The sequence below is a fragment of the Arthrobacter sp. B0427-1-12 genome (genome assembly GCF_059092905.1).
In genome coordinates this window covers 1-55,940 of the sequence record NZ_JBNHIC010000020.1, presented here as the reverse complement: position 1 = coordinate 55,940, position 55,940 = coordinate 1, and the positions used below count along the sequence as shown (strand labels likewise).

Below are 55,940 nucleotides of genomic sequence, written 5' to 3'. Positions count from 1 at the left end.
CAGGGCCTTGACCAATTCATTCTTGGTCATCTTCGAACGGCCCGGCACGTCCTGCCTCTTGGCCAGCTCATAGAGGTGCTCCTTGGAGGCGTTGGCATCCACGCCGCCGGCCGTGGGGCGGGACGTGTCCTTGCCGCCTTTGGCCTGCTTGTCGGAGGGGCCGGATTCCTCCTTCTTTTCCCAATGGTCGCCGACCTTCTCATGCGTATGCTTCAGCGCGCTGTAGGCAGCGCGGTGGGCACGTTCTTCATCGCCGTAGGACTCGGCGGCGGAATCGTGGGCCTTGGCGAAGGTCTGCTGCGCCTTCTTGCCGGACCGCTGCAGCGTTGACGGCAGTTCGGACTTCTTCGCCTTGCCGCTCTTGTCGGTTTTCGGCATGTCCATCAATCCTTCGGTGCGTGGGTGACCATCTGAAGCTGGACCGCTGATTCCAGCGAAGCAGAACCTGCGGCAAACGGCAAGGCACTGTGGCGCCCGGGCCCGCATCAGGCTGCGGGCCCGGCCACGGCCTCTCAGATTACGACGACGCCGTCGGGCCGGGAGCGGACGAGCCAGGCTGTCGTCGCGGCCGGCAGCACCCCGTCCCCGAGTGGTCCACTGGCGATGACCACGGTTCCTTCGGGCAGCGGAACGGGATCAATCCCGAAGTTGGTGATGGAGTGCCAATTGCCGGGACGGGCGAAATGCAGTACCTGCTGGCCCGGATGGCCGATCCACTCCAGCTCCTCGTAGGTCTGCAGCCTGCCGCGCAGCCGCAGCGCTTTCCGGTAGAACTCGAGGGTGGACTCCTCGATCCCCTCCTGCGCCGCGACGGATAGCTTACCGAACCAGTCCGGCTGCGGCAGATGGGAGCCATCGGCGCCGAAGCCGAAGGACGGCCCCTCTGCCGTCCAAGGCAGCGGAACACGGCAGCCGTCCCTGCCTTTCCGCCCACCGCCGGTGCGCCGCCAGATGGGATCCTGCAGGACATCCCGCGGCAGGTCGGCGACTTCGAAAAGTCCCAGTTCCTCGCCCTGGTACAGATACGCGGAGCCCGGCAGCGCAAGCATCAGCAGGGTCGCCGCCCGGGCCCTCCGCAGCCCGGTCTCCCGGTCTTCAGCCGGATCCGCCCCGTCCTGCAGCAGCCAGTCGCTGAAGTCCTGCCCCGGCGGAAGGCCATAGCGGGTGGGATGGCGGACGACGTCGTGGTTGGAGAACACCCAGGTGGAGGAGGTGCCGGCGGCGGCCGCCTGTGCCAGATTGGTGGAAATAATGTTCCTGAACTGCTCCAGGTCCCAGTCGGCGCGGAGCAGGTCGAAGTTGAAGGCCTGGCCCAGTCCTTCCGGGCTGGCATAAGCGGGGCGCCGCGCCGCGGGGACCCAGGCCTCTGCGATCGCGCTCCGGGGCGGATGGTACTCGTTGAAGACCTTGCGCCATTCGGCGTAGATTTCATGGACCTCGTCCCGGTCGAACAGCGGGTCCCGGCCGTCCACGGGGGTCAGCTCATCCTCAACCGTAGGCTTGCTGCGCAGCGGCTCCGACATGTCCTTGGCCAGCGCATGGGCCACATCGACCCGGAAGCCGTCCACGCCCCGGTCCGCCCAGAAGCGCAAGGTCCGCAGGAAGTCTTCCCGGACCTCGGGATTGTCCCAGTTCCAGTCAGGCTGCTCCGCGGCAAAAAGGTGCAGGTACCACTGCCCCGGTTCCCCGGACGGTTCGGTGATGCGGGTCCAGGCGCTCCCGCCGAAGTGCGAGACCCAGTCCGACGGCGGTTCCGCCCCGTCCGGTCCCTTGCCGTCCCGGAAGATATAGCGTCCGCGGGCCGCAGACCCCTTGGGCGAAGCAAGGGCTTCCCTGAACCATTCGTGCCGGTTCGAGGAATGGTTCGGCACGATGTCGACGATGATCTTCAGGCCCGTCTGGTGCAGGGCGGCGGCCAGCTCATCGAAGTCCGCCAGCGTTCCGAGCCTCGGGTCCACATCGCGGTAATCGTCGACGTCGTAGCCTCCGTCTGCCAAGGCCGACGGATAGAAGGGACTGAGCCACACGGCGTCGATCCCCAGTGCCGCCAGATAGGGGACCTTGGCGATAATCCCCTTCAAGTCTCCCAGGCCGTCACCGTTGGCATCGGCGAAGCTGCGCGGATAGATCTGGTAGACGGCTGCCTGCCGCCACCAGTTCGGATCCGGATGTGCGTGGGCCTCAGCCTGGGACGGGGCGGCCAGGGACTTTGCGGATTCAGTCACTGCGGTTCATTCCCTTTCCGATTCAATGGAGCAGGCTGGTTCGACGGAACAGGCGGGGGCAGGCCCGGCACCTCGGGTGCCGAACCTGCCCCTGGCCGTTCGGAGACAGCGGTTGCCTGTGCGGCCGCTGGTCAGTAGGAGATGAATTCGACGAGTTCGCCCACGCGGTCTTCCGGATAGTTGCGGGCGATGTCTGCCTGGCTCAGCATTCCGACCAGGTCATGGCCGTCGATTACGGGAAGCCGGCGGACCTGATGCTCCTGCATGGTCTTGATGGCCTCCTCGATGCTGTCGTCGGCTCCGATGGTCACGGGCTTGCCCTGGCCCAGTTCGCCGGCCTTGGTGGACCGCGGGTCTCCACCCTCGGCGAGGCATTTGACCACGATATCCCGGTCCGTCACCATACCTTTGAGCCGGTTGTCTTCACCGCAGATCGGAAGCGATCCGACGTCGAGCTCCTTCATCTTCCGCGCGGCCTGTTCGAGCGTTTCATTTTCGCCGATGCATTCGGCACCGCCGGTCATAATGTCCCGGGCAACAGTCATGACGATCCTCCTTGATGGGTGGAAGCGGCACCGGACCTGCGGCCCGGGCGCCGCTTCACGTGGGGTTCATTCGAGGTTTCACGTGCAAGGGCTTCACTTACTCATCCCGCCCTGATTGTATGGTAAGCACACTTACTAAGCTAAGGCTATGGCATTGGTGCAGCGGACCTCAGAGCCTCCGCTGCCAGATCAGGTACCCGAGGAGCTTCAGATGGCAGACATAACCGCGGACATGCAGGACCACCACGAACTGCAGGAATCGACGGCGTGGGACATGGATGGACGCAAGCTGGGGACGGTGGGGCAGGTCCATCTGGACGCCGCGACCGGACGGCCGGCCTGGATTTCAGTCCCGCTGGGCCTGTTCGAATCCCGCGAGAAGCTTATTCCGCTGGCGGGCGCCAGGTTCACGGCGGGGGCGCAGGTGGGGGACATCCACGTCGCCTATTCGGAGGACACGATCAAGGACGCTCCCGAAATCGACGTGGACAAGAACCTGACCCCCGAGCAGGAGGCCGAGCTGCGCGCGCACTACGGGCTCGACAATCCCTAGTCCGGACAGGCGCGCGGGGCCGCGGCCGCCGGCGCGGCGGGAATCCGGATACTTATTGCCAATCCGGATACTTTTGCCTGGGCCCTCCATATTTCCGCCGGGAACAGATAACGTCTACTACATGAGCATTGATCCGCGTGTCGCGCTACAGTCGCTGGTGTCCGCACTTGAAGAACACCTTGCCGCCTCCGCCAGCCGGCGCGGCGACGAGGATCCTGCGGTGGAGAGCGCATATCTGGCCATTGCCGATGCGTTCGAAGCCTACGAAGAGGCCCTGTACGACTCGTACAGCGAGGTCACTCCGCTGGTGATCTATGAGGACACCGACGATGAGGACGAGGACGAAGAAGACGAGGACCTCGAAGTCGTCAGCAACGAGGGCCGCAGCCTCTAGCCGCGTTGCCGTCCGCCTCAGGCGGGCAGCGATACCTCGTTGAGGACCTCCGCGATCGGTGCCGGCAACGGCTCGGTGTTGCCCGCCAGCAGTGACTTCAGCTGCTGCGGCGTGCTGGCGCCGACGACCGCGGAGGCCACGTTTTCGTTCTGCAGCAGCCAGGCCAGCGCGACCTCGTGCAGTTCCCGGTCCAGTCCGCGCGCCGCCGTCGCCACTGCTTCAACGGTCCTCGCCGGCCTGCCGACCAGGTACGGTTCGACATACGGTTCCCACCGGTCGGAGGCGCCGCGGGAATCCGCCGGAACGCTCCTGCGGTACTTGCCCGTCAGCACTCCGCGGCCCAGCGGCGCCCAGGCCAGTATCCCCGCTCCCACTTCGCCGGCCGCCGGCATGACTTCGCCTTCGGCTGCGCGGTTGAGCAGTGAGTACTCGACCTCATTGGCGACGACCGGGAACCCGGCCCCGGCCGCGGCAAGAGCCAGCTGCCAGCCGGCATAGTTTGACACACCGACGTAGCGCGCCCGGCCAGATTCATAGGCCAGCTGCAGTGCGCTGAGGGTTTCCTCCAGCGGCACCTGCGGATCCCAGCATTCGGTGAGCCACAGGTCCAGATAGTCGGTACCGAGCCGCGCCAGTGAAGCATCGAGGGAGTGCAGCATGGCCCGGCGGGAGGCGTCGACCGTGCGCCGGCCGTTCCGGTAGGCCTGACCCGCCTTGGAGACCAGGACCACCTCGGAGCGGGCGACAACATCACCGATCAGCGAGCCGAGCATGGCTTCGGCCTGGCCGCCGGCGTAGCCGGCTGCGGTGTCCACCAGCGTGCCGCCTGCGGACACGAACAGCTGGAGCTGCTCGCGCGCGCCCTCCTCCTTGACTTCGGTGCCCCAGGCCAGGGTGCCCAGGCCGACTTCGGAAACCTTCAGACCGCTCATGCCGACTCGTCGCTGCTGCATACCAGCTAGCTTAGGGCCTGGGCCGCGGTGATTTTTGCCCGCCTGGCTGTGTCCCGCGGCGGATCAGGCACCGCGGTGCCATAGGGTCGGTAATTGTGAATTGGTTCGAAGCAGCTTTCCTGGGGCTCATTCAGGGTCTGACTGAATTCCTGCCCATCTCCTCCAGCGCACACCTGAGAATCGTCGGGGAGCTCATGCCGGGGGCCTCCGACCCCGGTGCAGCCTTTACCGCCATCACCCAGCTCGGTACCGAAACGGCCGTCCTGGTGTACTTCTGGCGGGACATCGTCCGCATCATCAAAGCCTGGTTCGGCTCCCTGACCGGCAAAGTGGCACGCGATGATCCGGATGCGCGCATGGGCTGGCTGGTCATCATCGGCAGCATCCCCATCGGCGTGCTCGGCCTGCTGTTCCAGGACCAGATCGAAAGCACTTTCCGAAGCCTCTGGATCGTGGCCACCACGCTGATTGTCTTCGGCATCATCCTGGCGATCGCCGACGCCGTCGGGCGCCAAGTCCGGACCCTGGACAACCTGAGCTACAAGCACGGCATCCTGTACGGCTTTGCCCAGGCGCTGGCCCTGGTTCCGGGCGTCTCCCGTTCAGGCGGCACGATCACCGCGGGCCTGCTGATGGGCTATACCCGCGAAGCGGCGGCCCGGTACTCCTTCCTGCTCGCCATCCCGGCCGTTTTTGCCAGCGGGCTCTACCAGCTGGCGAAGAGCTTCGGCGAGCCGGGTCCATATGGACTGGGGGAAACGGCGCTGGCCACAGTTGTGGCGTTCGTCGTCGGCTTCGTCATCATCGGCTGGTTCCTGAAGTACGTTTCCACCCGCAGCTACAGCCTGTTCGTCTGGTACAGGATCCTGCTGGGCCTGGCCATCTACGTGCTCCTGGCCTTCGGCGTCGTCAACGCCTGATACCGGCCCGCGGTGCGGCGGCGCCCTGCCGCTTCCCCGCGAGGAACAAAGCCCGCCAGGAACAAAGTAAGGTTGGATCCGTGATTGCTTGGAAGTCGAATCCCGTGCCCTCGCTGCCCGGCGGCCGCAATGCGCTGTCGCTCTACGATACGGCGGCGCAGGACTTTGTCCGCCCCGACGTCTCCGGCGGCGCCAGTATGTACGTCTGCGGGATCACGCCCTACGACGCAACCCATATGGGCCACGCCGCCACCTATGTGGCCTTCGACCTGCTGAACCGTTACTGGCGCGACGCCGGGCTCGCGGTGCGGTACGTGCAGAACGTCACGGATATCGACGACCCGCTGCTGGAGCGGGCCAACGCCACGCAGGTGGACTGGGAGACCCTTGCGGCGGACCAGACCGAACTGTTCCGCCAGGACATGATGGCGCTGAACGTCCTCGCCCCCGATCAGTACATCGGGGCCGTGGAATCCATTGAATGGATCGTGCCGGTGGTCGAGGACCTCCTGGCCCGCGGCCTGGCCTATCCGGTGCCCGGCGGCGAAGGGGAGCCCGACGGCGACATCTACTTCTCCGTGGACGCCGCCGCCCGCCTCCCCAAGCATGAGACGCCGGGCTGGCACCTTGGACTTACCAGCAATCTGACCGAGGAGCAGATGCTGCCGTTGTTCGCCGAGCGGGGCGGCGACCCGCAGCGGGAAGGCAAGCGGAACCCGTTGGATCCGTTGCTGTGGCGCGTCGCCCGCGCGGGTGAGCCCAAGTGGGACGGTGCTTCGCTGGGGGAGGGACGCCCCGGCTGGCACATCGAGTGCTCAGTCATTGCCCAGCGTTTCCTGCCCGCCCCATTCACGGTCCAGGGCGGCGGGTCCGACCTTAGCTTCCCGCACCATGAAATGAGCGCAGGCCATGCCTTCGCGGTGTCCGGAACTCCGTTGGCCCGCCATTATGCGCATGCCGGGATGGTCGGCCTGGACGGCGAGAAGATGAGCAAGTCCAAAGGCAACCTGGTGCTGGTCTCCAAACTGCGGCTGTCCGGCGTCGAACCCGTCGCCATCCGGACCGCGATCCTGGGCAACCACTACCGATCCGACTGGTCCTGGACGGACGAGGTCCTGGCCGCAGCCCAAGAACGGGTACGCACGTGGCGTGAGGCACTGCCCGCCGCTTCCGTCAAGGCCGGCATGGGCCTGCTGGACGACGTCCGGTCGGCACTGGCCGAAGACCTGAATGCACCTGCCGCCCTGGAAGCGGTGGACAAGTGGGCAGCCAACGGCGGCGAACCGCAGGAAGCGTCCGCGGAAGGCCGCGGGCTGGTGGCCGGCACGCTGGATGCGCTGCTGGGCCTGAAACTCTAGGCGCTACTCTTTGCGGCGCTTGCGCAGGTAGCGCTCGAACTCCCGGGCGATCGACTCCCCGGACGCCTCCGGGAGCTCGGCGGTATCCTTGGCCTCCTCCAGCTGCCGCACGTACGCGGCCACTTCCGGATCCTCGGTCGCAAGTTCGTTGACGCCGCGTTCCCAGGCTTCCGCCTCCTCCGTGAGCAGGTGGGTATCGAAGGGCGCCTGGAGCAGTTCCTCGAGCCGGTGCAGCAGGGCCAGCTGTGCCTTGGGGGACGGAGACTGGCCCACGTAGTGGGGCACGGCGGCCCAGAGCGAGACGGCAGGGACCCCGGCCAGGTTGGCCACTTCCGCCAGCACCCCCACGATGCCCGTGGGCCCCTCATACTGGGATGCCTCAATGTCCAGCTGTTCCCGGAGAGTCTCGTCGTCGGAAGTGATAGTCACCGGGATCGGCCGCGTGTGCGGCACATCAGCCAGCAGGGCGCCGACCAGGACAATGTAGTTCACATTCAGCTCATTTGCGCGCGCGAGCAGCTCCGCGGTGTAGGCGCGCCACTTATAGGACGGCTCGACGCCGTTGACGAAGACGACGTCGAGGTTGGTGTCCGGAACGGAGGCGCGGCTGATGCGGGTGGCGGGCCACTTGATCCGGCGGTGTCCGGAACTGGTGCGGTGGATGATCGGCCGGGTGAACTGAAAATCGTAATAGTCATCCGCATCGATGGTGGCGATCTTTTCGCTGCCCCAGTAGCGTGCCAGATACTTGACCGCGTCGCTGGCCGCTTCACCGGCGTCGTTCCAGCCTTCGAATGCCGCGAGCATGACGGTGACCCGGCCGCTTTCAGAGGTGGCCGGGTCCATCGTCTCCGCTGTCCGGGGCTCCGAAGGCTGGGCCCCCGAAGACTCCGGGAGCGACGGCGACAGGCCGGGCAGACCACCTACAGGTTGTTCTTCATATCTGCTCACAACTTCACCCTAAACCTCGTGACGTAGTCCTGTAAGCCTACACAGCTGGCTGTACCGCCGCCCGGCCGGTGGCGGTACAGCCGGATGCCGGACCGTAGACTTGATCCATGCCTATCGTTCCCTCCCCGCTGCAGCCTCTTCCCGACGGACCTCTTTCCGAAGAGCCGCTATCCGAAGAGCCGCTTGCTGACGGTGCCCTGGTCCAGGCCGTGCTCTGGGACATGGACGGGACGATCGTGGACACGGAACCATACTGGATCCAGGCGGAGAAGGACCTCGTAGCCAGTTACGGCGGGACGTGGACCGAGGAACAGGCGGAAGCACTGGTGGGCCAGGCCCTGACGTTCTCCGGCCAGGTGATCCAGGACGCCGGCGTGGACCTTACGGTGCGGGAAATCATCGACCGGCTCATTTCCCAGGTAGCCAGCCGGGTGCGCCAGGAGATGCCGTGGCGTCCGGGCGCCCGTGAGCTGCTGGAGGAACTGCGGGAACGCTCCGTGCCCTGCGCGCTGGTCACCATGTCCGAAAAACTGCTTGCCAAGGAGATTGAAGCCCAGCTTCCGGAGGGCACTTTCCACGCGGTGGTCACCGGGGATATGGTCACGCACGGCAAACCCCATCCGGAGGCCTACGAACGGGCCTTCAAGCATCTGGCACGGTCCACGCCGTCGCTTGCCCTGCAGCAATGCGTCGCCATCGAAGATTCGCTGCCGGGCGTGACGGCCGCGCAGGCCGCCGGGCTGACCACCATCGCGGTGCCCCACTTCGTGCCGCTGCCGCATTCGGCCGACCGGACCGAATGGAAGACGCTCGCAGGCAGGAGCCTGCAGGACCTGGAAGCGGTGGTCGCCGCAAAACTCGCCACCGAAGGAGCCGCGCGGTGACCGAATCACCCCGCACCGCAACAGGGCGCAAGGAAGGGATCACCCTCGGGCGGGTGGCCGGCGTGCCGGTCATCCTGGCCTATTCGTGGTTCGTCGTCGCGGCCTTCATCGTGCTCGTCTACGGACCGCAGCTGGTGGGGCGGTTCCCCGAGATCGGGTTTGCGGCCTACATCGTGGCACTTGCCTATGCGGTCCTGCTGCTGCTCTCCGTACTGGTGCATGAACTGGCCCATGCGCTCAGCGCCCGGGCTTTCCACTGGCCCACCGCCAAGATCGTCCTGACTCTGTGGGGAGGACATACACAGTTCGGGAACTTCAGCGGCACGCCGGGACGGTCCCTTGCGGTGGCCCTGGCCGGTCCCGCGGCGAACTTCCTGCTGGCCGGCGCGGGATACCTGACCTGGCCGCTGTTCACCCGCGGCACCGTGGGGGCGGAACTGGCAGGCATCTTCGTCTATGCCAACCTGCTGGTGGCGATCTTCAATGTACTTCCGGGGTTGCCTCTCGATGGCGGGCGCATCGTCGAATCCGCCGTCTGGAAGGCCACCGGCAGCCAGGAGAAGGGGACCGTTGCCGCCGGCTGGTCCGGGCGCATCATCGCCGCCCTGCTGGTGCTGCTGGTGGTGGTCGGCCTGCCGATGCTCCAGGGCGTCCAGCCGTCCCTCCAGCTGGTGCTCATCACGATCCTGGTCTGCGTTTTCCTGTGGATGGGAGCCTCAGCTGCCATCCAGAATGCCCGGATGCGGCTGCGGCTCCCGGAGATCAGCGCCGCCAAACTGATGCACCCGGCCGTCAGCTTCGTGGCCGGCACGACGGTTGCCCAGGTACGCAGCGCCATCGGCGGCAGCCGGGAGACCGCCGTCGTGCTGGTGGCGGCCACCGGACAGCCGGAAGCCGTCGTGGACCTCGGCGCCTTGGCGGCGGTCCCGGATGCCTTAGCGGATACGACGCCGGTGAACGCCGTCGCGCGGGCCCTGGCCCCGGGCGCCTACGTGCCCGAAGCCGCTGCCGGCCAGGAGCTGATCCAGTATCTGGCGCAGCTGGCCGGCAGCGAATACGCCGTGATCAACCGCCAGGGCCAGGTCACCGGAATGCTGCACCAACGCACCGTCGTCGCCGCGATCACCGGCAAGAACAACCGGCGCCCCGGACTTTAGCCGGCGCCCCGATCCGACCCACAGAAGGACAACAGATGACCTCTGAGCACAATGCATCCGGCCGGCACGTGCCCCACGGTTCCGAGCAGCGCCGCGGACCGCTGCGCCCAGGCGAGCGGGTGCAGCTCACCGATGAGAAGGGGCGGATGAACACCATCACGCTCACCGCCGGGGGCGCCTTCCACACTCACCGGGGCTTCCTGTCCCACGACCTTTTGATCGGTGCCTCGGAAGGCACCGTGGTCAGCAACACCACCGGACACCAGTACCAGGCCCTGCGGCCGCTGCTGTCGGACTTCGTACTGTCGATGCCGCGCGGTGCCGCCGTCGTTTATCCCAAGGACGCCGGCCAGATCATCACCATGGCGGACATTTACCCCGGCGCCAGGGTGGTGGAGGCCGGCGTCGGCTCCGGCGCGCTGTCCATCTCGCTGCTGCGCGCCGTGGGGGACCACGGCTACCTGCATTCCTTCGAGCGCCGCGAGGAGTTTGCGGACATCGCCCGGGGCAATGTCGAGACGATCTTCGGAGGACCCCATCCGGCCTGGAAGATCTCGCTCGGCGACTTCCAGGACGAAGTCGTCAAGCAGGAGGACCCCGGCAGCATCGACCGCGTGGTCCTGGACATGCTTGCTCCCTGGGAGTGCATCGATGCCGTGGCAACGGTCCTGGCTCCCGGCGGCGTCTGGATCAATTACGTGGCGACCGTGACCCAGCTCTCCCGCACCGCGGAAGCCATCCGCGCGGACGGCCGGTTCACCGAACCGGATGCCTGGGAATCCATGGTCCGCGGCTGGCACCTGGAGGGCCTGGCCGTCCGCCCCGACCACCGGATGGTGGCACATACCGGCTTCCTGCTCACAGCCCGGCGCCTGGCGGAGGGTGTGACGGGGCTGGTGCCGAAGCGGCGGGCTTCCAAGACCGAATTCGCCGAGGAGGACCTGAATGCGTGGACCCCCGCGGCGGTCGGCGAACGGGCGGTCTCGGACAAGAAGCTGCGCCGGGCAGCACGCGATGCCGTTTCGACGATCCAGCGGGGAGCGCTTGGCAAGGCCGAGGCCATGAAGGAGGAGGAAGCGGCCGGGCAGGAAGCTCGGGAAAACTTTGGAGACGACCGGTCCGGACCCGACACACCGTGAACCAGAATCGGGCGCCGCACGTTAACGCCTTATTAGTGGGAATAAACGGGCAGCGGTGGGCCTTATCCAAGCAAAGCGGTGTTTCGGTCACCTAATGTTCACTTTCGGTAGGTTGTAGCACTACTGTCGGGAGTGAGAAGTCGTCGAGTGCGAGAGCGGGCGGTAACAATGACTGAGTCAGAAAACAGCCATTTCTCTGAAGATGCGAAGACCTCCGCCGCGGCTGCGGAATCACTGCACGCCGGCCAGCTGGCTGTTGCGCAGCGCCAGATCAACGTGCTTCGGGACAAGCTCCGCCAGGTAGACAAGCAGCTGGCCGCAGCATCGCAGAACAACTCACGGCTGGTGGCCGTCCTGGAGACGGCCAGGGCGGAGATCGTACGGCTCAAGGCCGCCCTGGAGAAGGAAGGGGAAACCCCCTTCAGCTTCGGGACGATTGTCCAGGTCAATCCGAAGCAGCATGCCCAGTCCGGGGTCAGCACCCAGGCGACCACCCAGGAAAGCGTGGACATCTACCAGTCCGGGCGCAAGATGCGCGTCGGCGTCAGTCCGCTGATCAGCCTGAACCAGCTCACGCCCGGCCAGGAAGTGCTCCTGAACGAATCCCTGACCGTCGTGGCAGCGCTCGGCTTCGAGCGCGCCGGAGAGCTGGCGACGGTCAAGGAGTTGCTGGGCCGCGACCGTGTGCTCATGGTCGGCCGCTCCGACGAGGAGCGGGTCTTCCGGCTGAGCGGGCCGCTGCTGACGGAGCGGCTGCGGGTCGGAGACGCGCTGTCGGTGGACAGCCGCACCGGGTACGCACTCGAAAAGATCCCGCGCAGCGAGGTGGAGAACCTCATCCTGGAGGAAGTTCCGGATATTTCCTACCAGGACATTGGCGGTCTGGGCCCCCAGATCGAGCAGATCCGCGACGCCGTCGAACTGCCGTTCCTGCATCCGGACCTCTTTCGGGAGCACGGCCTGAAGGCTCCCAAGGGCATCCTCCTCTACGGCCCTCCCGGCTGCGGCAAGACGCTGATCGCCAAGGCTGTGGCCCATTCACTGGCGGCCCAGACGGCCCGGAAGAACGGCGACACCGAGGCACGCAGCTACTTCCTGAACATCAAGGGTCCGGAACTGCTGGACAAGTATGTCGGCGAAACCGAAAGGCATATCCGCCTGATCTTTGCCCGGGCACGGGAGAAGGCCTCCGACGGCAGCCCGGTGGTGGTGTTCTTCGACGAGATGGACTCGCTGTTCCGCACCCGCGGCACCGGTGTCTCCTCCGACGTCGAAACCACCATTGTGCCGCAGCTGCTCAGCGAGATCGACGGCGTGGAGAAGCTGGAGAATGTCATCGTCATCGGCGCCTCCAACCGCGAGGACATGATTGATCCAGCTATCCTGCGGCCGGGCCGTCTCGACGTGAAGATCAAGATCCACCGGCCGGATGCGGAGGCGGCGAGCGAGATCTTCGCCAAGTACATCACGACCAACCTGCCGCTGCACCCGGACGATCTGGCCGAGCACCGGAATGATCCGGCGGAGACGGTCAAGGCCATGATCCAGCGCACGGTGGAGGCCATGTACTCCACGGAGAAACAGAACGAATACCTGGAAGTTACCTACGCCAACGGCGACACCGAGATGCTGTACTTCAAGGACTTCAACTCCGGCGCCGTGATCCAGAACGTGGTGGACCGGGCCAAGAAGAACGCCATCAAGGACCTGCTCAGCAACGGCCAGAAGGGGCTGCGCATCGAGCATCTGCTGACGGCGGTCGTGGATGAGTTCCGCGAACACGAGGACATGCCCAACACCACCAACCCGGATGACTGGGCGCGCATATCCGGCAAGAAGGGCGAACGGATCACCTACATCCGCACCATCATCCAGGGCAAGGCCGGCCAGGAGCCCGGGCGGACCATCGAAACGACGGCGAACACAGGACAGTATCTGTGAGTGTCAATCGGGTCATGGGAACCGAGACGGAGTATGGCATCCTGGCTCCGTCTCAGCCGGGTGCCAACGCCACGGTGCTGTCCACCCAGGTCATCAACGCCTACGCAGCGACGGTCCGCAGCGATATCGGCAACCTGTCCGGAACGCGCTGGGACTATTCCGACGAGGCCCCGCTGAGCGATGCGCGCGGCTGGGAGGTGCCCCGCGAGGCTGCCGATCCCTCCCAGTTGACCGACCAGCCCCCGGAACTGGACGCCGAGCAGATCGCCATGGCCGGCGGCACGCGGGACACCGAGATCTACGCCGAGGATACGCTGAGCAACAGCATCCTGATGAACATGGTTCTCAGCAACGGCGCCCGCCTGTACGTCGACCATGCCCATCCCGAATATTCCAGTCCCGAGGTGACCAACCCGAAGGACGCGGTGCTCTGGGACAAGGCGGGGGATGCCGTCGTGCTGGCCGCCGCCCGCCGCATCGGTCGGACGCCCGGGTTCGCCCCCGTCAACCTGTACAAGAACAACACCGACAACAAGAGCGTTTCCTACGGTTCGCACGAGAACTACCTGGTGCCGCGGAGCGTGCCCTTCGGCCACCTGGTCAACGGCCTGATCCCGTTCTTCGTCTCCCGCCAGGTGATCTGCGGCTCCGGCCGCGTGGGCATCGGCATGACGGCGCGGGAATCCGGGTTCCAGATCAGCCAGCGCGCGGACTTCTTCGAGGCGGAAGTGGGGCTGGAGACAACGGTCCGCCGGCCCATTATCAATACCCGCGACGAACCGCACGCCGTTGCGGAGAAGTACCGCCGGCTCCATGTCATCATCGGCGACGCCAATCTCAGCGAAGTGTCCTGCTACCTGAAGATGGGCACCACTTCGCTGGTGCTGTCGATGATCGAGCACGAGACGCTGCCCATGCTTGAGCTGGACGACCCGGTGGAGGCCCTGCAGCGGATCAGCCATGATCCGACCCTGCGCGAAACGGTCCGTCTGCACGACGGACGCCGGGTCAACGGCCTGGATTTGCAGACGATGTACCTGGAGGCTGCGGACAAGCACTGCCGCACGGTCGGCGCCGAGGACCCCCAGACGCTGGACGTGCTCTCGCGCTGGGCCGCGCTGCTGGAGACCCTGGGACGGGACCCTATGGACGCTGCCCGCCAGGTGGACTGGGTGGCCAAGCTCAAGCTGTTGCAGGCGTACCGGGACCGGGACGGCATGGGCTGGGACGATGCCCGGCTGGCGCTGGTGGATCTGCAGTACTCCGACATGCGCCCGGAAAAGGGCCTGTACTACCGGTTGCTGCAGCGCGGGCAGATGGAACGGATCCTCGACGACGCACAGATCGCCCGGGCAGTCACCGAGCCTCCGGCGGACACCCGGGCCTACTTCCGCGGCAAGTGCATCAAGCACTTCCCGAAGGAGGTGATCGGAGCCAGCTGGGATTCGGTGATCTTCGATCTGCCGTCCCACCGCAGGCTCCAGCGCATCCCCACCCGGGAACCGTTGCGCGGCACCCGCGAGCTCACGGGGGTCCTGTTCGACCAGGCCATGGACGCGGAGGAATTCGTGGCGAAACTTCTCGGTGGGCCACCTCCGCCCGTGGCAACATAAGACATATAGGTGAATGGTTCCCAAGGAGGCTAGCATCATGGCAACGCAGGACAGGAAGAGCGTCGAACCCGGCTCCGAGGAGCAGGAATATGTTGACGAAGTGCCAGTTCCGCCGGCCGACGGCCCGGACGCAGCGCCCACTGCCCAGACTGAGGGCGTGGATGACCTCCTGGATGAAATCGACGGTGTGCTTGAGGTGAATGCGGAGGAGTTTGTGCGCGGCTTCGTCCAGAAGGGCGGCCAGTAGACATATGCCCCAGGATCCTTCTGTCGCCGGCATCACGCAGGCGGCTACCTCGTCGTTTTCCGAGTACCTTTCACAGTCCCGGCCCGAGCTACTGCCGTCCACGCGCCTGGCCGGCGATTCGGGCCTGCCCGGTTATTCCGGCCATGGGCACCCGGGCCACGGCCATTCCGCGGGAGCGCAGCTGGCACCCCAGGCGACCACGATCGTCTCGCTCACCTTTGCCGGCGGCGTGCTGATGGCCGGCGACCGCCGTGCAACGATGGGCAACGTGATCGCCAGCCGGCATATCGAGAAGGTCTTCCCGGCGGATCAGTACTCCGTGCTGGGAATCGCGGGCAGCGCGGGAATCGCGCTGGACATCACCAAGCTGTTCCAGGTCGAACTGGAGCACTACGAGAAAATTGAGGGCACCCTCCTGAGCCTGGACGGCAAAGCCAACCGCCTGGGCGCCATGATCCGGGCGAACCTCCCGCTGGCGCTGCAGGGCCTTGCCGTCGTGCCGCTCTTCGCCGGCTTCGACTCCGTCCGCCGGACCGGGAGGCTGTTCTCCTACGATGTGACCGGCGGGCGCTACGAGGAACAGGAACACCACAGCGTGGGGTCCGGGTCGGTCTTTGCCCGCGGCGCCCTGAAGAAACTGTGGAAGCCGAACCTGGACGAGGAAAGCGCGATCCGGGTGGCGGTCGAATCCCTCTATGACGCCGCCGACGACGATTCGGCCACCGGGGGACCGGACCAGATCCGCCAGCTTTGGCCGGTCATCTACACGGTGAACGCTGCCGGCAACCGCCGTGTGCCGGAACGCGAAATGGCTGCCATCTCCGGAGACGTCATCGCCTCGCGGGCCATCGCCGGACGGGAGGCCTGAGATGACGCAGCAGTTCTACGTATCGCCCGAACAACTAATGAAGGACCGGGCGGACTTCGCACGGAAGGGCATTGCCCGCGGCCGCTCGGTGATCGTGTTCAGCTGCCGGGATGGGATTGCGCTGGTGGCGGAGAACCCGTCCCGGTCGCTCCATAAAATCGGCGAAATCTACGACCGCATCGCCTTCGCCGCCGTCGGGAAGTACAACGAGTTCGAGAGCCTGCGGCAGGCGGGCGTGCGGTATGCGGACATCCGCGGCTACTCCTACGATCGGGAGGACGTTACGGCCAGGGGCCTGGCGAGCGTCTATGCGCAAAGCCTGGGGGCCGTATTCACGGCCGAAAGCAAGCCGTTCGAGGTGGAACTGGCAGTGGCCGAGGTCGGCGCCCATCAGGATTCCGACCACCTGTACCGGCTGACCTTCGACGGGTCGATCGCCGATGAAAAGGGCTTTGTGGTGATGGGCGGCCAGGCGGATTCGATTATCGATGTGCTGGGCCGGCGCTGGGCGCCGGAAATGAATTTTGCCGAAGGTATCCGTGCCGCGGTGTCCTCGCTGTCCTATGACGGCAAACCGGCCGAGCGCCGGCCTGCGGACCAGACGGACGCCCAGGGCACGGGCGGGACGCCGCCGAAGCTTCCGTCCAGCATGCTGGAAGTGGCAGTGCTGGACCGGGATCCGCTGTCGGAGCGCGGCAACCGCCGTGCCTTCAGGCGGCTTCCGACGGAAGAGGTGGACGAGATTCTCGCCAGCTAGGAGCGGAGGAAACCGTGGACAGGCGTATTTTCGGAATCGAAACCGAATTCGGCATCTCCTACTCGGGGCCGAATTCACGCCCCCTCTCGCCCGAAGAGGTGGCGCGCTATCTTTTCCGGAAGGTGGTGAGCTGGGGCAGGTCGTCGAACGTGTTCCTCACCAACGGGTCACGGCTCTACCTGGACGTCGGGTCCCACCCCGAATACGCGACGGCCGAGTGCGATGACGTCGGGCAGCTGATCGCCCATGACCGGGCCGGGGAAGTGATCCTGGACGAACTCGTGGACGAAGCGCAGCACCGGCTGCGGCACGAGGGGTTCGACGGCACGGTGTATCTGTTCAAGAACAACACTGACTCGGCGGGGAACTCCTACGGCAGCCACGAGAACTACCTCATACCGCGCAAGGTGGAGTTCACCCGCCTGGCCGACATCCTGATCCCGTTCCTTGTCACCCGCCAGATCCTGGTCGGGGCCGGGAAGGTGCTCAAGACGCAAAACGGCGCGCTGTACGCCTTTTCACAGCGCGCCGACCACATCTGGGAGGGCGTCTCCTCGGCCACCACACGGTCGCGGCCCATCATCAATACGCGGGACGAACCGCATGCGGATGCGGAGCACTACCGCCGGCTGCATGTGATCGCCGGCGATTCGAACATGTCCGAGACCACCACCATGATGAAGGTGGGCACCGTCGACCTCATCCTCCGGATGATCGAGGCCGGCGTGGTCATGCGCGACTTCCGGCTGGAGAATCCTATCCGCAGCATCCGCGACATTTCCCACGACCTCACCGGGTCCCAGCCGCTGCGGCTGGCCAACGGGCGGCAGCTGTCCGCGTTGGACATGCAGGCCGAATATCTTGGCCGGGTCACGGAATTCGTGGAGGCAAACGGGGCACACACCCCCCATGTGCCGCGGATCCTCGAGCTGTGGCAGCGGACGCTGAGCGCGATCCGCTCGGGTGACTACAGTTCCATCGACACGGAGATCGACTGGGCGATCAAGAAGAAGCTGGTGGACCGCTACCGGGTGCGCCACAGCCTGGAACTGGATTCGGCCCGGATCGCCCAACTGGACCTGACTTACCACGACATTTCCCGCCAGCGGGGGCTGTTCTTCCTGCTGCAGTCGCGCGGGGAGGCCGCGCGGGTCGTTGACGATGCAGCGATCAAGGAAGCGGTGGAGACTCCTCCGCAGACCACCCGGGCCAAGCTGCGCGGGGACTTCGTGCGGCGGGCCAAGGAAGCAGGCCGGGACTTCACCGTGGACTGGGTCCATCTGAAGCTCAACGACCGCGCGCAGCAGACGATCCTGTGCAAGGATCCGTTCCAGTCCGTCGACGAACGGGTGGAGGCCCTGCTCGCAACGCTCTGACCCGGGGAGAAAACGGGCGGTGCCAGCCGTTAAGGTAGAAGTGCCCGTTCCGTCCTGTGCTGCGCGGGCCCACGCCATGTTTCCCAGCGAAAGAAGTACTGTGCGAAAAGTACTAGGAATCCTGCTTCCGGCACTGCTGTTGCTGACCGCCTGCGGCGGCGGAGGCAACGAAGCCGGCCAAGCGGACCGCCTCGATGCCGTTACCGTGACAGTGGAAGATGAATCCGCTGCCCCGAAGGTGGAAGTGGACGGTGCCATCACTGTCGACGAACCGACGGCTGCCGTACTCGTGGAAGGCGACGGCGAAGAGGTCCAGGACGGGCAGACGGTCACCTACCGGATTGTTGGCATCAATACCGAGGACGGCTCCGCCCTCGGTGACACCTATTCCGAGCCCACCGGCCAGGATCTGCTGGTCGACGAAACCCTCAAGACCCAGGACGAGGCGCTCTACACAGCTCTGCTTGGTGCGAAGGTGGGTTCGCAGATCGGCTACATGCAGCCTGCCAACAGCTCCATGGGCAGCGCCGGCACTGAACTGCTGGTATTCAAGATCGAAGACGCCAAGAACGTTCCGACCCGTGCCGAAGGCGAAGCCGTTCCGCCGGTGGAGGGCCTGCCCACGGTTGAGCTCGCCGAGGACGGCGAACCGTCCATCACCATTCCGGAATCGGAAGCCCCGACGGAACTGGTGTCCCAGGACCTGATCAAGGGCAGCGGCGCGGAGGTCAAGGAAACCGACTCCGTGACGGTCCAGTACCGGGGCGTAAAGTGGTCCAACGGCGAGACCTTCGACTCCAGCTGGGAGCGCGGACAGCCGGCGAGCTTCGGCCTCCAGCAGGTGGTCGAGGGCTGGAAGCAGGGCCTGACCGGCAAGACTGTCGGATCCCAGGTGCTGGTCATCGTTCCTCCGGCACTGGGATACGGCGGCACCGAGGGACACGAGCTCCAAAACGAAACACTGGTTTTCGTCGTGGATATCCTCGACGCCAAATCTGCCTAAGCTGTAGTCCTGAAGCTGTACTCCAGACAACCTGTCTCCAGAGAGGAACCGCATGTCTTTCGGTAAGCGCGAATATGACCGTCAGAAGCCCGAGATCGAATTTCCCGACCACGAGGCTCCGTCCGAGCTGATGATTGAGGACATCATCGTCGGCGACGGACCGGAGGCCAAGCCCGGCAATACCGTCTCCGCCCACTACGTGGGCGTTGCGTTCTCCACCGGCGAAGAGTTCGATGCGTCCTGGAACCGGGGTGCGCCGCTGGACTTCAAAGTCGGCGTCGGCCAGGTCATCCAGGGCTGGGACCAGGGGTTGCTCGGCATGAAGGTGGGCGGCCGCCGTCGGCTGGAAATCCCGGCGCACCTGGCCTACGGGGACCGCGGCGCGGGCTCCGCGATCGCCCCGGGCGAGTCCCTGATCTTCGTCGTCGACCTGATGGGCGTCCGTTAAGGGCCGCCAACGGCACGCGACCGGGCGGAGTAACGAAGAACCTTGGTTCTTCGTTACTCCGCCTTTTCTTTAAGGCCATGGTTCCGGTAGTAACGTAATCCCGTGTCCGCGAAACGAACCGAACGTCTGCTGAACCTGGTCATCGCACTGCTGTCCACGACCCGCGGCTATACCAAGGAAGAGCTGTTCGAGAACATCGAACTTTACCGTGAAGCCCCCACGCTGCAGGCCCGGGAAAAGCTCTTCGACCGGGACAAAGCCGTGCTCCGGGAGCAGGGGATACCGGTTGAGTCCTTCAGCGACGACGTCCTGTATGAGAACGACCTCGCCCACCAGCGCTACCGGATCAACAAGGAGGACTACCGGCTTCCGCCGGTCCGGTTCACGGCCGGCGAATCGGCAGTCCTGTCGCTGGCTTCGCGCATGTGGGAGCAGGCGTCGCTGGGCTCCGCGGCCGCCCGGGCCCTGCGGAAGCTGCAGGCGCGCGGAGCAGCCGACGACGACGATTCGCAGCTCCTGGGCATTGAACCGCGCATCCGTACGAACGATCCGTATTTCGACGACGTCTGGAAGGCGACCGCGGAGCGGCGCCCCATGGAATTCGGCTACCGCGCGGCCAGCACCGGAGCGGAACTCACTCGGCGGTTGCAGCCCTGGGGGATGGGCAGCCGGTACGGCCACTGGTATGTGGTCGGCTGGGACATGGTGCGGCAGCAGGAACGGTACTTCCGGCTGTCCCGGATGACGACGCCGGTCCGGTTCCTCGACGGGGAATATGCGGTCCCCCCGGACTTCGACATCGACACGGCGCTGGCCCGGCTCCAGGATTCCTTTGCCGCCGAAACGGCAGTGATCGATGCAGCTCCTGACGCGGCCCATGCCCTGCGCCCGGTCGGTACCGAAGGCAGCGTGGAGCCCGGGGCCGGAAGCCAGGGATGGGACCGGATCAACCGCATCTATACGGACCTGGACCGATTTGCCCAGGAAGCGGCGGCAGCCGCCACCAGTGCCGTCGTCGTCGCACCGGAGGCCCTGCGGTCGGCCGTTGCCAAGCGGCTGAGGGACGCCCTGGCCGCCTCCGAGGCGGACGTTCCCGCCATCGAATTTTCCGCGCCCGAAGCGAAGCCGGAGCGCCGGAAGTCCTCCGCGACGGACCATCTGACCCGGCTGCTGGACCTGGTGCCGTACATCATCGCCCACCAGGGGGCGGATCTGTCCGAGACGGCCCGCCGGTTCGGAGTTTCACCGGCGCAGCTGGCCAAGGACCTGGACCTGCTGTTCGTCAGCGGACCGAAGTACTATCCGGATGAGCTGATGGATGTCAGCTACGAGGGCGACCGGATCTTCATCGACAACGCGGAGCGGCTCTCGGAGCCCATCCGGCTGAAGATGGACGAAGCCTGCGCCCTGATCGTGGGCCTGGAAACGCTGGCAACACTGCCGGGCGTGGCCTCAGGATCGGCGGTTTCGAGCGCATTGGCCAAGCTCACGGAGGCCGCCGGCTCCGCCGGATCGATCGGCGCTACGGTAGCCACCGTCATTACCGACGATCCGATCCGTGCCACGCTGGCCGAGGTCCAACGGGCGATCGCGGACCAGGCGCGGCTGCGCCTGGAATACCTCGTGCCGCACCGGGACGAGATCACCAGCCGCGAGGTGGATCCGGTCCGGGTGTTTTCCCGGGACAACACCTGGTACCTGGAGGCGTGGTGCCTCAATGCGGATGCGGTCCGCATCTTCAGGCTGGACAGGATCCGGTCGCTGCAGCGGTCGGGGGAGCCGGCGGTGCCGCACGCGCATTCAGCCGAGGATTTCCCTGCCAGCCTGTTCACCCCCGGTGCAGACGATGTCCTGGTGACCCTGATCCTGACCGAGCGCGCGCGCTGGGTCGCGGAGCACTACGACGCCGTCCGCACAACCTTCCTGCCGGATGGCCGGACCGCCGCCGAACTGCGGCTGGGCAGCACCGCTTGGGTGCCTGGGTTCATCGCACAGCTGGGCGGCGAGGTAACGGTCGCCGCGCCGGCGCAGCTGCGTGCCGAAACCATCCGCTGGCTGGGTGAAGCGCTCCGGAATTATGGCGCGGGCCACGATTAGGGGACCCAGGAGAATCGATTCATCGCGGGAAGGGTACGGTCAGGGAAACTCCACGTGAACAGATTTCAGAGATCGGTCTGTAGGTCAGGTAGTTCCAAGGTCTGCCAGTAGACTGGAATGCATGCCTTGGTGGTCCTGGATTCTGTTGTGGGTGGCGCTGGCCGCGTTGTCCCTGCTGTTCATCGCTTTCCTCAGCTGGCGCGTCTTCCGCGGTTTCACCGCGACGATGCGCGAGTTGGCGGCGGCGGAGGCCGGATTCGGCTCAGCAGGCCGGACCGCAGCGGCGGAACCCGGCCCGGCAGCTCCCGCTGCTGAACCGGCCGTTTCGATTCCGGCGATCTTCGCGGATCCTGAGGCGGCACGGCTCAATTACGACGCCGGCAAACAGGAACGCGCGGAAGCCCGGCGCCAGCGCCGGGTCGCCAGACGAGCAGGGCGCGGTCAACCACAATCGCTTCGCGACCTGCGTCTTTAGTGACGTAGGATGTTTTTGAACGAAAGGAACATGGCATGAGGCTCGAAGGCTGGCACATTGTCATCATCATTGTCATCGCAATCCTGCTGTTTGGTGCCCCCAAACTGCCAGGATTGGCCCGCAGCGTCGGCCAGTCCCTGCGCATTTTCAAGTCCGAAGTCAAGCAGATGAAGGACGACGACAAGGCTCCTGACAACGGGGCGGATTCACCGGTCGAGGGCCGCGTGGTCAACAATCCTCCGCAGAACGGGACCAGCAGCGCGCACGGAAGCCCGAACGCCTCCGGGAACCAGTACCCGAACGGCTCTGACCAGCCGCCGGCCGACCGCCAGTAAGGACGATGGCGCAAAGCACGATGGCCAAGGGGCGTAAAGCCAACCCCGAAGGGCGGATGGCGCTCAAGGAACACCTGAAGGAACTGCGGAACCGCCTGTTCAAGGCCGCGCTGGCCATTGTGCTGGGTGCCGTAGGAGGTTTCTTCCTCTACCAGCCGTTCTTCAAAGCCCTGATCGACCCGGTGCTGGAAGTCGGTTCCCAGGAGGGCCGCACGGCCACGGTCAATTTCGACGGCGTGGCCTCCTCCTTCGACCTGATGATCCAGGTTTCCTTCTTCATTGGCCTGATCGTCTCCTCCCCGGTATGGCTGTACCAGCTCTGGGCCTTCATCACCCCGGGGCTGAAGAAGAAGGAACGCAGGATCGCGCTGGCCTTCATTGGCGTGGCGGTTCCGCTGTTCCTGGCGGGCATCTGGCTGGCCTGGATGGTCCTGCCGAATGCCGTCCGCGTGCTGACGGACTTCACGCCGGAAGGGGCCTCCAACCTCATCGGCGCGCAGATGTACCTGTCCTTCGTGCTGCGCCTGATGCTGGCCTTCGGCATTGCCTTCCTGCTGCCGGTGGTGCTGTTCGGGCTGAACCTAATCGGCCTCCTGTCCGGCAAGCAGATCCTGAAGGCCTGGCGGATCACGGTCTTCCTCATCTGCCTGTTCGCCGCGATGGCCGCCCCGGGCGCGGATGCCATGAGCATGTTCTACCTGGCTGTGCCCATGCTGATACTGTTCGGCGTCGCCATCGGACTGTGCCTGATCAATGACAAGCGCCGCGCCCGCAAGCGTGCCACGGAGGAAGCCGCAGTGGAGGCCTCGGCGGATTCGGCGACACCGCTGAAGGACCTGGACGACATCTAGGTAAAGCCTTAGGTCTAGTCTTGAAGTATGTCTTCTCCTGCTGAGCGGTACCGGGCGGCCAAGGAACGCGTAGCCGAATCCCGGACCCGCCTCCACTCCTTTGCCCAAACGCTCGGGTTCGAACTGGACGAGTTCCAGCGGGAGGCCTGCCGCTCGCTCGAAGCCGGGCGGGGCGTCCTGGTCGCGGCTCCCACGGGCGCGGGAAAGACCGTGGTCGGCGAATTCGCCGTTTACATGGCCTTGGAACGGGGGCTGAAAGCTTTCTATACCACCCCCATCAAGGCTCTGAGCAACCAGAAGTACTTCGACCTTGTCGCGACCTACGGGACGGAACGTGTTGGACTGCTCACCGGTGACACGAGCATCAACTCCGAGGCCGACGTCGTGGTCATGACCACAGAAGTGCTGCGGAACATGCTCTATGCCAACTCCGACACCCTGGACGACCTGGGCTACGTGGTCATGGACGAGGTGCACTTCCTGGCGGACCGCTTCCGCGGTGCCGTCTGGGAAGAAGTGATTATCCACCTGCCCAGCGAGGTCCAGCTGATCTCGCTCAGCGCCACCGTGTCCAACGCGGAGGAATTCGGGGCCTGGCTGGACACGGTCCGCGGCGACACCGACGTCGTCGTCTCCGAACACCGGCCGGTGCCGCTGTGGCAGCATGTCATGGTCGGGCACGACATCCTGGACCTGTTCGCCTCCGACGTCACCTTCGACAAGGCGGCCCCGGAGGGTGACCACAGCGGGGCCGAGAACCGCTGGGAGGTCAACCCCGAACTGCTGGAGCTGGCCAACTCGGAGAGCCGGCTTAACCAGCGGGCGCGGTGGGGCGCAGGAGGCCAGCGCCGCGGACGGCAGGGGCAGCGCCAGACCGCGGCCCTGACCCGCATCCGCAAAGCTTCCCGGCCGGACATCATCGAGCGGCTGGACCGAGAGGGCCTGCTGCCGGCCATCACGTTCATTTTCTCCCGCAACGGGTGCGAGGCCGCGGTGCGGCAATGCGTTGATTCGGGGCTGTGGCTCACCACCGAGCGGGAACGCGACCAGATCGCCCGGCGGGTCGACGAGGCCTGCCAGGACATCCCCGATGAGGACCTCGAGGTGCTGGGCTTCTGGACCTGGCGTGAAGGCCTGGTGCGCGGTTTCGCGGCGCACCATGCCGGGATGCTGCCCACGTTCAAGGAGGTCGTCGAAAAGCTCTTCACCGACGGCTTGGTGAAGGCCGTCTTCGCCACCGAGACCCTGGCGCTGGGCATCAACATGCCGGCCCGTTCGGTGGTGCTGGAGAAGCTGGACAAGTTCAACGGCGAAGCGCACGTCAACATCACGGCGGGGGAGTACACGCAGCTCACTGGCCGTGCCGGCAGGCGCGGCATCGACGTGGAGGGCCACGGCGTCGTGCTCTGGCAGCCCGGAACGGATCCGGCTCAGGTTGCGGGGCTGGCGTCCCGCCGGACCTATCCGCTGAACTCCAGCTTCCGCCCCACCTACAACATGAGCATCAACCTGATCGCGCAGTTCGGCCGCCAACGGGCGCGCGAGATCCTGGAATCCTCCTTCGCCCAGTTCCAGGCCGACCGCTCCGTCGTCGGGCTGGCGCGGCAGGTGCGCAGCCGCGAAGAGTCCCTGGCCGGCTATGCCGAATCCATGACCTGCCACTTGGGCGACTTCGAGGAGTACGCGACGCTGCGGCGCGAGCTGACCGACCTGGAGACCCGGGCCGCGAAGACCAGGTCCCGGAACGCGCGTTCCGCGGCGGCGGCCTCGCTGGAGCGGCTCCGGCCCGGAGACGTGATCGATGTACCCAGCGGACGCAACCAGGGATACGCGGTGGTCCTTTCCCCGGATCTGTCCGGGCAGGAGCCCCGGCCGACCGTCCTGACGCTGGAGAAGCACATCCGGCGGATCAACGTCCAGGACCTGGACGGGCCCGTTGAGGTCCTCTCCCACATCCGGATCCCCAAACAGTTCAATGCCCGCAACCCGAAGGAACGCCGGGACCTCAGCTCCTCCCTGCGCAATGCGCTGCATGAGAAACGGCCGCCGCGCCGGGGCACGCAGGGCCCGGAGATCATGCACTTCACCGCAACCGAGAAGCAGGAACGCGAGATCGCGGAAGTGCGCCGGCACATGCGTGCCCACCCCTGCCATGGCTGCAGCGACCGCGAGCAGCACGCCCGGTGGGCCGAGCGCTGGTGGAAGCTCCGCCGGGAAACTGACGGGCTGATCAGCCAGATCCAGGGCCGCACCAACACCATCGCCAAGACGTTCGACCGCGTCTGCGAGGTGCTCGCCCACTACGAATACCTGAGGCAGGACGACGCCGGCCGGCTGGTCCCCAGCGAGGCCGGCCGGAAGCTGCGGCGGATCTACGGCGAAAAGGACCTGCTGATCGCTCTCAGTCTGGAGCACGGTGCCTTCGACGATGTCGATGCAGCCGAACTGGCGGCGCTGACCACCGTCCTGGTCTACCAGGGAAAACGCGAGGAGCGGGGCCTGCGGCCCAAGATGCCCAGCGTCTCGCTGGAAACTGCCGTCGACATCGTCATCCGCCAATGGTCGCCGCTGACCGACCTCGAGGAAGCCAACCGGCTGCCGCAGACGGGCGAGCCGGAACTGGCGCTGGTGTGGCCCATGTACAAGTGGGCCAAGGGCAAGCACCTGCAGGTGGCCCTGCAGGGTACGGAACTGGCCGCCGGAGACTTCGTCCGCTGGGCCAAGCAGGTGATCGACCTGCTGGACCAGCTGGCCAAGGTGCCTGAACTGCCCACCCGGCTGAAGGTGCTGTGCATCCAGGCGATTGACCTGGTGCGCCGCGGCGTCGTCGCATACTCGGCCGTCAGCGAATAAGGGCAGTCCAAAAAGAGCCGACCAGACCGGCGGCTGCCCCCGCAGCCGGACCGCCAGGGAAACCCCGCAAGAGATAGGTACTGCATTTATGACCGCGAACGAAGGTTCGTCTACCGGAGCGCGCCCGCTGACGCTCTACCGCAACGGCTCCGTCTACAGCGCGGCGGATCCGTTCGCCACCGCCATGCTCGTGGACGGCGCCACCGTTGCCTGGATCGGCTCCGAGCATGCCGCCACCTCCATCCAGGACAGTTCGATGGCCGTCGTCGACCTAGACGGGGCACTCATTGCCCCGGGTTTCGTGGACTCCCATGCGCATATGACGGAGACCGGGCTGGCGCTGGCGTCCCTTGATCTGTCAGCCGCCAAGAACCTCGGTGAGGTGCTTGACGCCGTCCGGCAGGCTGCCGAACGGACCTCCGGTGCGGTTCTGGGACACGGTTGGGACGAGACCCGGTGGCCGGAAGGGCGGCCGCCGACGGCGGCGGAACTGGACACTGCCTCCGGTCACCGCAAGGTCTATCTGGCCCGTGTCGATGCCCACTCAAGTGTTGTCTCGGGGACGCTGGCCGCTGACGGCGGGCTTTCCCAGCTGGACGGCTGGTTGGGCACCGGACAGGTGGTCCGCGAGGCGCATAGCCGGGCGCGCAGGCTCTCCCGGGACCTGACCCCCGTGGAACGGGGCCGCTACCAGGACGCCGCCCTGACCCAGGCCGCCGCCGCCGGCATCATTGCCGTCACCGAAATGGGTGCGCCGCACATCGGCCCGGCCGAGGATCTGCTGCAGCTTCTCGGGCTGGCGGGGGAGCCCGCGGCAGCGGGACCGGCCCGGCCCGAGATCCTGCCGTACTGGGGGCAGGCTGTGGGTACCGACGGCGAGCTCCTCGAACTGCGCGAACGCTTCGGCGGCAGGCTGCGGGGACTTGCCGGGGACCTGAACATCGACGGCAGCATCGGCTCCCGCACGGCCTGCCTGCGCAGCGCCTATGCGGACGCCCCGGGTGAAAGCGGCAGCCTGTTCCTGGACCACGAGGCCGTTGCACGCCATCTGGAGGTGACGACCCGTGCCGGCGTGCAGGGCGGCTTCCATGTCATCGGCGATGCTGCGCTGGACGTTGCGCTGGGAGCGCTCGGCGAGGTCGCAGGCACACTCGGCATCGAGGCCGTCCGGGCGGCCCGGCACCGCTTTGAACATGTGGAGATGGCGGATCCGGCCGCCGTCGACAAACTCTCCGAATACGGCATCACCGCCAGCGTCCAGCCCGGTTTCGACGCGGCCTGGGGCGGCAGCGCCGGCATGTATGCCCGGCGCCTCGGCGTCGAACGGGCCGTGCCGATGAATCCGATCGGTTCCATGCTGGTCAAGGGCGTTCCGGTATGCCTCGGCTCCGATGCACCCGTCCTGCCCATGGACCCGTGGGGTGCCGTGCGGGCCTGCATCGAGCACAGCAATCCGGACGAAAGGATCTCCGCCCGGGCTGCCTTCATCGCCCATACCCGGGCCGGCTGGCGGGCTGCCGGGGGACACCCGCTGCTTGGCCAGCTGGCGCCGGGTACACCGGCATCGTTCGCGGTCTGGGAAGTCGAAGAACTCATGGTGCAGACGCCCGACAGCCGTGTGCAGTCCTGGAGCACCGATCCGCGCGCCCGCACCCCGCTGCTGCCGGCCTTGGACACCGGCACTGATCCGCGGTGCCTGCAGACGGTGCACCACGGGGAGCAGCTGTTCGCGGCGGGGGACTTCGCCGGCGCCTATGCGTCCCGGCGCTGACCGCCGGATCGGTACCCGGATGAGTGCAGGGGGCGGTTTCTCCTGTCCCGCTGCCGTTCCGTGACCTGGGCTCTGACCTGCGAAAACGCCCGTTTTCGCAGGTCAGAGCCACATTGACAGCAGGTGAAGAACACGTAGCCTTGAGTGAACAGGAAACGTCGGCGCACATGCCGGAGGTAACCACGCGGTGGCAGCCTGGGCCGGCAGCCGACATTCCTTGCCGCAGCCGCAGCAATCGGACGGTGACGGAGGCGACGCCCAAAGGTCTCCGGTTCGCAGGCGCTGCAGGCGGCGGCCTTTAATCTGGGTAGGTTCACGCGCCATTAGAAAACAGGCCGTGGGGAAGGCGCCGTCAGGCATTGCCACCGGACGGCGCAGACGGGCTGGTCCGAAGACGCGTGAACCTACCCGACCCCGCGCTCTGCCGGGGTTTGGGTGCTGCCGGTGTTTATACTGGGGAGTTGGCCCACGGCACAGTGCTGCAGCAACCGCCGGGGCCGCTTTGCGCTTTGCGCAGACATCGTCAGCAATGAAAGGGCCCTGAGTGCGCGTCGTAACGATTATCCCGACGTATAACGAGATTGAATCGCTTCCCCGGACGCTGGACCGCCTGCTGGCGGCAGTTCCGGAGTCGGATGTCCTGGTCGTCGACGACAACAGCCCTGACGGTACCGGCGGACTGGCCGCCAGGCGGGCCGCGGAGGATCCGCGGATCCACGTCCTGCACCGCAAGGGCAAGGAAGGCCTCGGGGCGGCCTATATCGCCGGGTTCCGCTGGGCCCTCGACGCCGGCTATGACATCCTCGTCGAGATGGACGCGGACGGATCCCATCAGCCGGAGCAGCTGCCCGGACTGCTGGACGCGGCCAAGGCAGGCGCGGACCTGGCCATTGGCTCCCGCTGGGTCCGCGGCGGCAGCGTCGTCAACTGGCCGCTCCACCGCAAGCTGCTGTCGCGCGGCGGCAGCCTGTACTCGCGCATCATGCTGGGCGTCGGCGTCCGGGACATCACTGCCGGCTACCGGGCCTTCCGCCGGGAAACCCTCGAGAAGCTGGACCTGAGCGACGTCGCGTCCCGGGGTTACGGGTTCCAGGTGGACATGACCTTCAGGGTCGCCCGGCTCGGGCTGAAGATCGTGGAGGTGCCCATCACCTTCGTTGAACGCGAGTTCGGGGATTCGAAGATGAGCGGCAATATCGTCCTCGAGGCGATGGCCAATGTCACCAAGTGGGGACTGACGGCCCGCTGGCGGAAGCTAACCGGCAAGCAGGAACCCGGCAAGTAGGAGCCCCCCATGTGCCTATAGCCGAAGAGCAGGAAGACGTGAGGAGGGCCGCCCGCGGGCGGCCCTCCTCACGTCTTCCTCCGACTCGGCCGCGGCGGCTTTGGCCTCCGCGGACCCTCCGGCTAAGCGGACCGGCGTTCTCCGCGGCGTTCGCGCAGGATGTTCAGCCGGTCCTGCAGGATCTGTTCCAGCTCCTCCACGGAGCGGCGTTCCAGCAGCATGTCCCAGTGCGTCCTGACCGGCTTCTCGTTCGAAGTGTCCGGCTTTTCGCCGTTGACCAGGATCGCTTCCTTACCGGTCTTGGACACCCAGGTGGGAGGGATTTCCGCCTCGGCTGCGAAGGTAACGAATACGCGTTCTCCGTCTGCGCAACGGTATTCAATGCGCTGCCGGGGTGCCGGCTCCACGCCGGATTCGGTCTCCATGCTCTGCGCACCGAGACGCATACCCCGCAAGCTACGATCGCTCATCTTCTCTCCCTGTATCATTTCCGTCAGGTCCGGCCGGCCGTCCGGACCACCCTCCGGCAGCGCGGGTGCGCCACTGAGAATGAAATCCGACAGCCGGACTGCCCACGTAGTTGTCAACGCCGGGCGCCGCCAGGCTGTTCCCGCCAGGCCCCGCTGTTTTGGCGGTAACCTGCCGCGGCATGACCGTCAGCCGGTCAGGGGGAGGCGGGGCGGACGCATGTTCCGGCAAATAGCCTATTATACGGCCTCATACTGCTCACCGTAAAGACCCGCATAGATTCCGTTCCTGGCAACCAGCTGTTCATGGGTGCCGGTTTCCACGATTTCGCCGGCTGACATCACAAAGATGATGTCAGCGGCGGTGATCGTCGACAGCCGGTGGGCAATGGCGATGGTTGTGCGGTTCTCCATGACCCGCTCCAGGGCCTGCTGCACCAGGCGTTCACTCGTCGTATCCAGCGCACTCGTCGCTTCGTCCAGGATCAGGACCGGCGGGTTCTTCAGCACCACCCGGGCAATGGCCAGCCGTTGCTTCTCGCCGCCGGACAGGCGGTAGCCGCGTTCGCCCACGACCGTGGCGTAGCCGGCGTCGAAGCTCATGATCCGGTCGTGGATATTGGCCACTTTGGCAGCGGCGACGATTTCTTTGTCCGTGGCATCCGGTTTGGCGTACCGCAGGTTGGCTTCGATGCTGGCGTGGAAGAGATACGTCTCCTGGGTGACCATGCCGATGCAGTCGCTGAGGGAATCCAGGGTAAGGTCCCGGACATCTATGCCGTCCAGGAGCACCGCGCCGGCGGTCACGTCGTAGAGCCGGGGGATCAGGTAGGACACCGTTGTTTTGCCGGCTCCGGAGGGTCCCACAAATGCCGCGAATGTCCCCGGCTCGATGGTCAGTGAAACGTCCCGCAGCGCCCAGGACGACGGCGCCGGTACCGTCCCGGAAGCCGTCTCCGGGACCGCTGTGTGGGACGGCTTCCCCGGGTAGGCAAAGCTCACCCGGTCCAGCTGCACCCGTCCGCTGACCTCACCTGCGGCGAGACGCCGCGCCCCTGGACGGTCGGTGATCGCCGGCCTCAGGTCCAGATACTCGAAGATCCGCGCGAACAGCGCCAGGGACGTCTGGGCCTCGAGGGACACCCGCATCAGGGACATGATCGGCATGGTGATCCGGGCCTGGAGCGTCGTGAAGGCAACCAGCGTGCCCGCTGTAAGGGACCAGCCGCCGGCCAGCAGCCAGCCAGCGGCCAGATAGACGAGCGCAGGGGTGATGTTCATGAAGATCTGCACCGCCGCGAAGAACCGCTGGCCCGTCATCTGCTGCTTCAGCTGCAGCCGCGCCTGGCGGGCGTTTTCTTCGGCGTAGCGCCGGACCTCGGCCTCCTGCTGGTTGAACACCTTGCTCAGGATGATGCCCGAGACGGACAGGGTCTCCTGGGTGATGGCCGTCATCTCGGAGAGCGACTCCTGCGTGCGCCGGGCAATCTGCTGGCGGATCCGTCCGATCCGGATCTGCAGGAACACCAGCGGCGGCACCAGGATGAGGGCGACGACGGTCAGCTGCCAGGACAACACGAGCATGGCCACCACCGCCGAAAGGACTGTGACGATGTTGGCCAGGATGGAAGGCAGGGTGTTGGTCAGCACGCCGGAAACGCCGCTGACGTCGTTGGACAGCCGGGACTGGATCACACCGGTCCGGGTGCCGGTGAAGAACGCGAGCTCCATCTTCTGCAGCCGGCTGAACAGCCGGGAGCGGATGTCCGCCATGACACCGTTGCCGATCAGCGTGGTGAGGTAGGTACGCCAGACTGTGAGCAGCGCGGTGATGACGGTCACCAGGATCATTAGCCCGACGATTGCCGTCAGACGAGGCAGATCCACGCCGCTGCCGTCCGGGGGGAAGAGTGCCTCGTCAAAGGCGCGCTGGGTCAGCAGAGGTACGACGACGGTCAGCGCCGCCCCGGCGACGACCAGCAGTGCCGTGAAGGCGAGCTTGCCGCGGTAGTTGGTGAACAGGGCGCGGATCCGGCGGCCCAGCTGCGGAATGCTGGGCGCTTCGGTATCGCCCGGTCTGGCCAGGAGGCGCCCTCCGCCGGGGGCGCCTCCCATCCCGGCACCCCTCAAGAGTGGCTGGTTCCGGGCTTCGGCCCGGCCTCAGAAGCCGTGCCGGCCGCCGCCGGCTGGGAGGTACCCTTTGGCTGCGAGGCGCCGTCCGGCGTCGTTGTTCCGAGCACGTTGCCGATGCCCTTGAGCGCTTCGCCGACCTCGCTGGGCACTATCCAGAGTTTGTTGGAGGACCCTTCAGCGATCTTGGGGAGCGTCTGCAGGTACTGGTAGGCCAGCAGCGTCTGGTTCGGATTGCCCTTGTGGATGGCATCGAAGACCTTCTGGATGGCCTGCGCCTCGCCGTCGGCGCGGAGGATGGCGGCCTTGGCATCGCCCTCCGCGGCGAGGATGGCGGCCTGCCGCTGCCCTTCGGCGGTAAGGATCTGTGACTGCTTGGTGCCTTCTGCGGTCAGGATCGACGCACGGCGGTCACGCTCGGCACGCATCTGCTTCTCCATGGAATCCTGGATGGAGTGGGGCGGGTCGATCGCTTTCAGCTCGACGCGGGAAACGCGGATGCCCCAGCGTCCGGTGGCCTCGTCCAGCACACCGCGCAGCTGGGCATTGATCTGGTCGCGCGAGGTCAGGGCCTCTTCCAGGTTCAGCCCGCCGACCACGTTGCGCAGCGTGGTGGTGGTCAGCTGTTCGACGGCCTGGATGTAGTTGGCGATTTCGTAGGTCGCGGCCCGCGCGTCGGTCACCTGGAAGTAGACCACGGTGTCAATCGAGACGACCAGGTTGTCCTCGGTGATCACCGGCTGCGGCGGGAAGGAGACGACCTGTTCGCGCAGGTCCAGCAGCGGCAGCAGCCGGTCCACGAACGGAATCAGCAGGGTCAGGCCCGGATTGAGCGTCTTGAGGTACTTGCCCAGGCGTTCGACGACGCCGGCCCGGGCCTGGGGGATGATCCGCACCGAGCGCACCAGCACGACCAGCACGAAGATGATCAGGACGATGAGGACTATCGTGAGACCGAGGCTCCCTGGATTGTCAAACATGCTTCCCCTTCCGTAGTAGCGGTGTGGAACTGCTCATCATTGCGCCGGCAGGGGACCGCTGCTGTCCTCCGGTCCGCTGGTGACGACGGCGGTGGCGCCGTCGATGCGGGCGACGCTGACCCGCCGTCCGGCCGGAATCGCGGCGCCGTCCGCGGTGCGGGCGGACCAGGTATCGCCGCCGATTTTCACCATCCCGGAGTGGTCGGTCACCGGCTCGAGCGTCAGTGCGGCCTCGCCGATCAGGCGGTCGATGTTGGTCCGCTGCTCCCGCGGGCCGTTCCGCAGGTGCCGCATGGCAACCGGCCGGACGAGGACGATCATGAGCAGGGCGACGACGCAGAAGATGACGATCTGCAGGAAGAAGGCGGCGCCGAGGAAGGACGAGACCAAGGCCGCCAACGCGCCGACGGCCAGCATGATGAAGAACAGATCCAGGGTCATCATCTCGACGGCGGCAAGGACCAGGAAGAGCACCAGCCACACCGCCCAGCCATTATCAGCCAACCAATCCCACATCGAGTCCCCCTCCGCATAGTGCTGACGGTCCTACACCACCATCATGCCTGATGCCCGCGGTCTCACCTAGGGCGGCCGCGGCGGCCGCAAAAGTGGATTCAAATAGTTATCGTCGGCTGAACAGGGAGATGCTGAACCGTGCCGTCACCGGGGTCAGGCTGTCCTCCGGCGGCAACGTCTGCTCAAGCCTGCTCCTGTCCAAATGGCGGGCGGCCGGCCCCATGAGGGCTGCGTTCCGGATGTCCTGCCGACCTAAATCCAGGTGGACCTCCAGATTCCGCCGGTCCTGCAGCACAAACCCGTCGGCAAGCGTGCGCTGCAGATCCTCCTCCTTGCCCTCCGCAATGGACAGCAGCGAGGCGGCGTCGGCGATTTCGCCCAGGTGGCCGGGCCTCGGGACAACCACCGCCAGCACCCCGCCGGAGCGGAGGACACGGCTGAACTGGGTGGCGTTGCGGGGCGCAAACACGTTCAGCACCACGTCGATGCAGTGGTCCTTCAGCGGGAAGTCACGCCAGATGTCCCAGACCAGGCATGCTGTTCCGGGCAGGGCCTTCGCGGCGCGCCGCAGCGCGAATTTGGAGATGTCCATGGCAACGGCCGCTGCGGCCGGAAAACGGCCCTGCAGCCGGCTAAGGTAGTAGCCGGTGCCGGCCCCGGCATCCAGCAGCGCGGCGGCGTCCGGCACGGCCCGGCCCACCAGGCCGCCAACGGCATCCGCCAACGGGGCGTAGTGTCCGGCCGCCAGGAAGTCGACGCGGGCCTGGACCATCTCGGCCGTGTCGGCCTCGAACTCCGTGCCGCGGCCGGTCAGCAGGTTGAAATAGCCCTGCCTGGCCGCATCGAAACGGTGACCCGCGCCGCAGACCAGGGCAGCCGGCGTCGTACCTTCCCGCAGTGAAAGGTCCCCGGAACAAACGGGACAGCACAGGAGGGCGACGGGAAGCTGGGGCATGGATCCATCCTAGGCGGGCGGAACCGGTCAGAAGCCCAGCGCCCGCCGCGCCGCATCGGCCGTGGGCTGGGCCCAGCGGGCGTTGTACTCCGCATTGCAGACCAGTGAGCGCGTGTTCGCCCTGTCGATATAGATCGTGCCCTGCAGGTGGTCGGTTTCGTGCTGGACGATCCGCGCCGGCCAGCCGCGGAAATCCTGCGAGGCGGCGGTGCCGTCCGGGCGTGTGTAGGCCAGCCGGACGCTGTAGGCGCGTTCGACGACGGCCTGATACCCGGGGAAGGAAAGGCACCCTTCAAAGAACGACGCCGTCCGCTCACCGAGGGCGGTATAGCGCGGGTTGAGGATGGAAAAGTAGGGGAGCGGGGTCCGGCCGCGGGCTTCGGCGACGGCCGGATCGGTGCTGAAACGGTCCTCCAGCACCGCAAGCTGCAGCGGCACCCCCAGCTGCGGTGCCGCCAGCCCGACCCCGGGGGCGGCATGCATGACCCGGCGCATCAGCTGCAGGAACACATCGAGCAATTCGGTGTCCAGCTGGCCGTCGAACGGCACCGCCTGCTGCCTGAGCGCCGGGTGGCCCAGCTGGACGATCTGCGGCAGGTTCTCCTGGTCAAGCAGGGACATAACGCGGCCGCGGATGGCAGCGGAACTGGTGTCGATCACATCTGCCAGCTTACGCAGTCCGGCGGATGCAGGAACCCGGCCAGGGCTTATGTTATGTCAACCAAAGAGTCCGGAAGGGTGCCCAGAGGGAACGTACGGTGTGGAATTGGGCGGCGTCGTTGATCTACCTGTGCGTGCCCGGTGTCAATGCCGCCGTGCGGTGGCTGGAGGCTGACGGCATCAAAGTCATCAGCGGGCCGCAGCGCATCTTCCGTTATGCCGACGATGCACTGCGGCCCGGCGGGAACCACGGAACGCACGGCATTCATCAAGGACAGCGAAGGCAACACCGGCGGACTGATGAGTCAGCAGCCGGACAAGTAATCACCTTGTAACGTGCATTCGCCGCCGGTTTTGCGGGTGGTTTCATCGGCTTCCAAAAACGCCGATAATATACATTATGTCAAGTAAAGTCCGTGATGTTCGCATTGGATGCGAATAGACGTGTCCCCTGTTCCACCCCGAGTCCGCGGGCCTTTTGCGCGTCCTTGGAGCCGGACGCAGTCAGGCAGGAAGCCTGGCATGCGGCCCTGTCGGGGCTTAGGTTCACCGCCTGACCTGCGGTTTCACTGACCTGCTGGCTTCTTCTCGCATTTAGTGCGAGGATTTCGCACATTATGCGAATCATGTCTGCCGGGGTGCCGGAGCATCTGAGGGCCGGTGCGGGCCTGCTCAACGCCGAGGAAACCGTGTGGCTGGCAATGCTCGATGGCTGGGCTGCCCAGCAAATGAGCAGGAATCTTTCCGCCGGAACCGTGGAGCACCGGAGGGCGGATGTGGTGCGGTTTAGGCGCTTCGCCGACGCCTACCCGTGGGCGTGGAATGTGGCGGTCGTTGATGAGTTCTTCCTTGAATTGCGGGCGCTGCGTGGAGCTGCCCATACAACGGTGCTGGGTTATCAGAGTTCGCTGCGCCTGTTCCTGGAGTTCCTGACGGATCCGGCGTATGGCTGGGGCGAACTGTGCTGGAAGCGTTTCGGGGAGCATCCGGCCCAGGTGTTCCATGAGTGGAACACGGCCCGGCATTCGCAGCCGACGATGGGACGGCCAGGCAGGCGCCCCTTCACCCGTGATGAGCTGCACGTACCGTGAAGGGGTTCTGCAAGGGCCATTACAGGCGCTGGCTTGAGCGGGGACGCCCTGAGCTGGAGTCATTCCTCGGCAGTCCCGGGCCGTTGCCCGTGGGTATGGGCCCGCTGGCAGCATGCACCGTCTCCGGGTGTCGCTTCGGCTCGGCAAGACGTGGCCTCTGCGTCCGTCATCACGGATTCTTCGAGCGCTCCGGCGAGACTGACATGAGCGTCTGGCTCGCCCTGCTCGCCCCGGAAGACGCGGGCGGGCGACGGGAATGCCGCCTCTCCTTCTGTGATCTTTGGGCGCAAGGCAACTCGCCGTTCTGCCTGAACCACAAGTCCCGCTGGCACGCCATCGGCGCACCAGATGTCGATGATTTCGTGGCCCGGTGCGAGAGCATCGGCCATGACCGCTTCGATTTCCGCTGCCTGCACGACCGGCCCCAGTTGCGGCTTGAGCTCCAGCACGCGCTGCAATGCCGCTATGAGGAACGGCGAACGAATACCCGCGCCTCTGTCGTGATGCCCGTGATCCGGCTCGTCGGTGACAGCGGCGTCACCTCGTTGCTGGAGTGGGATCTTGACCAGTGGGCAGAGTTCTATGGCGCCGGCCGCGCCGGGCGCAGCCACCGCCACAACGGACAACTCGCGTTCCTGCGCTTCGCCTACACCCGGCTTGAAGACCTCGCCGCCGGCGTCGGCTGGGAATCCGAGTTCGACCGCGACGTCTGGGCCCTGCACCGGCTCGGCTTCAATGGCACCCGCGGCAAGCTTCGGTTCGATAAGATCCCGCAACCGCGGCTGCGCACGCTGGCCAAACGCTTCGTCCGCTGGCGGTTGACCAGCGGTAGGGAGATCCTTCAAGCCCGCATCGACGTCCTCGCTCTGAACCGATTCGCCGCGTTCCTGGCTCGCGTCCTGCCCGGCACCGAGAGCCTGACTTGCATCGACCGTGCCCTGTTGGAGCGCTTCCTCGCGGAGCTTGCCCGGGACACCCGGGCGGTGACCTCCCGGGGCCGCGACGTCAGCTCCCTCAGCGCCTTCTTCGCTGCGATCCGCCGGCACGGCTGGGCCGAGGATCTGCCGGCATCGGCGGCCTTCTATCCTGAAGACTTCCCGAGGCCCGCAAAACGTCTGCCGCGGGCACTTGCCGATCACGTCATGGCGCAACTGGACCAGCCCGACAACCTCAAGAAGTGGACCAGTCCCGACAGCAGGCTCCTCACGCTGATCCTGATGCGCTGCGGCCTGCGCGTCGGGGACGCCTGCAACCTGGCCTTGGACTGCGTGGTCCGTGACGGCGACACAGCCCCCTACCTGAGGTATCTGAACCGAAAGATGAAACGCGAAGCCCTGGTCCCCCTCGACGAGGAAGTCCACGCCGCCATCATCGACCAGCAACGACGCGTTCGTGAACGGTTCCCCGGAGGCAGCGGCTGGCTGTTCCCGGCACCGAAGATGAACCCCGACGGAGTCAAGCCGCTGACCACGCACTCCTACCGCGGGCAGCTTGACGGTTGGCTGGAACGCTGCGACATCCGCGACGAACACGGCCAGCCGGTACACCTGACCCCGCATCAATGGCGGCATACCTTCGGAACAACACTGATCAACCGCGACGTCCCGCAGGAAGTTGTCCGGGTCCTTCTGGACCACACGTCCGCTGAGATGACCGCCCACTACGCGCGACTGCACGACACGACCGTCCGCCGTCACTGGGAGAACGCCCGCAAGGTCAACGTCAACGGCGAAACGATCACCGTCGACCCGGCAGGACCACTGGCCGAAGCCAGCTGGGCGAAGCAGCGCGTCGGACGCGCGACGCAGAGCCTGCCGAACGGGTTCTGCGGGCTGCCTGTCCAGAAGTCCTGCCCGCACGCGAATGCATGCCTGACCTGCCCAATGTTCGTCACGACCGCCGAGTTCCTCCCCCAGCACCGCGAGCAACGACGCCAGACCGTCCAACTCCTGACCGCCGCCGAAGCACGGGGACAGACACGCCTGATCGAGATGAACCAGGCCGTGCTGGGCAACCTGGACCGCATCATCACTTCCCTCGACGCCCCAGAACCAGCGCAGGAGACCGGATGAGCCGCCCCGACAACAGCAGACATTTGGTCAAAGCCGCTCAGCAGCGCGCCGCCTACACCCGAGCCAAAGCCGTCCAGGCACTGCGCAGCCTGCACGCCGAGGGCCGCCCGATCACTTTCGACGCCGTTGCCAAACACGCCGGCGTCTCCCGCTCCTGGCTTTACACCCAACCCGATCTCCGCGCCGAAATAGAACACCTCCGCGAAAACACAACGGAACCGAACTCTCCACCGGTTCCCGAACCCCATCGGGCAAGCAGCGCCTCCCTGCGGCAACGACTCGAAGCCGCCAACGACCGCATCCGACGCCTCACCGACGAGAACCAGCGCCTGCACCAGCAACTCGCCTACGCCCTCGGGCAACGCCGCCGGGAACCGGCCGGTTCAAAACCCCGGAGCATCGCGGACGCATAACGATTACACCCCGACGAAAGGACAACCAATGCCACCGTCATCCACGTCATGGACGCCGCCCTCAACACAAAACCGCAGGCCAGAGGGCCACAACGGTGAGGAACTCAAGATAATCCAGCAGCAGGTCGGCCACGAGCATGGCTCCACCACCTCCATTTACACCGGGGTCTCCCCCGACTACCGCAACCGGATCGTGGCCAATGCCATCAACTCCCTGGCAGGAACCATCATGGAGAGAAAGGAAGGGAGCTAATCATGGAACGCACCATCGACTACGGCTGGCGGCTGCGGGAACTCATGGCGGCCCGCGGCCTGAACACCATCGCGGACCTGCTCCCCCACCTCGCCGACCGCGGCATCCATCTGTCCAACTCACAGATCTACCGCCTCATCGGCAACCGCCCGGAACGCATGAGCCTCAAGCTTCTGGGCGCCATTCTGGACACCCTCGATTGCACCTTTGAGGAGCTCTGCCCCGTCACCGTCGCCGCTGAACCCACACGGATCCGTACCGGAACGACGGGAGAAGCACCCCGGAACAACGAGGCGATCCGTCCCGTGCGGGCGCGCGTGAGACGTGATCCATGAAGCCATGCGTCCGCTGCGAGCAGCCCAGCCACCGCACGGGAGCAAGTTGGCCGGAGGGCACCATCTGCCGGCGCTGCTTTCAACAGGCCACGCGAAAACACGGCACCTGCCCGGGATGCCAATCGACGAGGCTCCTGCCAGGCCTGCTCGACGGGCAGCCGGCCTGCACAGACTGCGCGGGCATCCCGCAGGACTTTCGCTGCCCGCGCTGCGGACGCGAAGACGAGCCGGCCCGGGACAGACTCTGCTCCCACTGCGTGCTCAGGGACGAACTCACCCATCTCATGGATGACCGGAACGGTCAGATCGCCAAGCCGTTGGTGCCGCTGCTCGAAGCCCTGACGACGCAGCAGAACGCACGCAGCGCCAGGACCTGGCTGGCCACGAACAGCCCTTCAGCAACTCTTCTTTCCGACATAGCCAAAGGCGCCAAGCCCTTGAATCACGGGACCTTCACGGGACACCCCCAGCCGGGGAAAGTGTCCTTCCTGCGTGAACTCTTCGTCGAACACGGCCTGCTGAACGGATACCACAAGGACATCGAAGCCTACGAAACCTGGCTCGAAACCAAACTCTCCGCCCTCACGGCAGGAAACTCCAGCCTGATCAGACGCTACGGCAAGTGGGCCCATCTGAACCGCATGCACCATCTCGCCGAAACCGGCAAGCTGCGCAAAGGGACCCTGCTCTCCGCCAGACAGTCCACAACGGCAGCCATCGAATTCCTGGGCTTCCTCACCAGCCGCGAAACCGACCCGGGCCAATGCCGTCAGCAGGACATCGACGACTGGCTGGCGTCCGGTCCAACCACACGCTCCCTGGCCCGAACCTTCGTCCGTTGGGCCATCAAACACCACTACATGCCCAAGCTGAATTTTCCGTACCGGACCGCCCAGACATCCCGAATCATCAGCCAGGAAAAGCGGCTCGACCTCATCCACCAGGCCGTCGGCGAAGGAAGTGTCGGGCTTAGCCCCGCTGATCAAGCGGCAGCGATCCTCCTGCTCGTCTATGGACAACCACTCGCCCGGATCGCACGGCTGCGCCGACGCCAGCTCAAGTCAGTCAACGATCTGACGACCTTGACCATCGATACGGAGGAACTCACTATCCCGGCTCCGTTCGACGCGGTCTTCAGCACGCACCTGGCCTCGCTTCCGCATCAAACCACTTCAGCCCACGCCGGCGAAACCTGGCTATTCCCCGGCCAGCGCCCCGGCGAACACATCCATCAAAACACCCTCATGAACCGGCTCAGACGCAGCGGCATCGACCTCTTAGGAGCAAGGAACGCCACCCTCCGCTCCCTCGTACTCGAAATCCCGGCGCCGCTGGTTGCCGAAGCCTTCAACTACAGCTACCAAGTCACAGAAAAACACCGCCGGGCCTCGGGCGCAGCGTTCATGGACTACATCGCCGCACGTTCTTAAGTGATATCAGCTGGCTGCCTTCCGTCGGCGACGACGCCTAATACTTCATCGGCATCCCGGATGCGCGTCAGAACAGGCGGGTCCGGAATACAGAGGCCAGACACTTAGGTCGAAGTGGGGGTGAATTCGCCGGCCGTCAGACGCTCCCCCCGTGGCGGCCTATCTGCCTGCTTCCGGGCACCTCCACCTGCAACCAGCATCGGTGCTCCAGACGTCTTCCGCTGGATCCCCCAGGATTCCGGAACTTCACGAATTGCCGGCTGCGCATGTTGCCCTCAGCAGGCAGCCATCGGCTTTTCGACAGAAACCGCCGAACCACTTTTAGAAACGATGAGATTTAAAGGCAACGAGCTGGATTGCGGGAATGCGCGGGAGGTCTTCCGGCAGAAATATCTTGACACATTGCGGTATTCGGCGGTGCTCCGGTTGCGGACCGCGACGGCTTCAAGAACCCACCTTATTCGCGGCCTGTCCGCACCGATGAATGATTCGGCCACAATTCATAGAAAGCCATAAAGACAAGCTATTCCACGGGCCTGTCCGGAATTAAATCCACGGCATAACAATTGCTCACACTAATACCCCTCACCACAATGCTAATTGCGCCCAACTGTCCAGACCGAGATAGGAATTCCGGCATGCAAGTGGAGAAATGTCGGTATTCCAGCTTCTGCAGGGTGCGGGGACATGGGCACTGCCTGTCCTGAGCTCCCCTCGCCGCTCACCTTATTAATCAATGGGCGTCTAATTACCCAGGACCTTCTGCATCTGAAACCCAGATGAAAATTCTCTCATCAAATTCTCATGTTCCTCTCATTATTCATTTTATCAACTTTTTCCCAAGAATTTGCTGGCATAAATGACACATGGGGATTTCGGAACAGAATCCGGAAATAGGATCCAGGTCCCGACGACTGGAACCATTGGTTTTCTTTCCGCCCCGACAGGATGCCGGACCGGCACACAGAACTCATGGATGGAGAAGGCAATGAACAGCAAGACCAGGCAGATTATCGGATCCGTCGCCGTAGCCGGCGTTTTTCTCGCCGGCGGCTTGACCGCAGCTCAGGCGGCCACCGATGACGCAGTTGCAGAGACCGAGATTGAGACCATCAACGACGACAAGGGTGTACATGAGCCCGGACACGTCGATGTTGGAGACGTCCCCGAAGTTGCGGGTGACGAGGTTGCGGGTGACGAGGTTGCGGACGAAGCCGAAGTTGCGGACGAAGCCGAAGTTGCGGACGAAGCCGAAGTTGCGGACGAAGCCGAAGTTGCGGACGAAGCCGAAGTTGCGGACGAAGCGTAAATCCTGACCGGCTGTTTCCCGATCCAAGAGGGCCCTGTTCACCGCGGGGCCCTCTTCGCTGTGCAGTCAGAAACAGGTTCCTGATGTGCTGAACCAACGGGGTGTCCATGGCAACAAGCAGCTGTGGCGGCCGCCGGTCAGGGACAAACGTGCGGTGCGGTTCTGAGGTCGAGTGTCATGAAGACGCTGTTCGGGTCGGGCCGGTAGTCGGCGAAAGGTGGGCATTCCGTAAAGCCATGGCTGCTGTAGAGCAGCCGGGCCGGGGCAAAGAACTCCTGGGACCTGGTCTCGAGGCTCACCCGCTCAGACCCGCGATGGCGTGCCACATCGAGAATGTGGGTGAGCATGCGGGTGGCTATTCCGCGTCTGCGGGCGGCCGGCGCGGTACGCATGGACTTGATCTCTCCCTCCCCGCGCGTCAGTTCCCTGAGCGCTCCGCAGCTCAGGAGCGTGTGCCCGTCCCGAACTGTCCAGAACGTGATGCTGGGTGCGGCCAGCCCGGCACCGTCCAGGGCATGCACGCTCTCCGCCGGCGAAATCGCGAGCATGTCGAGGAGATGCTCGTTCAACAATTGCCTGGTGTCACTGCGAAGCGGCGTATCGAGTTCGATCCGCATCAACATCCTTTCTCCAGGCGGTTTTCCTCCGGGTGGTACCCGCTCCAAAACAATAGACTGACGCCTCCCGTAACGTCTCTTCGTCGACTGTACTAAGGTCAGCCTTTCTTATTACAGTTCTGCGGTGACCAATCTTGACCTTGCGGGGGTTTCCTTCGCGGCCGACCTGGCCCGGCACGGAGACCGTCCCGCGGCCGTTACCGGCGACCGAATCCTGACCTACAGGGAGCTCGCCGGCCGCGTCGACGCCGTCGCGGCCAGCCTGGGCCCAGTACGGCGGTTGGTGGTGCTGGAGGCCGCCAACGATGTGGACTCGCTCGTCGCATATCTGGCGGCCTTGGTCTCCGGCCACCCGCTGATCCTTGCTCCGGCGGATAAGCCTGCCGTCCTGGAGTCGCTCGTCGCCGCCTACGATCCGGACGTCATCGTGCGTCCGGGGAACGGGGAACCCCGGCTGGAGGAGCGGCGTCCCGGCACGTGCCACGACCTGCACCCCGACCTCGCTCTGCTCCTGAGCACTTCCGGGTCGACCGGCTCCCCCAAGCTGGTGCGGCTCTCGCACCGCAACATTCAGTCAAACGCCGAGGCGATTGCCGAGTACCTGGACATACGGCCTGACGACCGCGCCGCCACGACGCTGCCCATGAGCTATTGCTACGGTCTCTCGGTCATCAACAGCCATCTCCTTCGCGGGGCGGGCCTGGTGCTGACGGAACTGTCCGTCGTCGACCCGTGCTTCTGGGAGCTATTCCGCAGCCAACATGCGACGACGTTCGCGGCCGTCCCGTACACCTTCGAACTGCTCGAACGGGTGGGTTTCGCCGGGATGGACCTGCCGAACCTGCGTTACGTGACGCAGGCCGGCGGCCGGCTCGGTCCGGAGAAGGTGCGCCACTACGCTGAGCTCGGCCGCCGGTCCGGCTGGGACCTAGTCGTGATGTACGGCCAGACCGAGGCGACAGCCCGGATGGCCTACCTTCCCCCGCAGCTGGCGGCATCCAATCCGGAGACCATCGGCATACCGGTACCCGGCGGCGATTTTCGCATCGACCCCGTGCCCGGGCTGGACGACGGCGAACTGGTCTACACCGGTCCGAACGTCATGCTCGGCTATGCCGAGGACCCGGGCGACCTCTCGCTGGGCCGCACCATCGAGGAGCTGCGCACCGGCGACCTTGCCCGGAAGCAGCCCAATGGTTTGTACCAGGTGGTGGGCCGGCGCAGCCGGTTCGTCAAGATCGTGGGCCTGCGCATCGACCTCGGGCAGGTGGAGCGGATCCTTGACGAGTTCGGTCTATCCGCTGCCAGCGCCGGGTCCGATGAACGATTGGTCGTGGCCATCGAAGGCGACAACGATCCCGATCTGCTCCGCAAGGTGCTGGCCCGGAACCTCGGGCTGCCGCGGGCAGCTGTGGAGGTTCACGCCGTTGAACGGCTCCCCCGCCTGCCCACCGGCAAGCTTGACTATCCCGCTGTCCTGGCCCTCGCCCAGCCGCACCAGGACGTGCCGGCACCCGGGCACACCCCGGCCGAAGGGCCGGAAGACATCAAAAGGATCTTCGCTGAAGCACTTGAGTGTCCCGAGGTGAGGGACGACAGCACATTCGTCTCGCTCGGCGGTGACTCACTGTCCTATGTGGCGGCCTCCGTCCGGCTGGAAAAGGCACTGGGACACCTCCCGCCGGACTGGCACGTCACACCCATCCGGGACCTGGCGCCCCGTCCGCAACCCGTCCGCCGCACACGCAGGCTTTTCGCCCGCCTGGAGACCGGCATCGTCCTCAGGGCGGCGGCGATCGTTTTCATCGTCAGTACCCATGTCCAGCTCTTCAGCTGGCCCGGCATGGCGCACGTACTCATGGCAGTCGCCGGGTACAACTTCGCGCGGTTCCAGCTCGCGGGCGAGCGGCTTCCCCGTCTGCGCCGGCAGCTGCGCAGCCTGGGCCGAATCGTCGTGCCCAGCGTGGTTTTCATCGCCGCTGCCTATTTGGTGACTGACAACTACACGCCGGCCAACATCGTGCTCCTCAACGCCCTCGTCGGGCCGGAGGCGGTGACAACCCAATGGCACTTCTGGTTCATCGAGGTGCTTGTCTACACCCTCGTGGCCATGGCGGCGCTGCTCGCCGTGCCGTGGGTCGACCGCGCCGAACGGCGCTTTCCGCTTGCCTTCCCGCTCGCCCTGGCCGCCATCGGGCTGCTGCGCCGCTTCGAGATAGTGGATCCCGGCCTGCCGAATACCGGCCCGGTGCTGTGGCTCTTTGCTCTGGGATGGGCGATTGCGCGGACCCGCACCATGCTGCAGCGGTGCGCTGTGTCGGCCATCGCAGTGCTAACTGTCCCGGGCTTCTTCGAGAACCCTGCCCGCGAGGCGACGCTCCTGGCCGGGCTCCTCCTGCTCATCTGGCTGCCCGCCGTTCCCGTCCCCGCCGGGGTCCGCCGCCTCACGGAACTGCTGGCGAACGCTTCACTGTATGCCTACCTCACACACTGGCTGGTCTTTCCCCCGCTGGCGGCCATCCACCCGGCGCTCGCGGTGGCCGCATCGCTGGCAGCAGGAGTGGCATACTGGGCGCTGTCCATGCAGCTGATGGGCGCCGCGCGCCGGTGGTGGAAAAGCACGACGACGGCCCGCCCGAACGTCCCAGGCCCCCCGGAGCAGCCACGCTCAGCGGCGGCGCTGCCGGATCACGCTCCGTCGTAGGCCTTTTGCAGTTCCGCGATGTCGAGTCTCTTCATCTGGAGCATTGCCTGCATCGCGCGCTGCGATTTCTCCGGGTCCGGTCCGGCCACCAGTTTCTCCAGGACGGTGGGTACTATCTGCCAGGACAGTCCGTACCGGTCCTTCAGCCAGCCGCACGGTCCTTCCTCGCCGCCTTCAGAGAGCTTGGCCCAGAAGTGGTCTACTTCTTCCTGGGTTTCGCAGCTGACCTGGAAGGAAACTGCCTCATTGAACCTGAACTCGGGGCCGCCGTTAAGGGCGGTGAATTCCTGTCCGTCCAGCTCGAAACTGACGGTCATGACCTCCCCCGCCGGCCGTGGACCAGCTTCGCCGTAGTGGGCGACCTCCAGGACCTTCGAGTTCCTGAAAACCGAGGTGTAGAACCGAGCCGCCTCTTCACCTTGCGTATCGAACCACAGGCAGGGGGTAATCTTCGGCATGGTGCTTCGTCCTCTCATGACGGTGAATCTTCATGGTCCAGGGATCCGAGCGGGGATCGTGACGATCCCGCGTTGAGCGTAGCGCCGCCCACCGGCGCAGCCAACCATCCGGCGCCCGGCCGGGTGCCGCCGTCGTACATCCATTCAGCGGGGGGTGACGCGGACCCGTCCGATCCGCAGCCCGTGCATGGAGATGACCCTCAGGTCATAGCCTGGGATCTCCACTGTGTCTCCGACCGCCGGGATCCTGCCCAGCCGCTCCAGCATGAAGCCGCCGACAGTTTCATAATCGCCTTCCGGAAGGCCCACATGGGCAAGCTGGTCCAGCTCCTGCAGGATCAGCCCGCCGTCGACGTCCACTGCACCTCCGGACATCCGCACCGTGTCTTCGGGCTCGTCGCCCTGGTCGTACTCGTCATAGATCTCGCCCACGAGTTCCTCCACGAGGTCCTCCCGCGTGACGATGCCGTCGGTGCCGCCGTATTCGTCGGCGACCACAGCAATGTGCTGGCCCTCCCTGCGCATTCTGGACAGTGATGGCAGCACCCTGTTCGTCCCGGGTAGGAGCAGGATGGGCCGAACGACATCCGCTACGGTCGCCGGTCCCCCGGTTCGGGCCACCTCCGGTTCAGTACCTTCCCGCAGCCGCAGGAGATCACGCAGATGAATGAGCCCCAGCACATCGTCCCTGGTTTCCCCGATCACCGGATACCGGGAATACGGTAAATCGGCGACGAGGCTGCGGGCCTGTTCGACCGTCATCCGTCCTTCGAGGAAGCGGACGTCCGTGCGGGGGCTGCATGATCTCGCGGAGCCGTCGGTCGCCTGCCGTGAATACATCGGACAGGATCACCCTGCTGTCCTCTTCCAGGGCTTCATCGTCGGCCACCATGCCCGACAGTTCCTCCGGGCGGACCCGTCCTGATTTCGCCGAAGGGTCGCGGCCGAGCAAGCGCATCAGCAGGTTCGTGGAGGCTGAGAGCAGCCACACCACGGGCCGCATCACCACGGACAGGGCATGCAGCGGCGTGCCGACCATTCTGGTAAAGCCGGCTGCGCGCTGCATGGCCAGCCGCTTGGGAACCAGTTCCCCAAGGACCAGCGAGAGATAGGCAATGATCAGCGCCACGCCGACAAAAGGCACCGTGGCTGCGGTGCCCGGTCCCAGGCCCAAGGATTCGAGGATCGAAGCAACGTCGGGGGGCAATCGTGGAAGCGCCGTAGGCAGCGGAGAAGAAACCGGCGAGGGTCACCCCGATCTGGACGGTCAAGAGGAAGCGGTTGGGATTCCTGGCCAGCTCCGCTGCACGGGCGCCGCGGCTGCCCCTGCGCTCGATCTGCCGGATCCGGCTCTCGTGCAGCGACACCAGGGCCATTTCCGTTCCGGCGAACAGACCTCCGATGAGCACGAAGAGCACCGCAATAGGGAAGTTCAGCAGCGTTTCGCCGTCCATGGCATGAATCTGCTGAATGCGGCAACGAGCCGTGCCGCCACGGTCCTGAGCTACAGATTAAGGAAAGCGATGCCCGCCGCGGCTGCGGCCCACAGGACGCTGGCGAAAGTGCCGAGGATAAAGCGTTCCGCTGCCCCTGACTTGCCCAGTTCCGAATAACGGCCTAGGCCCTTGACGGCCAACACGACAGCCAGTCCCTCCGGCCAGTGGGCCAGCAGCGTGACGCTGATGGCCGTCCGCTCCAGGACCCCTATCCAGGCTCCCCCGCGCAGGACTGGCGCTTCCTCCACATCCTCGGTCTTGTGTTCGGGGTGTTCCTTGTTAAAGGAAACCTGCAGGATCGCCACCGTAACGGGCCCGCCGCCCAGGGCAGCAGCCAGGACCGCAAGCGGGTAGACCACTTCAGCGACGGAGTCCGTGCCCAGCACGCCGAACATGGCAGCCAGTCCCAGCAGCGCCAGCAGGACCGGAACCACGAAGCGGTGCTGGGCCATCCGTGACCCTTCGAAGCGTTTGAAGTAGAGGGGTGCCGCAATCACCGCCGTCAGTATCAGCGCGATCATGCTGGCTACAGTCATTCGTTCGCCTCCTGCAAAAGCCGTACTGCCGTACTGCGGACCCGGCGGTCTTCGAACCAGAGCCCTGAACGCAGCCGGCTCGACACGGCCTGCTGGCTGATCGCCAGGCGTTCAGCCACCTGCTGCTGCGTGAGCCCCTGTTCCTGCAGTTCGCCGGCCTCCACAGCGGCTGCGCTGCGCCGGAGGGCCAGTGCACCAAGAAGCTGAAGCACCGCATCAACATCATTGCATCTGGGGCTGACACCATGGACGCAGATGCGTCCGGACGCGTTCTTGGCTTCCGTCACTGCGGAGCGGGCGTGCTCGAACGCCGGACCGGCACCGGCCCGCGTACTTTCCGGAAGCGGCTCCCGGACCGGACCGATTCCGATGCCGACACTCCAGTGGCCGGTGGCGGCCAGCATGAGTGCAATCCTCACCACCGTTCCAGCATCGTCGAGGACGCCCTGGACTTCGTCTCCGGCGGTCCGCTCGAAGGGTCGAAGGGTCGGCAGCGCGGCGTCGGAATTAAGCCTGCGCAGCAGGCCTTCCACGAGATCCTCACCGCTACGGGAGCCACGCTGATCTATCGTCATGACGTACATGGACACAACCCCAAAGTATTGTTGATCGATTCACAAGCCTATAATTTTGTATTTAGGGAAACAAGTTCAGCCGGACGACTACCCTTGGCATATGGCCTTCATCGCACTCATCCTCGACCTTGCCGTCGTCGTCCTCTTCGCTGCGCTGGGACGGGACACCCATGAACGCGGCCTGGATGCGTTGGGCGTGCTGGCGACGGCATGGCCATTCCTGGCAGCCGCCGGCGCTGGCTGGCTGGTGATGCGCGCCTGGCGCAGGCCGTGGGCACTCTGGCCCACCGGCGTCGTCGTCTGGCTGCTGACCGCCGTCGGTGGGCTCGCGCTGCGCGGACTGACCGGCGGCGGGCTGGCCTTCAGTTTCCAGCTGGTGACCTTTGCGGTCCTTGGCGTCTTTATCCTGGGTCATCGGTTCATTGCGCTGGGAATCATGAAATGGGCCAGGCGTCCCCGGATGAACTAGTCTCAAAGCATTGGACAACGGTCCCCGAGCGCGAAAGGACACAGCATGGCAACCGCGATTATCTTCATCAAGACAGAACCCACAAGGATCCCGGAAACAGCCCAGGAAATATCGGAGCTGGAGGGGATCAGCGAGGTCTACTCCGTAACCGGCGAGTGGGATCTGATTGCCATCGCGCGGGTCCGGAAACATGAGGAACTGGCTGATGTCGTCGCGGACCGGCTCTCCAAGGTCGAAGGCATCCAGGAAACCGTCACCCAAATCGCATTCCGGGCCTTCTCCCAGCACGATCTGGACGCCGCTTTTTCCCTGGGCGTCGAGGACTGACCAGAACCAGACGCGAAAGGAGCGGGCCCCCGTGCCGGGGGCCCGCTCCGCTTACGTTAAAGCCAAATCTACTGCGTAGCCGCAATCCACTTGTCGAGGACGCTCCGGGCGGCACCGGTATCGATGGACTGCTCGGCCCGGGCTGCGGCCGCGCGGAGCCGGTCCACCAAGGAGCCCTCGGCCTTTTCGTCGAGGGCCACCAGGCCGGCGGCAGCATTAAGTACGACGGCGTCACGTACGTGGCCGCGCTGGCCCGCCAGTACATCGCGCACCACCTGGGCATTATGGGCGGCGTCGCCGCCCCGCAGGTCCGCCACGGTACCGCGCGGGATCCCGATCGACTCAGGATCGAATTGCTCGACCTCCACTTTTCCGTTCCGGACCTCCCACACGGTCGAAGGGCCGGTGATCGTGAGTTCGTCGAGTCCGTCCTCGCCCCGGAACACGAGCGCCCTGCTCCCCCGGTTTGCCAGCACGCCGGCAATAAGCGGAGCGGTATGGGCGTCGGCGCATCCGATCGCCGAAGCAGCAACATGGGCGGGGTTCGTCAGCGGGCCAAGGAAATTGAAGGCCGTGGCAATGGCCATCTCCTTACGGGCAACAGCCGCATGCCGCATGGACGGGTGAAACATATTGGCAAAGCAGAACGTGATGCCCGTCTGCTCGATGACGGCGGCAACGCGGTCAACCGGCAGATCAAGATGGACGCCCAGGGCCTCGATCACGTCGGCGGAACCCGAAGACGAAGACGACGCACGGTTGCCGTGCTTCACCACCCTGGCTCCAGCTCCGGCACAGACGATCGATGCCATCGTGGAGATGTTGACGGTGTTCAGGCGATCTCCGCCGGTGCCGACGATATCCAGTGCGGGGCCTTCGATCGAAATCGGCTTGGCATTGTCCAGCATGGCCTCCACCAGGCCGCTCAGTTCCTCGACGGTTTCCCCCTTCGCCCGAAGCGCCACGAGGAACGCCGCGGTCTGCACCGGAGTTGCCGCTCCTTCCATGATGGTGTTCATGGCCCACCGGGTATCGCCGGCAGTGAGGTCCCGGCCCGAAATCAGGGCCGTCAGCAGGGGTGGCCATGTCTGGAGAGGTTGAACTGAGTTGGAAGAGGTCGTCACAGACCAAGATTATCTACGAATTGTAGAAACAGCTTGTTTGTGAAGTTTGGCGTGTTTCCGCGGAATCCTGCAGCTTTCGGAAACTTAAGGCGCGCCACGCTCGTTCCGGCATTGGTGAACTCACAGTTTTTATAGACATAATGTCCTTGTGACAACTGCGACCCATGCCCCCAGTACCCCGGCGCACCCGACGCTGAACCGCCCGAATCTGGTTTCCGTAGGAACCGTTGTGTGGCTGTCCAGCGAGCTGATGTTCTTCGCCGGGCTTTTTGCCATGTATTTCACGCTCCGCAGCACCTCCGGTGAAATGTGGGCCGAGGAGACCGCCAAGCTGAACGTCCCGTTCGCGCTGGCCAACACCATCGTCCTCGTCTCCAGCTCCTTCACCTGCCAGTTTGGTGTCTTCGCCGCCGAGCGTCTGCAGCCCCGCCGGATTGGCGGTGTGTTCAATATTGCCAAGTGGGGCATGATCGAATGGTTCCTGCTGACCTTCGTCCTGGGCGCCATCTTCGTCTCGGTCCAGGCCTACGAGTACGCGATGCTCGTCTCCGAGGGCGTGTCCGTCTCGTCCAACGCCTACGGGTCGGCCTTCTACATCACCACGGGCTTCCACGGCCTGCACGTGATCGGCGGCCTGATCGCCTTCCTGTTCATCATCGGCCGCGCCTACCTAGCCAAGCGTTTTGGCCACTTCGAAGCCACATCCGCCATCGTCACGTCCTACTACTGGCACTTTGTCGACGTCGTCTGGATCGGCCTCTTCCTCGTCATTTACTTCCTGAAGTAAGCCTTACTTGACTCGTTTTCTACACGAGGCAGAATTTCAAGAAGTCTCACAGAAGCACTCGCATCACAGAAGTTAGGAATCCAAAGGTGAAGGCACTTTCGCAGAAGCGACGCCACCCTCTAGCGGCAATAGCACTGCTGCTCATGGGGCTGCTGATCACAGGCGGCCTGTACGCGGTAGCCAGCACGGCCAATGAAGCCAAGGCCCAGGATGCCTTCTCCGCCTCCGACGTCAGCGAAGGTGAAAAGCTCTTCATCGCCAACTGCTCCACCTGCCATGGCCTGGAGGCCGAGGGCACCCAGGCGGGTCCGTCGCTGATCGGTGTAGGTGCCGCTGCGGTCGACTTCCAGGTCGGCACCGGCCGCATGCCCATGCAGATGCAGGGCCCGCAGGCCCAGGCGAAGCCCGCTCAGTTCAATGAGGAGCAGACCCGGCAGCTGGCTGCCTACGTTGCTTCCCTCGGCGCGGGCCCGGAAATTCCCGGCGAGGAGATCCTGGATGCTGAGCAGGGCGACCCTGCCGCGGGCGGCGAGCTCTTCCGCGTCAACTGCGCCATGTGCCACAACGCCGCGGCAGCCGGCGGCGCACTGACCCGGGGCAAGTTCGCTCCGGCCCTGGATGGCGTCAGCGAGAAGCACATCTATGAGGCCATGGTCACTGGTCCGCAGAACATGCCGGTCTTCAGCGACGCCAACATCACCCCTGAGGGTAAGCGCGACATCATCGCGTTCCTGAAGACGATTGAGGCACAGGGCTCCCCCGGCGGCGCCGACCTCGGCTCCCTCGGCCCGGTATCCGAAGGCCTCTTCCTCTGGATCGCCGGCCTGGGCGTCATCATCGCCTTCACCATCTGGCTGACCTCGCGGTCTTCCTAACCAATTGTCACGGCATCACTCGCTGCCCAACACAGAAGTCAAAGTAACTTGCTAATGCAGAATCAACAGAAGGATGAGGGGGATAATGGGCGACCATAGTCACGGCAGTCCGAATGCCTCGGGCACCGTCGCTAAGGCTGGCCAGAGCGTTGCGGAGAAGTTCCAGGATCCTGGACTACCGCCGCACCGCCCTCGGTTAACTGACACGGATCCCCGGGCCGAAAAGCGCGCCGAACGACAGGTTGCGGCGCTCTTCGCAGTCTCGATGATCGGAACGCTGCTTTTCTTCTACGCGTACTTCTTCATCGAGCTCGACCAGACCATCAGCACTCTGCGCCTGCAGAACCTGTTCCTGGGTCTCGGTACCGCGTTCGCCATGCTCGGCATCGGCGTCGGCATTGTGCACTGGGCCAAGACGCTCATGCCGGACCATGAGGTCATGGAGGACCGCCACGAGATCCGCAGCGAAGAGGACCGCGTCATCGCTGAAAAGATGGTCAACGAGATCATCGAGGAAACGGGCATCAAGCGCCGTCCGCTGATCCGGAACACCCTGCTGGGTGCCATGGTCCTGGCCCCGCTGCCGGCAATCGCGATCTTCCGTGATCTGGACGACTCGGATCTGAGCGTCGACCGCCTGCGCCACACGATGTGGGACACCGGCGTCCGCCTGACCCGTGACCCGGACGGCACGCCGATCCGCGCTTCCGATGTCACCATCGGTTCCGCATTCCATGTCATTCCGGAGGGCCTGAACGAAGCCGAGCACAAGCTCGAGGAAAAGGCCAAGGCCGTCGTCCTCGTCATGCGTCTGAACCCAAGGGACCTCAACCCGTCTCCCGGACGCGAGGACTGGGCCTATAACGGCATCGTCGCCTACTCCAAGATCTGCACGCACGTCGGCTGCCCTGTGGCGCTGTACGAGCAGCAGACCCACCATCTGCTCTGCCCCTGCCACCAGTCGACCTTCGACGTGACGCAGGAAGCTAAGGTCATCTTCGGCCCGGCGGGACACGCCCTGCCGCAGCTTCCGATCACGGTCGATGACGAAGGCTACCTGGTTGCCCAGAGCGATTTCCACGAACCCGTTGGACCGAGCTATTGGGAGCGTGGCTAATCCATGAGCACTCCTTCAGCATCTGAAACCTATGTACCGAAGACCAAGGTCGGCCGCATCACCGACTTCGTCGACCAGCGCGTCGGCGGTTCCGGGATGGTCCGTGAATTCGGACGGAAGATCTTCCCCGATCACTGGTCCTTCATGTTCGGCGAAGTTGCGCTGTACTCCTTCGTCATCCTGCTGCTCTCCGGAACGTTCCTGACCTTCTTTTTCGATCCGTCGATGGCGGAAACGCACTACGAAGGCAGCTATATTCCGCTGCGTGGCGTCGAAATGTCCGTGGCGTACCAGTCGACCCTGGACATCTCCTTCGACATCCGCGGCGGCCTGTTCATGCGCCAGGTACACCACTGGTCAGCGCTGCTGTTCGTTGCCTCTGTGTCGGTGCACATGCTCCGCGTGTTCTTCACCGGTGCCTTCCGCAAGCCGCGTGAGCTCAACTGGGTCGTCGGCTGCATACTGCTGATCCTGGCCCTGGCCGCCGGCTTCACGGGCTACTCCCTGCCTGACGATCTGCTGTCCGGCAACGGCCTGCGCATCATTGACGGTGTCATCAAGGCCATTCCAGTGGTCGGCACCTACATTTCCTTCTTCCTGTTCGGCGGGGAGTTCCCGGGCACCGACATTGTCGGCCGCCTGTACGTGCTGCACATCCTGCTGGTTCCGGCCCTCATCTTGCTGATGATCGTGATCCACCTGTTCATGGTCGTGCTGCACAAGCACACCCAGTACCCGGGTCCGGGCCGCAACAACCACAATGTGGTCGGCTACCCGGTGGGTCCGGTTTACGCAGCGAAGGCGGGCGGGTTCTTCTTCATCGTGTTCGGTGTCGTGGCCCTGATGGCGGCCAACTTCCAGATCCTGCCAATCTGGGACTACGGCCCCTACGACCCCTCTCCCGTCTCGGCCGGTACCCAGCCTGACTGGTACATCGGCTGGGTCGACGGTGCACTGCGCCTGATGCCGGGTGTTCTGGGTAACTTCACCTTCGAATGGATCATCCCGTTCCCTTGGGGCGATAACACCCTGGTCCTGAATGTGCTGCTGCCTGCCCTTGTTCCCGCCGGCCTGCTGTTCGCCCTGATGTTCGCCTGGCCCTGGATCGAACGCTGGGTCACCAAGGACTACCGCGAACACCACATCCTGGACCGTCCGCGCAACGCCCCGACCCGCACCGGCATCGGTGTCGCCGGAGTCATTTTCTACTGCGTCATGTGGGCGGCCGCCAGCTCCGACCTGATTGCTACGCACTTCCTGGTTTCGCTGAACGATGTCACGTACTGGCTGCGGGCGCTGTTCTTCCTCGGCCCGATCATCGGCTTTGTGGTGACCCGGCGTATCGCACTGGCACTGCAGCGCAAGGACCGTGAGATTGCACTCCATGGACGCGAGACCGGACGAATCGTCCGTCTCCCCCACGGTGAGTTCATCGAGGTTCATGAGCCGCTGAGCGAGTACAAGCGCTACCGGTTGGTCAGCTTCGAGTCTCCGGAGGTTCTGCCGGCTCAGCCGGACGCCAACGGAAAGATCTCGCGGAAGGAACGGCGCCGTGCATGGCTGTCCCGCTTCTTCTTCGAAGACCGCGTTGCTCCGGTGACACCGGCCGAGCTGGAGGCAGCACACGCCCATGGCCACCATGAGGCCATCGAGGCGGAGAGCGACAAGGCCGGACTTCCCCTGCACTGATTCCCGGTAAACCAACCGGTAATCCGCAGAAATGAGGGCGGTCAGGATCTCCTGACCGCCTTCACCTGTATCTGCGCACCCGGCCAAGGCATTCTCCAACGCCTGCTGAAGTGCCGTCCAGCGTTGTTCCCCGACTGGCTGGTCGACCTGCAATCCCCGTCCGTTACTCCGCGGGGTCGGGTATGTCCCGTTACGTGGACGCCACTCTCGCCGAGCTACGCGTACACGGCACCAGTGTTGTACACGGTAGGAACACCGCTACGGCCATTCCGAAACCTCGACGAGAACCGGGAGACGTGACCCGGAAAACGGTGAGCCGTTCTACCGTCCCATAAGGGGAACGCTGAGCAAGCGGTTTCCCGGGCGGGTATAGTACGACCTGAGCTGGCCAATTCCACTACTGCCAGCCGGTGTCTTGGGTGAGGACACCGCGGCAAGCGGACGTGCTTACGGCGGTCCTCACCCGCGCCGGAGGTCCCGACTATACGGACCTGACTCGCCCCATCGGCCGATCCCTCAGCGGGCGACCTGGGACTGTCCTAGGTAGTCCCTGAGGGAAACGCGCACCTCCTGCCATCCGTCGTAGAAGCTCCCATCGCCCTTGGTCCCGACGACGCCGCGCAGCTCGAATGTCATGCGTGTGCCTTCGTGAACCGGCTCAAGGGTGATTGTAATGACTGGAGTGTCATCTGGGTCGCCGTTCGGGTGCCCCAGGTGAACACGAGGCGCTCGAACGGGGCGACTTCGCGGTATACACCGCCGGCGACTCCCCTGTCGCCCGTGGCTTCGTTCACCATCGTGTACATGTAGCGGCCACCCACCCGCGCGTCGATTTCTACTGTTTCTCGGGTGTGCTCGCTCCCCGTGGATGCCACCACTGCGCTGCGGAGTCGGGGTCCGTCCACCCCTTCCAGATCTGTTCGGGGTCGCTTCGAACGTGCGGACGAGCGTGAAACCCTTGGACGCGTCGATCATCGCTGCTCTCCTTCTCCATGGTCATCGGTCTCGCGATCGTGTTCACGGCGGTTCCTGAGATGCTCGTCAAGCAGGTCGAACCGCTCGGTCCAGTCAGCGCGCTGTTGCTCCGTCCACGCGGCTGCCTCATCCAGGCAGGCGGTCGCGAGCGTGCAGTCGTTCCACTGCCCTCTCCGGTCTCGTGCCACGAGCCCCGCCTTCTCGAGCACCGTCAGATGCTGCGAGACGGGGGTCTGCTGATCGGATAGTGCTCCGCCAGATCACTCACGGTGAGGGGGCCGTTTTGAAGTCGCATGAGGATGTTGCGGCGCGTCGGATCCGCCAATGCGGCGAACGCCATACTGAGGCGGTCCCGAGCGGCCATGAAAGCACCGTCTTACCGTAAGCGATCGCTTACAAACCAGCCCGGTGAGTGTGTTAACGCCGACCGAAAATAGGGCCGTTTTTGCCAACTGAAAATGGGGCCACGGGGTTGTGGTTCTATTGTGCGGTCCGGACACATGGGTGACAGTTCGTTAGCGGGACATCCCTGACACTCTTGCACAGATGAGAGTGATGAGCGTGAATGACCGATGGCTGGA

The 55,940-nt window shown here is 65.1% G+C and carries 56 protein-coding genes and 3 pseudogenes (1 of these 59 running past the window's edge); 36 read left to right on the top strand and 23 right to left on the bottom strand.

Going from position 1 to position 55,940, the window contains the following annotated elements; translation table 11 throughout:
- The 3 genes from AC5RWU_RS13295 to AC5RWU_RS13285 all read right to left on the bottom strand — a co-directional run.
- Positions 1-378 carry the 5' portion of a ChaB family protein gene (locus AC5RWU_RS13295; protein ID WP_494032214.1) on the bottom strand. The gene continues 39 nt to the left of window position 1, outside the view, so 378 of the gene's 417 nt are visible here — the first part of the coding sequence; it begins with the start codon at positions 376-378; the stop codon falls past the left edge of the window.
- 134 nt (positions 379-512) lie between these two features.
- On the bottom strand, positions 513-2,225 hold the full coding sequence (locus AC5RWU_RS13290; RefSeq protein ID WP_494032213.1) for a glycoside hydrolase family 13 protein: 1,713 nt from the start codon (positions 2,223-2,225) through the stop codon (positions 513-515).
- A gap of 131 nt (positions 2,226-2,356) precedes the next feature.
- Complete coding sequence (locus AC5RWU_RS13285; RefSeq protein ID WP_494032212.1) at positions 2,357-2,770, bottom strand: CBS domain-containing protein; 414 nt, start codon at positions 2,768-2,770, stop codon at positions 2,357-2,359.
- A 211-nt stretch (positions 2,771-2,981) separates the two neighbouring features.
- Between AC5RWU_RS13285 and AC5RWU_RS13280 the strand changes: the two genes are divergently transcribed.
- Entirely contained in the window at positions 2,982-3,323 is a 342-nt protein-coding gene (locus tag AC5RWU_RS13280; RefSeq protein ID WP_494032211.1) for a PRC-barrel domain-containing protein, read from the top strand.
- A 121-nt stretch (positions 3,324-3,444) separates the two neighbouring features.
- Entirely contained in the window at positions 3,445-3,717 is a 273-nt protein-coding gene (locus AC5RWU_RS13275) for a hypothetical protein (RefSeq protein WP_494032210.1), read from the top strand.
- Positions 3,718-3,734: 17 nt separating this feature from the next.
- Here the strand turns inward: AC5RWU_RS13275 and AC5RWU_RS13270 are convergent, their stop codons facing one another.
- Positions 3,735-4,670, bottom strand: coding sequence for an aldo/keto reductase (locus AC5RWU_RS13270; RefSeq protein WP_494032209.1), 936 nt, complete (start codon positions 4,668-4,670; stop codon positions 3,735-3,737).
- Between the two features lie 95 nt (positions 4,671-4,765).
- Here AC5RWU_RS13270 and AC5RWU_RS13265 point away from each other — a divergent pair, with 95 nt between their 5' ends.
- Positions 4,766-5,590 carry an undecaprenyl-diphosphate phosphatase gene (locus tag AC5RWU_RS13265; RefSeq protein WP_494032208.1) on the top strand — a complete coding sequence of 275 codons (825 nt, stop codon included), beginning with the start codon at positions 4,766-4,768 and terminating at the stop codon, positions 5,588-5,590.
- An 80-nt stretch (positions 5,591-5,670) separates the two neighbouring features.
- Positions 5,671-6,948, top strand: coding sequence for a cysteine--1-D-myo-inosityl 2-amino-2-deoxy-alpha-D-glucopyranoside ligase (gene mshC, locus AC5RWU_RS13260; RefSeq protein WP_494032207.1), 1,278 nt, complete (start codon positions 5,671-5,673; stop codon positions 6,946-6,948).
- 3 nt (positions 6,949-6,951) lie between these two features.
- On the opposite strand, the gene AC5RWU_RS13255 is transcribed toward mshC, so the two are convergent.
- On the bottom strand, positions 6,952-7,794 hold the full coding sequence (locus AC5RWU_RS13255; protein ID WP_494032234.1) for a PAC2 family protein: 843 nt from the start codon (positions 7,792-7,794) through the stop codon (positions 6,952-6,954).
- A 212-nt stretch (positions 7,795-8,006) separates the two neighbouring features.
- On the opposite strand from AC5RWU_RS13255, the gene AC5RWU_RS13250 reads away from it, so the two are divergent.
- From AC5RWU_RS13250 to AC5RWU_RS13165, 18 genes are all read left to right on the top strand, one after another.
- Positions 8,007-8,783 carry an HAD family hydrolase gene (locus AC5RWU_RS13250; protein ID WP_494032206.1) on the top strand — a complete coding sequence of 259 codons (777 nt, stop codon included), beginning with the start codon at positions 8,007-8,009 and terminating at the stop codon, positions 8,781-8,783.
- Positions 8,780-9,940, top strand: coding sequence for a site-2 protease family protein (locus tag AC5RWU_RS13245; protein WP_494032205.1), 1,161 nt, complete (start codon positions 8,780-8,782; stop codon positions 9,938-9,940). Before AC5RWU_RS13250 ends, AC5RWU_RS13245 begins: the two co-directional genes overlap by 4 nt.
- A gap of 35 nt (positions 9,941-9,975) precedes the next feature.
- Positions 9,976-11,079 carry a tRNA (adenine-N1)-methyltransferase gene (locus AC5RWU_RS13240; protein ID WP_494032204.1) on the top strand — a complete coding sequence of 368 codons (1,104 nt, stop codon included), beginning with the start codon at positions 9,976-9,978 and terminating at the stop codon, positions 11,077-11,079.
- Between the two features lie 168 nt (positions 11,080-11,247).
- Entirely contained in the window at positions 11,248-13,020 is a 1,773-nt protein-coding gene (arc, locus tag AC5RWU_RS13235; protein WP_494032203.1) for a proteasome ATPase, read from the top strand.
- Between the two features lie 14 nt (positions 13,021-13,034).
- Positions 13,035-14,633, top strand: a complete 1,599-nt coding sequence (gene dop / locus AC5RWU_RS13230) for a depupylase/deamidase Dop (protein WP_494032233.1) — start codon at positions 13,035-13,037, stop codon at positions 14,631-14,633.
- A 37-nt stretch (positions 14,634-14,670) separates the two neighbouring features.
- Entirely contained in the window at positions 14,671-14,880 is a 210-nt protein-coding gene (locus AC5RWU_RS13225; protein WP_494032202.1) for a ubiquitin-like protein Pup, read from the top strand.
- 4 nt (positions 14,881-14,884) lie between these two features.
- Entirely contained in the window at positions 14,885-15,748 is an 864-nt protein-coding gene (gene prcB / locus AC5RWU_RS13220; RefSeq protein ID WP_494032201.1) for a proteasome subunit beta, read from the top strand.
- 1 nt (position 15,749) lies between these two features.
- Complete coding sequence (gene prcA / locus AC5RWU_RS13215; RefSeq protein ID WP_494032200.1) at positions 15,750-16,505, top strand: proteasome subunit alpha; 756 nt, start codon at positions 15,750-15,752, stop codon at positions 16,503-16,505.
- A gap of 14 nt (positions 16,506-16,519) precedes the next feature.
- Positions 16,520-17,881: a Pup--protein ligase gene (gene pafA, locus AC5RWU_RS13210; RefSeq protein WP_494032199.1), complete on the top strand. Its 1,362-nt coding sequence runs from the start codon at positions 16,520-16,522 to the stop codon at positions 17,879-17,881.
- Positions 17,882-17,981: 100 nt separating this feature from the next.
- The gene (locus tag AC5RWU_RS13205) at positions 17,982-18,884 is read left to right on the top strand and encodes an FKBP-type peptidyl-prolyl cis-trans isomerase (RefSeq protein ID WP_494032198.1); all 903 of its coding nucleotides are present in this window, start codon (positions 17,982-17,984) and stop codon (positions 18,882-18,884) included.
- A gap of 52 nt (positions 18,885-18,936) precedes the next feature.
- A complete protein-coding gene (locus AC5RWU_RS13200) occupies positions 18,937-19,332 on the top strand; it encodes an FKBP-type peptidyl-prolyl cis-trans isomerase (protein WP_494032197.1) in 396 nt (131 codons plus the stop codon).
- A 102-nt stretch (positions 19,333-19,434) separates the two neighbouring features.
- On the top strand, positions 19,435-21,429 hold the full coding sequence (locus AC5RWU_RS13195) for a helix-turn-helix transcriptional regulator (RefSeq protein ID WP_494032196.1): 1,995 nt from the start codon (positions 19,435-19,437) through the stop codon (positions 21,427-21,429).
- A 121-nt stretch (positions 21,430-21,550) separates the two neighbouring features.
- Positions 21,551-21,904, top strand: a complete 354-nt coding sequence (locus AC5RWU_RS13190) for a hypothetical protein (protein WP_494032195.1) — start codon at positions 21,551-21,553, stop codon at positions 21,902-21,904.
- A gap of 35 nt (positions 21,905-21,939) precedes the next feature.
- Positions 21,940-22,239, top strand: coding sequence for a Sec-independent protein translocase subunit TatA (gene tatA, locus AC5RWU_RS13185; RefSeq protein WP_494032194.1), 300 nt, complete (start codon positions 21,940-21,942; stop codon positions 22,237-22,239).
- 56 nt (positions 22,240-22,295) lie between these two features.
- Entirely contained in the window at positions 22,296-23,090 is a 795-nt protein-coding gene (gene tatC / locus AC5RWU_RS13180) for a twin-arginine translocase subunit TatC (RefSeq protein ID WP_494032232.1), read from the top strand.
- A gap of 27 nt (positions 23,091-23,117) precedes the next feature.
- Positions 23,118-25,943 (top strand): DEAD/DEAH box helicase, encoded by a 2,826-nt coding sequence (locus tag AC5RWU_RS13175; protein ID WP_494032193.1) that lies wholly within the window; start codon positions 23,118-23,120, stop codon positions 25,941-25,943.
- An 88-nt stretch (positions 25,944-26,031) separates the two neighbouring features.
- Positions 26,032-27,714, top strand: coding sequence for an amidohydrolase (locus tag AC5RWU_RS13170; RefSeq protein WP_494032192.1), 1,683 nt, complete (start codon positions 26,032-26,034; stop codon positions 27,712-27,714).
- A 544-nt stretch (positions 27,715-28,258) separates the two neighbouring features.
- Positions 28,259-28,999 carry a polyprenol monophosphomannose synthase gene (locus AC5RWU_RS13165; protein ID WP_494032191.1) on the top strand — a complete coding sequence of 247 codons (741 nt, stop codon included), beginning with the start codon at positions 28,259-28,261 and terminating at the stop codon, positions 28,997-28,999.
- Positions 29,000-29,121: 122 nt separating this feature from the next.
- Here AC5RWU_RS13165 and AC5RWU_RS13160 read toward each other — a convergent pair whose 3' ends face one another.
- The 6 genes from AC5RWU_RS13160 to AC5RWU_RS13135 form a co-directional block, all read right to left on the bottom strand.
- A complete protein-coding gene (locus AC5RWU_RS13160) occupies positions 29,122-29,469 on the bottom strand; it encodes an RNA polymerase-binding protein RbpA (protein ID WP_494032560.1) in 348 nt (115 codons plus the stop codon).
- A 237-nt stretch (positions 29,470-29,706) separates the two neighbouring features.
- Positions 29,707-31,581, bottom strand: coding sequence for an ABC transporter ATP-binding protein (locus AC5RWU_RS13155; RefSeq protein WP_494032559.1), 1,875 nt, complete (start codon positions 31,579-31,581; stop codon positions 29,707-29,709).
- An 11-nt stretch (positions 31,582-31,592) separates the two neighbouring features.
- Positions 31,593-32,576, bottom strand: coding sequence for an SPFH domain-containing protein (locus tag AC5RWU_RS13150; RefSeq protein WP_494032558.1), 984 nt, complete (start codon positions 32,574-32,576; stop codon positions 31,593-31,595).
- 36 nt (positions 32,577-32,612) lie between these two features.
- Complete coding sequence (locus AC5RWU_RS13145; protein WP_494032557.1) at positions 32,613-33,092, bottom strand: NfeD family protein; 480 nt, start codon at positions 33,090-33,092, stop codon at positions 32,613-32,615.
- Positions 33,093-33,198: 106 nt separating this feature from the next.
- On the bottom strand, positions 33,199-34,047 hold the full coding sequence (locus AC5RWU_RS13140; protein ID WP_494032556.1) for a putative RNA methyltransferase: 849 nt from the start codon (positions 34,045-34,047) through the stop codon (positions 33,199-33,201).
- Between the two features lie 27 nt (positions 34,048-34,074).
- The gene (locus AC5RWU_RS13135) at positions 34,075-34,668 is read right to left on the bottom strand and encodes a peptide deformylase (protein WP_494032565.1); all 594 of its coding nucleotides are present in this window, start codon (positions 34,666-34,668) and stop codon (positions 34,075-34,077) included.
- A gap of 656 nt (positions 34,669-35,324) precedes the next feature.
- Here AC5RWU_RS13135 and AC5RWU_RS13130 point away from each other — a divergent pair.
- The 7 genes from AC5RWU_RS13130 (at position 35,325) to AC5RWU_RS13100 (ending at position 41,610) form a co-directional block, all read left to right on the top strand.
- Positions 35,325-35,798, top strand: coding sequence for a hypothetical protein (locus tag AC5RWU_RS13130; RefSeq protein ID WP_494032555.1), 474 nt, complete (start codon positions 35,325-35,327; stop codon positions 35,796-35,798).
- 203 nt (positions 35,799-36,001) lie between these two features.
- Complete coding sequence (locus AC5RWU_RS13125; RefSeq protein ID WP_494032554.1) at positions 36,002-37,870, top strand: tyrosine-type recombinase/integrase; 1,869 nt, start codon at positions 36,002-36,004, stop codon at positions 37,868-37,870.
- On the top strand, positions 37,867-38,283 hold the full coding sequence (locus AC5RWU_RS13120; RefSeq protein ID WP_494032553.1) for a DUF6262 family protein: 417 nt from the start codon (positions 37,867-37,869) through the stop codon (positions 38,281-38,283). Before AC5RWU_RS13125 ends, AC5RWU_RS13120 begins: the two co-directional genes overlap by 4 nt.
- A 28-nt stretch (positions 38,284-38,311) precedes the next feature.
- Complete coding sequence (locus AC5RWU_RS13115) at positions 38,312-38,536, top strand: hypothetical protein (RefSeq protein ID WP_494032552.1); 225 nt, start codon at positions 38,312-38,314, stop codon at positions 38,534-38,536.
- A gap of 2 nt (positions 38,537-38,538) precedes the next feature.
- A complete protein-coding gene (locus AC5RWU_RS13110) occupies positions 38,539-38,871 on the top strand; it encodes a helix-turn-helix domain-containing protein (RefSeq protein ID WP_494032551.1) in 333 nt (110 codons plus the stop codon).
- 284 nt (positions 38,872-39,155) lie between these two features.
- Positions 39,156-40,301, top strand: coding sequence for a hypothetical protein (locus tag AC5RWU_RS13105; RefSeq protein WP_494037021.1), 1,146 nt, complete (start codon positions 39,156-39,158; stop codon positions 40,299-40,301).
- A 988-nt stretch (positions 40,302-41,289) separates the two neighbouring features.
- A complete protein-coding gene (locus AC5RWU_RS13100; protein WP_494032549.1) occupies positions 41,290-41,610 on the top strand; it encodes a hypothetical protein in 321 nt (106 codons plus the stop codon).
- 137 nt (positions 41,611-41,747) lie between these two features.
- On the opposite strand, the gene AC5RWU_RS13095 is transcribed toward AC5RWU_RS13100, so the two are convergent.
- The gene (locus AC5RWU_RS13095; RefSeq protein WP_494032564.1) at positions 41,748-42,230 is read right to left on the bottom strand and encodes a GNAT family N-acetyltransferase; all 483 of its coding nucleotides are present in this window, start codon (positions 42,228-42,230) and stop codon (positions 41,748-41,750) included.
- A 121-nt stretch (positions 42,231-42,351) separates the two neighbouring features.
- On the opposite strand from AC5RWU_RS13095, the gene AC5RWU_RS13090 reads away from it, so the two are divergent.
- Positions 42,352-44,931 carry an AMP-binding protein gene (locus AC5RWU_RS13090; protein WP_494032548.1) on the top strand — a complete coding sequence of 860 codons (2,580 nt, stop codon included), beginning with the start codon at positions 42,352-42,354 and terminating at the stop codon, positions 44,929-44,931.
- Here the strand turns inward: AC5RWU_RS13090 and AC5RWU_RS13085 are convergent.
- The 7 genes and pseudogenes from AC5RWU_RS13085 to AC5RWU_RS13055 form a co-directional block, all read right to left on the bottom strand.
- Entirely contained in the window at positions 44,916-45,389 is a 474-nt protein-coding gene (locus tag AC5RWU_RS13085) for a VOC family protein (protein ID WP_494032547.1), read from the bottom strand. The genes AC5RWU_RS13090 and AC5RWU_RS13085 overlap by 16 nt on opposite strands.
- A 144-nt stretch (positions 45,390-45,533) precedes the next feature.
- Positions 45,534-46,151, bottom strand: coding sequence for a transporter associated domain-containing protein (locus AC5RWU_RS13080; RefSeq protein WP_494032563.1), 618 nt, complete (start codon positions 46,149-46,151; stop codon positions 45,534-45,536).
- Positions 46,152-46,160: 9 nt separating this feature from the next.
- Positions 46,161-46,229 (bottom strand): annotated as a pseudogene (locus AC5RWU_RS13075) (hypothetical protein); the annotation flags it as partial.
- A 97-nt stretch (positions 46,230-46,326) separates the two neighbouring features.
- Positions 46,327-46,518: pseudogene (locus AC5RWU_RS13070) on the bottom strand (CNNM domain-containing protein); the annotation flags it as partial.
- A 133-nt stretch (positions 46,519-46,651) separates the two neighbouring features.
- A pseudogene (locus tag AC5RWU_RS13065) lies at positions 46,652-46,765 on the bottom strand (hypothetical protein); the annotation flags it as partial.
- 128 nt (positions 46,766-46,893) lie between these two features.
- Positions 46,894-47,421: a hypothetical protein gene (locus AC5RWU_RS13060; protein WP_494032546.1), complete on the bottom strand. Its 528-nt coding sequence runs from the start codon at positions 47,419-47,421 to the stop codon at positions 46,894-46,896.
- The gene (locus AC5RWU_RS13055) at positions 47,418-47,996 is read right to left on the bottom strand and encodes a sigma factor-like helix-turn-helix DNA-binding protein (protein ID WP_494032545.1); all 579 of its coding nucleotides are present in this window, start codon (positions 47,994-47,996) and stop codon (positions 47,418-47,420) included. The genes AC5RWU_RS13060 and AC5RWU_RS13055 overlap by 4 nt, the downstream gene beginning before the upstream one ends.
- 100 nt (positions 47,997-48,096) lie before the next feature.
- Here AC5RWU_RS13055 and AC5RWU_RS13050 point away from each other — a divergent pair, with 100 nt between their 5' ends.
- Together AC5RWU_RS13050 and AC5RWU_RS13045 are read left to right on the top strand one after the other, a co-directional pair.
- Positions 48,097-48,465, top strand: a complete 369-nt coding sequence (locus tag AC5RWU_RS13050; RefSeq protein WP_494032544.1) for a DUF3054 domain-containing protein — start codon at positions 48,097-48,099, stop codon at positions 48,463-48,465.
- Between the two features lie 45 nt (positions 48,466-48,510).
- Positions 48,511-48,792, top strand: coding sequence for an Lrp/AsnC family transcriptional regulator (locus tag AC5RWU_RS13045; RefSeq protein ID WP_494032543.1), 282 nt, complete (start codon positions 48,511-48,513; stop codon positions 48,790-48,792).
- A 68-nt stretch (positions 48,793-48,860) separates the two neighbouring features.
- Here AC5RWU_RS13045 and trpD read toward each other — a convergent pair whose 3' ends face one another.
- Positions 48,861-49,916, bottom strand: coding sequence for an anthranilate phosphoribosyltransferase (trpD, locus tag AC5RWU_RS13040; RefSeq protein ID WP_494032542.1), 1,056 nt, complete (start codon positions 49,914-49,916; stop codon positions 48,861-48,863).
- Between the two features lie 148 nt (positions 49,917-50,064).
- Between trpD and ctaE the strand changes: the two genes are divergently transcribed.
- The 4 genes from ctaE to qcrB all read left to right on the top strand — a co-directional run bounded on the left by ctaE (position 50,065) and on the right by qcrB (position 54,384).
- A complete protein-coding gene (gene ctaE, locus AC5RWU_RS13035) occupies positions 50,065-50,703 on the top strand; it encodes an aa3-type cytochrome oxidase subunit III (protein ID WP_494032541.1) in 639 nt (212 codons plus the stop codon).
- Positions 50,704-50,789: 86 nt separating this feature from the next.
- A complete protein-coding gene (gene qcrC, locus AC5RWU_RS13030; RefSeq protein WP_494032540.1) occupies positions 50,790-51,578 on the top strand; it encodes a cytochrome bc1 complex diheme cytochrome c subunit in 789 nt (262 codons plus the stop codon).
- 85 nt (positions 51,579-51,663) lie between these two features.
- Positions 51,664-52,695, top strand: coding sequence for a cytochrome bc1 complex Rieske iron-sulfur subunit (gene qcrA / locus AC5RWU_RS13025; protein WP_494032539.1), 1,032 nt, complete (start codon positions 51,664-51,666; stop codon positions 52,693-52,695).
- A gap of 3 nt (positions 52,696-52,698) precedes the next feature.
- Complete coding sequence (gene qcrB, locus AC5RWU_RS13020) at positions 52,699-54,384, top strand: cytochrome bc1 complex cytochrome b subunit (RefSeq protein ID WP_494032538.1); 1,686 nt, start codon at positions 52,699-52,701, stop codon at positions 54,382-54,384.
- Between the two features lie 632 nt (positions 54,385-55,016).
- Here qcrB and AC5RWU_RS13015 read toward each other — a convergent pair.
- The 3 genes from AC5RWU_RS13015 to AC5RWU_RS13005 all read right to left on the bottom strand — a co-directional run bounded on the left by AC5RWU_RS13015 (position 55,017) and on the right by AC5RWU_RS13005 (position 55,654).
- Positions 55,017-55,259 (bottom strand): SRPBCC family protein, encoded by a 243-nt coding sequence (locus AC5RWU_RS13015; RefSeq protein WP_494032562.1) that lies wholly within the window; start codon positions 55,257-55,259, stop codon positions 55,017-55,019.
- 96 nt (positions 55,260-55,355) lie between these two features.
- Positions 55,356-55,547, bottom strand: coding sequence for a hypothetical protein (locus tag AC5RWU_RS13010; RefSeq protein WP_494037020.1), 192 nt, complete (start codon positions 55,545-55,547; stop codon positions 55,356-55,358).
- A gap of 23 nt (positions 55,548-55,570) precedes the next feature.
- Positions 55,571-55,654, bottom strand: a complete 84-nt coding sequence (locus AC5RWU_RS13005; RefSeq protein ID WP_494032561.1) for a hypothetical protein — start codon at positions 55,652-55,654, stop codon at positions 55,571-55,573.
- Positions 55,655-55,940: the final 286 nt, after the last annotated feature.

Bases quoted from the DNA above. Each gene is read 5' to 3' on its own strand.
- AC5RWU_RS13285 (WP_494032212.1), bottom strand. From the start codon at position 2,770: ATGACTGTTGCCCGGGACATTATGACCGGCGGTGCCGAATGCATCGGC.
- AC5RWU_RS13280 (WP_494032211.1), top strand. From the start codon at position 2,982: ATGGCAGACATAACCGCGGACATGCAGGACCACCACGAACTGCAGGAA.
- AC5RWU_RS13275 (WP_494032210.1), top strand. From the start codon at position 3,445: ATGAGCATTGATCCGCGTGTCGCGCTACAGTCGCTGGTGTCCGCACTT.
- AC5RWU_RS13270 (WP_494032209.1), bottom strand. From the start codon at position 4,670: ATGCAGCAGCGACGAGTCGGCATGAGCGGTCTGAAGGTTTCCGAAGTC.
- AC5RWU_RS13255 (WP_494032234.1), bottom strand. From the start codon at position 7,794: ATGGACCCGGCCACCTCTGAAAGCGGCCGGGTCACCGTCATGCTCGCG.
- AC5RWU_RS13250 (WP_494032206.1), top strand. From the start codon at position 8,007: ATGCCTATCGTTCCCTCCCCGCTGCAGCCTCTTCCCGACGGACCTCTT.
- AC5RWU_RS13240 (WP_494032204.1), top strand. From the start codon at position 9,976: ATGACCTCTGAGCACAATGCATCCGGCCGGCACGTGCCCCACGGTTCC.
- arc (WP_494032203.1), top strand. From the start codon at position 11,248: ATGACTGAGTCAGAAAACAGCCATTTCTCTGAAGATGCGAAGACCTCC.
- dop (WP_494032233.1), top strand. From the start codon at position 13,035: ATGGGAACCGAGACGGAGTATGGCATCCTGGCTCCGTCTCAGCCGGGT.
- AC5RWU_RS13225 (WP_494032202.1), top strand. From the start codon at position 14,671: ATGGCAACGCAGGACAGGAAGAGCGTCGAACCCGGCTCCGAGGAGCAG.
- prcB (WP_494032201.1), top strand. From the start codon at position 14,885: ATGCCCCAGGATCCTTCTGTCGCCGGCATCACGCAGGCGGCTACCTCG.
- prcA (WP_494032200.1), top strand. From the start codon at position 15,750: ATGACGCAGCAGTTCTACGTATCGCCCGAACAACTAATGAAGGACCGG.
- AC5RWU_RS13200 (WP_494032197.1), top strand. From the start codon at position 18,937: ATGTCTTTCGGTAAGCGCGAATATGACCGTCAGAAGCCCGAGATCGAA.
- AC5RWU_RS13190 (WP_494032195.1), top strand. From the start codon at position 21,551: ATGCCTTGGTGGTCCTGGATTCTGTTGTGGGTGGCGCTGGCCGCGTTG.
- tatA (WP_494032194.1), top strand. From the start codon at position 21,940: ATGAGGCTCGAAGGCTGGCACATTGTCATCATCATTGTCATCGCAATC.
- tatC (WP_494032232.1), top strand. From the start codon at position 22,296: ATGGCGCTCAAGGAACACCTGAAGGAACTGCGGAACCGCCTGTTCAAG.
- AC5RWU_RS13175 (WP_494032193.1), top strand. From the start codon at position 23,118: ATGTCTTCTCCTGCTGAGCGGTACCGGGCGGCCAAGGAACGCGTAGCC.
- AC5RWU_RS13170 (WP_494032192.1), top strand. From the start codon at position 26,032: ATGACCGCGAACGAAGGTTCGTCTACCGGAGCGCGCCCGCTGACGCTC.
- AC5RWU_RS13160 (WP_494032560.1), bottom strand. From the start codon at position 29,469: ATGAGCGATCGTAGCTTGCGGGGTATGCGTCTCGGTGCGCAGAGCATG.
- AC5RWU_RS13155 (WP_494032559.1), bottom strand. From the start codon at position 31,581: ATGGGAGGCGCCCCCGGCGGAGGGCGCCTCCTGGCCAGACCGGGCGAT.
- AC5RWU_RS13150 (WP_494032558.1), bottom strand. From the start codon at position 32,576: ATGTTTGACAATCCAGGGAGCCTCGGTCTCACGATAGTCCTCATCGTC.
- AC5RWU_RS13145 (WP_494032557.1), bottom strand. From the start codon at position 33,092: ATGTGGGATTGGTTGGCTGATAATGGCTGGGCGGTGTGGCTGGTGCTC.
- AC5RWU_RS13140 (WP_494032556.1), bottom strand. From the start codon at position 34,047: ATGCCCCAGCTTCCCGTCGCCCTCCTGTGCTGTCCCGTTTGTTCCGGG.
- AC5RWU_RS13135 (WP_494032565.1), bottom strand. From the start codon at position 34,668: ATGTCCCTGCTTGACCAGGAGAACCTGCCGCAGATCGTCCAGCTGGGC.
- AC5RWU_RS13130 (WP_494032555.1), top strand. From the start codon at position 35,325: ATGCGAATCATGTCTGCCGGGGTGCCGGAGCATCTGAGGGCCGGTGCG.
- AC5RWU_RS13125 (WP_494032554.1), top strand. From the start codon at position 36,002: ATGAGCGTCTGGCTCGCCCTGCTCGCCCCGGAAGACGCGGGCGGGCGA.
- AC5RWU_RS13120 (WP_494032553.1), top strand. From the start codon at position 37,867: ATGAGCCGCCCCGACAACAGCAGACATTTGGTCAAAGCCGCTCAGCAG.
- AC5RWU_RS13115 (WP_494032552.1), top strand. From the start codon at position 38,312: ATGCCACCGTCATCCACGTCATGGACGCCGCCCTCAACACAAAACCGC.
- AC5RWU_RS13110 (WP_494032551.1), top strand. From the start codon at position 38,539: ATGGAACGCACCATCGACTACGGCTGGCGGCTGCGGGAACTCATGGCG.
- AC5RWU_RS13105 (WP_494037021.1), top strand. From the start codon at position 39,156: ATGGATGACCGGAACGGTCAGATCGCCAAGCCGTTGGTGCCGCTGCTC.
- AC5RWU_RS13100 (WP_494032549.1), top strand. From the start codon at position 41,290: ATGAACAGCAAGACCAGGCAGATTATCGGATCCGTCGCCGTAGCCGGC.
- AC5RWU_RS13085 (WP_494032547.1), bottom strand. From the start codon at position 45,389: ATGCCGAAGATTACCCCCTGCCTGTGGTTCGATACGCAAGGTGAAGAG.
- AC5RWU_RS13080 (WP_494032563.1), bottom strand. From the start codon at position 46,151: ATGACGGTCGAACAGGCCCGCAGCCTCGTCGCCGATTTACCGTATTCC.
- AC5RWU_RS13060 (WP_494032546.1), bottom strand. From the start codon at position 47,421: ATGACTGTAGCCAGCATGATCGCGCTGATACTGACGGCGGTGATTGCG.
- AC5RWU_RS13055 (WP_494032545.1), bottom strand. From the start codon at position 47,996: ATGACGATAGATCAGCGTGGCTCCCGTAGCGGTGAGGATCTCGTGGAA.
- AC5RWU_RS13050 (WP_494032544.1), top strand. From the start codon at position 48,097: ATGGCCTTCATCGCACTCATCCTCGACCTTGCCGTCGTCGTCCTCTTC.
- AC5RWU_RS13045 (WP_494032543.1), top strand. From the start codon at position 48,511: ATGGCAACCGCGATTATCTTCATCAAGACAGAACCCACAAGGATCCCG.
- qcrA (WP_494032539.1), top strand. From the start codon at position 51,664: ATGGGCGACCATAGTCACGGCAGTCCGAATGCCTCGGGCACCGTCGCT.
- qcrB (WP_494032538.1), top strand. From the start codon at position 52,699: ATGAGCACTCCTTCAGCATCTGAAACCTATGTACCGAAGACCAAGGTC.
- AC5RWU_RS13005 (WP_494032561.1), bottom strand. From the start codon at position 55,654: ATGCGACTTCAAAACGGCCCCCTCACCGTGAGTGATCTGGCGGAGCAC.